Consider the following 57197-nt stretch of genomic DNA (forward strand, 5'->3'; position numbering starts at 1 on the left):
CATCATTACAGGTCGAGAGCCCCCCAACCACCAGGTTGCGGGGCTCTCCCACTTTAACCACCACACCACAAAACACCCCCGAACCCGCACCCCACCAAAGACACGGCACCCAACACACCCGCCACCGTCGGAAACCGCACCCCGGACACAGACCACAGCGGGAGCGTCCGCCGGAAACCCGCAGAAACTGCGAGAGCGTCAGCCTGGGACTGTGAACATTCCCACGACGGCGGTCTGGAGACGGATTCATGTCATCTGTTGGTGGTGTCTCGCCTAGAATTGACTGAGATGTACGGACTTCGAAGCGCTTGATTTCGGGTTGCGTAGGATAACGAAACACGGAACGAGCGGCTGCGATTGCGCCAGTGGTCGGCTCATAACAGGAGGAATCCCCATGGCTGAGCACAACGGCGGCAACCGCGGCGGCAACGACCGCGGTCCTTTCCGCGGCAACAACAATTCTGGCGGCGACCCGCGCGGATTCCGTTCCCGCGGAGACCGTAACCCGGAGGCTCCGAAGCGCGCGCCTGGTTCCGGCGAACGTAAGCCTTTTGGTGATCGTCCGCGTCGTGAAGGTGATGGCGAGCGTCGGACCTTCGGCGGTGGAGAGCGAAAGCCTTTCAGCGGCGGCGGGGACCGGAAACCGTTCACAGGCGGCGGCGGTGGAGAGCGGAAGCCTTACGGTGACCGTGACAACAAGCCTTTTGGTGACCGTCCGCGCCGTGAAGGTGACGGCGAGCGTCGGACCTTCGGCGGTGGAGAGCGAAAGCCTTTCAGCGGCGGCGGCGAACGCAAACCTTACGGTGACCGTGACAACAAGCCTTATGGTGACCGTCCGCGCCGCGAAGGTGACGGTGAGCGTCGTGGGTTCTCCGGCGGCGACAACCGCAAGCCGTTCGGTGACCGCCAGGACCGTGCCCCCCGCAGCTTCGACCGTGGTGATTCCGGCCCCCGCCAGTTCGGCAGGGACCGTGCGGAAGACCGCCCGGTCCGTGTACCCAACGCGCGTGATCTTCGCAGCGCCAACCGCCCGGACCGCGAACGTTCCCCGGAAATCGATGAGGATGTCACGGGCAAGGAGCTTGACCGCGCTACGCAGCACCAGATCAAGACACTGGAAGACAAGAGCGCCGAGTGGGTTGCCCGCCACCTGGTAATGGCCGGACGCCTGATCGACGAAGAGCCCGAGCTGGCTTTCCAGCATGCCCTCGCCGCGAGCCGGCGTGGTGGCCGGCTGGCTGCCGTCCGTGAAGCCGTCGGACTTACTGCTTATGCGGCGGGACACTACGGCGAAGCACTGCGCGAATTCCGGACCTACCGCCGCATCAGCGGTTCAAACGTCCACCTGCCCGTGATGGCGGACTGCGAACGCGGACTCGGCCGGCCTGACCGCGCCCTCGACGTTGTACGTTCCGAGGAAGCCAAAGACCTTGACGCCCCCGGCAAAGTCGAACTGGCCATCGTTGCGGCCGGTGCACGGGCTGACCTCGGACAGCTGGACGCTGCCGTAGCAGAACTGGAAATTGCCCAGCTGGATATTAACCGGGCGTTCTCCTACAGCCCGCGGCTGTTCCGGGCGTACGCAAACGCCCTGTCGGCCGTTGGCCGCGAAGATGAGGCGGCAAAATGGCAGAAGCAGGCAGTTGTGGCTGAAAATGCCCTGGGCCTCGGCGTCGATGAGGAACCCGACATCGTGGACCTCGGCTGGGACGAGGAAGAGGAAGCCCGGGAAGAAGCCCAGCGCCGGCGTCTGCTGGAGCGCGCTGCCGCAGGCCCCGAAGCTGCTGCCTCCACGCCTGCTGCCCGGACCGAAGCAGCCGCGGACAAGACTGCCGTTGAGGCCGCCGCCGTGGATGCAGACATCGACGACGTGGAATCGGATTTCTTCGAGTCCGATGACGCCGAGTCCGACGAGGATTCCCTCGAAGCAGATGAGCTGGAAGCCGGCGACGCCGAGCACAATGAAGCCGAGCACGGCGAAGAAGTGCGCGATGAAGAACAGCACAGCGAAGCAGACGGCAGCAGCAACGCCACTGATGGCCACTCTGACGGACGGGACAGCTAGCCCGCTATGACTGAAGTTCCACTGATTTCCCTGTTCGACGCCCTGTTGGCGGACCTGGACGGCGTGGTCTATGCCGGGCAGCACGCCATCCCAGGCGCCGTGGACTCGCTGCAGCAACTGGAGGGTTTGGGCATTGGCCTGGGGTATGTCACCAACAATGCCTCCCGCAGCCCGGCGCAGGTAGCGGCGCATCTCCGTGAATTGGGTGCACCGGCAGACGACGACCAGGTGGTCAGTTCCTCGCAGGCCGCGGCCGAACTCCTGGCGTCACTCGTCGCCCCCGGAACGCGGGTGCTGATCACCGGCAGCCCCGCTCTGGCGCAGGAAATCGAACTGGTGGGACTGACGCCTGTCTACAGCCAGGACGAGGATCCGGTGGCCGTGGTCCAGGGATTCAATCCCGGGATCGGCTGGAAAGATCTTGCAGAGGCGGCGTACGTCGTGTCGGCCGGAGCACTGTGGATCGCAACCAACACCGATATGTCCATTCCGCAGGCGCGCGGCATAGCCCCGGGCAACGGCACCCTGGTGGCAGCTGTGGCCGCCGCCACCGGACAGACGCCGCGGGTTGCCGGCAAGCCGGAGGCTCCGCTCTTCCATGCAGCCGCCAAACGGCTCGCCGCTGACCGCCCGCTGGTGGTGGGCGACCGTCTGGACACCGACATCCTCGGCGGCAACAACGCCGGGTTTGCCACTGTGGCAGTGCTGACCGGCGTCGACACCACAGCTACCATCCTGGCCGCACGCACGGCGGAACGCCCGGACTACATCATCAATTCCCTCAGCGACCTCCACCGCCCCTACCCGGCGCTGGACCACACTGACGGAACGCACCGCTGCGGGGCCTCCACTGCGCGGGTCAGCGGTGACACTATCCACGTCAGCGGCAGCGAGCGCGACCTGGATTCCTGGCGGGCCGCCTGCGCAGCCTGGTGGACTGCGGTCCCCGACGCCGCACTGCCCACGGAACCCAAACTCGAGTGGCGCAATCATTAGACTGGTCCAATGACTGAGCTGAACGAACCGCACTATCCGGAAGCAGCCCAGCCAACGCCGGAATGGCCGGACACAGCGGCGCCGGCAACCACCGATCCATCCATTGCGGCGATAACGGCCGCGCTGGACGGCGTCGAACGGTTGCCCGTGTCTGAGCATGAGGCTGTTTACAGCGACCTCCACGATGCCCTGCTGCACGCGTTGAACGAAGAGGCCCCAGACGGCGAAGGAGAAGCTTGAGCATGGCACGACTTGACCAGGCGCTCGTCGCCCGGGGCCTGGCCAGGTCCCGGACCCACGCTGCTTCGTTGATCGCCGAGGGCAAGGTGAGCTCGGCCGGGCAGGTCCTGTCCAAGGCGTCCCTCCAGGTCGACGACGGCAGGGACTTGTCGGTCGAGCACACGGAAGAGGACAGCTACGTCAGCCGGGCCGGGCACAAGCTGGCGGGCGCGCTGGACGTCTTCCCTGAGGTCACGGTTGCCGGCAAAAGGTGCCTGGACGCCGGCGCCTCCACCGGCGGCTTCACCGAGGTGCTCCTGCGGCGCGGTGCGGCACACGTGGTGGCGGTCGACGTCGGCCATGACCAGCTGGTCCCGCAGCTACGCGCCGATGACCGCGTAGCCGTGCATGAAGGCATGAACGTGCGGTACATGGCGCCGGAGGACATCGGCGGCCGGGCCGAACTCACGGTGGCCGACCTCTCCTTCATCTCGCTGACCCTGGTGGTCCTGCCCCTGGCGCTGTGCACGCAGCCGGGCGGCGACCTGGTGCTGATGGTGAAGCCCCAGTTCGAGATCGGCAAGGACCGGCTGGGCCGCACCGGCGTGGTCACCTCCGAGCGCGAACGCCGGATGGCAGTGGAAAAAGTTGCCAATGCAGCGCTCGACGCCGGACTGGACTTATGCGGCTTGGCGGCCAGTCCGCTGCCGGGCCAGGACGGAAACGTCGAATACTTCCTGTGGATAAAGCGCAGGATGACCCAAGACCTGCCTAAGATCGAAGAGCGCCTCGCAGCCATTGACGGATTGCTTGGCCGAATCTGGCCGAACCACTAGAAAGCGGAACCCGATGAGCAGGCGAGTACTTGTCCTTGCCCACACTGGCCGCGAGGAGTCACTGAAGGCCGCCTGGGAAGCCTGCGCCCAACTGCATGACTCCGGCATTGTTCCGGTCATGCAGGAGTCCGAACTGCGGGACATGGAAAGATTCTTCGGGCAGCTCACCCAGCCGGTGGAGATCCTGCACGACCACGTACAGCTGCCGGACGTCGAGCTGGTGATGGTCCTGGGCGGTGACGGCACCATCCTGCGCGCCGCGGAGCTGGTGCGGGAGGTGGACGTACCCTTGCTGGGCGTCAACCTTGGCCACGTCGGCTTCCTGGCGGAGAGCGAGCGGGCGGACCTGGCCCAGACGGTGGAATGGATTGCCCGCCGGGACTACACGGTTGAAGAGCGCATGACCATCGACGTCCAGGTCTGGGTCCGCGGCCAGAAGATCTGGCACACCTGGGCCCTGAACGAGGCCGCTATCGAAAAAGGCAACCGCGAACGCATGATCGAGGTGGTGACCGAAGTGGACGAGCGCCCGCTGACGTCCTTCGGCTGCGACGGTGTGGTGGTGGCCACCCCCACAGGCTCCACCGCGTACGCGTTTTCCGCCGGCGGGCCCGTCGTGTGGCCGGAGGTCGAGGCCCTGGTGATAGTTCCCATCAGCGCCCACGCGCTCTTTGCCAAACCGCTCGTGGTATCGCCCCGGTCCCGGCTGGCCGTGGAAGTCCTCACCCGAACCGGTGCCCAGGGGGTGCTCTGGTGCGATGGCCGGCGCTCCGTGGACCTGCCGCCCGGCGCCCGGGTTGAAGTGACCAAGTCGGCCACCCCGGTCCGGCTGGCCAGGACGCACCAGACGCCCTTTTCAGCGCGTCTGGTCCGCAAATTTGAACTTCCCATTCACGGCTGGCGCGGCCCCGTGCCGCAGTCGGAGACCATCCACACCGGACCCATCCCGATCGTCCGGACGCCGCGGCCCAGGCCGCCGCTCCAGCTTGCCTCCGGCGACCAGCCGGAGGACGATACCGATCCCGCGACCGCAAAGTGAACCATGCTTGAAGAACTGAGAATCCGCGATCTGGGCGTCATCACCGACGCCACGCTGCCGCTGGGCCCTGGGCTGAGCGTCGTTACCGGCGAAACCGGAGCCGGCAAAACGATGGTGGTCACCGCCGTCGGCCTCCTGCTGGGGGCGAGGTCCGACGCCGGTGCGGTCCGGAGCGGCGCGAAGAGCGCCACGGCGGAGGCCGTCCTCAAGCTCGACGCCGGGCATCCGGCGATTGCCCGGGCAGCTGAAGCAGGTGCCGACGTGGAGGAGTTCGACGGCGGCGCTGAGCTTATTCTTGCGCGTCGCCTCGGTGCGGACGGGCGCAGCCGGGCCTTCCTAGGCGGGCGGGCCGCCCCGGTGGGCGTTCTCGCGGAAATCGGTGAAACCCTCGTGGTGGTCCACGGCCAGTCGGACCAGATCAGGCTGAAGGGGGCGGCCGCCCAGCGCGGCGCCCTGGACAAATTTGCCGGCGATGCGCTGGCGGGCCCGTTGGCCTCCTACCAGGCGCTCTACAGCCATTGGAAGGCCAGCCAGGCGGAGCTGGAAACCCTGCGCAGCGCCGCCCGCGACAGGCTCCGCGAGGCAGAATCGCTGGAAGCCGCCCTGGCCGAAATCAGCACCGTGGATCCGCAGCCGGGGGAGGACGAATCCCTCAAGGCGGAGGCCGTGAAACTGGCCAACGTCGAAGAGCTCAGGATTGCAGCCAACACGGCGCACCAGGCGCTCATCGCGGAGGACTACGGCGACGCGGGCGACGCCACCACGCTCGTGGACGTCGCGAAAAGAACCCTGGAGCACGTGGCCGAACACGACGCCGAACTCGGCTCCGCCGCAGCACGCCTGGCCGAAGTGGGGTTCCTGCTCAACGACATCGCCACGGAACTGGCCAGCTACCAGGCCGGGCTGGACTCGGAGGGCCCCGAACGCCTCGCCGAGATCGAGGACCGGAGGGCCGCCCTGGCCACACTGGTCCGCAAGTACGCCCCCAGCATCGACGAGGTCCTGGTGTGGGCGGAAAACGCCCGGGTCCGCTTCGACGAGCTGCAGGACGACTCCACCAGGATCGAAGCCCTGGACGCGGACGTGGTCCGGACCGAAGCGGAACTGCAGACGCAGGCAGCCGCCGTCAGCAAGATCCGCGCCAAGGCTGCCAAGGACCTGTCCGGCCGCGTGAGCGCGGAGCTGAAGGCACTCGCCATGGCCGACGCCACGCTTGTCATCACCCGTGAGGCGGCCGCTCAGCTGACACCGCATGGAGCGGACGAGATCACATTCCTGCTCCAGCCGCACTCCGGAGCCCCGGCCCGTCCGCTGGGCAAGGGCGCCTCCGGCGGCGAACTCTCCCGCGTCATGCTGGCCATCGAGGTGGTGCTGGCCGCGGTGGATCCGGTGCCCACGTTTGTGTTCGATGAGGTGGACGCCGGGGTCGGCGGGCGGGCCGCCGTCGAAATTGGCCGCCGGCTGGCCATGCTGGCACAGCACGTGCAGGTCCTGGTGGTCACGCACCTGCCGCAGGTGGCAGCCTTCGCGGACCAGCACATCACCGTCACCAAGACATCCGTCAGAGGGGCCGACGGCGGCACCGCCAGCGGGTTCACGTCCAGTGATGTTCGCCTCCTCGACGGCCCGGAGCGTGTGCGGGAACTCGCCCGGATGCTGGCGGGCCAGGAGGATTCGGAATCGGCCCAGGCGCACGCCCAGGAGCTGCTGGACGACGCGAAACTGCTGCCGTTGCGGGCCTGACGGCGGATACCCCTTGATCGCAGGGCGCTTCGCCCTGCACACTGGATCATTTGGGGAGACAGTTCCTGATCGGGGAAAGGCTCAATTGATGATAGGCTCGAATTCCGTGGTGCAGCGATCAAATTCCCGTGTAAATTCCCGGTTCCCGGGCTCGTCCAAGACGACCAAACACATCTTCGTAACCGGTGGTGTGGCGTCCTCGCTCGGTAAGGGGCTGACGGCTTCGAGCCTCGGTCACCTCCTGCGGGCACGCGGCCTGTCTGTAACTATGCAGAAGCTCGACCCCTATCTGAACGTGGATCCGGGCACGATGAACCCCTTCCAGCACGGCGAGGTCTTCGTCACCGACGACGGCGCCGAGACGGACCTGGACATCGGACACTACGAGCGGTTCCTCGACGAAAACCTCGAGGGATCAGCCAACGTGACCACCGGCCAGGTCTACTCCACCGTGATCGCCAAGGAACGCCGCGGCGAATACCTCGGTGACACCGTCCAGGTCATTCCGCACATCACCGATGAGATCAAGCGGCGCATGCGGCTTCCGGCCGAAGGCAAAAACGCGCCGGACGTCATCATCACCGAAATCGGCGGCACCGTGGGCGACATCGAGTCGCAGCCCTTCCTCGAGTCCGCCCGCCAGGTCCGCCAGGACATCGGCCGCGGCAACGTCTTCTTCGTCCACGTCTCCCTGGTGCCCTACATCGGACCCTCGCAGGAGCTGAAGACCAAACCAACGCAGCACTCCGTGGCAGCCCTGCGCTCCATCGGCATCCAGCCCGAGGCAATCGTGGTCCGCTCGGACCGCGAAGTCCCCGAACCCATGCGCGCCAAGATCGGCCGCATGTGCGACGTCGATATCGAAGCCGTCATCGGATGCCCGGATGCCCCCAGCATCTACGACATCCCCAAGACCCTGCACACCCAGGGACTGGATTCCTACATCGTCCGCGCCCTGGACCTGCCGTTCAAGGACGTTGACTGGACGAGCTGGGACAAGCTGCTCGAAGCGGTCCACAACCCCAAGCACCACGTGGAAATCGCACTGGTGGGCAAGTACATCGACCTGCCTGACGCATACCTGTCCGTGACCGAGGCCCTGCGTGCCGGCGGCTTCGCCAACGACACCAAGGTCAAGATCCGCTGGGTACCGTCGGATGAGTGCGAAACGCATGAAGGTGCCGTGGCGTCCCTGGACGGAGTGGACGCCATCTGCGTTCCCGGCGGCTTCGGCATCCGCGGCCTCGAAGGTAAGCTGGGCGCCCTGAAGTACGCCCGCGAAACCAAGCTGCCGGTCCTGGGCCTGTGCCTGGGCCTGCAGTGCATGGTGATCGAATATGCGCGCAACGTGGTGGGCCTCGAAGGAGCTTCCTCGTCCGAGTTCGAACCGGACTCCAAATACCCGGTGATTGCCACCATGGAAGAGCAGTTGGACATCGTGGACGGCAAGGGTGACCTTGGCGGCACCATGCGCCTGGGCCTGTACGAGGCAAAGCTCGACGACGGCTCGGTCATTGCAGAGACCTATGGCAAGACCACTGTCAGCGAACGCCACCGGCACCGCTACGAGGTCAACAACAAGTACCGCGACCAGATCGCTGCCGAGGGCCTTGTGTTCTCCGGAACGTCACCGGACGGCAAGCTCGTGGAATTCGTTGAGCTGCCCCGCGAGGTCCACCCGTTCTACGTGGCAACCCAGGCGCACCCCGAACTGAGCTCACGGCCCACGCGGCCGCATCCGCTCTTCGCCGGGCTCATCAAGGCCGCCCTGGACCACCAGAACGCACAGAACGCGCCGGCAGCCAAGCCGTTGCGTACGGTTGCCGCAAAATAAAACCGAATAAGTAGAGGACGGCGCGATGCCCGGCACACCTGAAACCCCCCAAGCTGCACGGCAGGTTTCGGATGCACCGAGCCCGCGCCGTCTTCTGTCTACGGAGAAGGTCTATGAAGGCCGGATCTGGGATGTAGTCAGCGACAGCTTCCAGCTGAGCGAAACTGGGGAGTCCCTGACCCGGGACTACATCGACCACCCTGGCGCCGTGGCCGTCCTGCCCATGAACGATGCCGGCGAGGTTCTGCTGATCAGGCAGTACCGGCACCCCGTGGGCATGGACCTTTGGGAAATCCCGGCCGGCCTGCTGGATGTGGAAGGCGAGGATTTTGTGGCGGGTGCTGCCCGCGAACTCGCCGAGGAGGCGGACCTCGCGGCCGGCGAATGGAACGTCCTGGTGGACTTCTTCAACTCGCCGGGCTCCTCCAGCGAGGCCATCCGCATCTACCTCGCCCGGGACCTCACGGACGTGCCTCACCACGAACGCCATGAGCGGACCGATGAGGAGGCCGAGATTGAGTTCCACTGGATCGCTCTGGACGACGCCGTGGCCGCGGTCCTGGAAGGCAGGCTGCACAACCCGTCCGCCGTCGTCGGAATCCTGGCCGCCGCCGCGGCGAAAGCTGACGGCTTCGCCGGATTGCGTCCAGCGGATGCACCCTGGCCTGCGCACCCCAGCCAGCGTTGATGACGGCGAGTACTGAGGCAGAAGCCCCGACGCCCCCCGTCCGGCCACAGACCGCCATCGACCTCGCCATCACCGAGTATCTGCAGCATATGGGCGTGGAACGCGGCCTGGCAGCCAACACACTCTCCGCCTACCGCCGTGACCTGGCACGCTACTCCCGTTACGTGACGTCGGAGGGCTGCCAGGGCCCGGGCCAGATCACCCGCCACCACGTGACGGGGTTCCTGATGGCACTCAACGACGGATCCGACGGCGGCACGGCCCTGGGCGTCCGGTCTGCTGCCCGGACTGTGGTGGCCGTCCGGGGGCTCCACAAGTTCTGGGCGCTGGAGGGGATCACAACGACGGACCCCGCCAGCGACGTCCACCCGCCCATGCCGGGCAAACGGCTGCCCAAGGCCATCAGCGTGGACGAAGTCACCCGGATCCTTGAAGCCGCGGGCACGGACACTGCCACCGGGCTCAGGGACCGCGCCCTGCTCGAATTTCTCTATTCCACCGGGGCGAGGATCAGCGAGGCCGTGGGCCTGGACGTTGACGACATCGCCCTGCACGAGGCCGAAGCCGGGCCCGCCGTGGTCCGCCTGTTCGGCAAAGGATCCAGGGAACGGCTGGTGCCGCTGGGATCCTATGGGGCGCGGGCTGTGGACGCGTACCTGGTGCGCGGCCGTCCACTCCTGGCGGCGAAGGGCAAGGGAACACCCGCCCTGTTCCTGAACGCCCGCGGAGGCAGGATCAGCCGGCAAAGCGCCTGGACCATCCTGAAGGCGGCCGCGGACAAAGCCAACGTCACCAAGGATGTTTCCCCGCACACACTGCGGCACTCCTTCGCGACGCATCTGCTCGAAGGCGGCGCCGATGTCCGCGTGGTGCAGGAACTCCTGGGGCACGCCTCAGTCACCACAACGCAGGTCTACACCCTGGTTACGGCTGACACACTGAGGGAAATTTATGCAGCAGCCCACCCCCGGGCGCTGGGCTGACGCCGGCGGCCAGGCTATAGGGTTGGGGGCATGACGTTTACCCCTGTCACCCTGTGCTTTCTCATCCGTGAGTCCGCCGGTGTGCCGCAGGTCCTGCTTGGCCTGAAGAAGACCGGCTTCGGCCGCGGCAAGGTGGTGGGACTTGGCGGCCATGTTGAGCCGGGGGAGACGGATGCAGAGGCTGCCTGCCGCGAAGTCCACGAGGAAGCCGGGATTGTGGTCCGGCAGGAGGATCTGCGCGACGCCGGTGTGGTGACCTTCGATTTTCCTGCCCGCCCGGAGTGGAACATGAGTTCACGGCTCTTTGTCGCAGCGAACTGGACCGGTCAGCCGGCCGAAAGTGCCGAGATCCGGCCGGAATGGTTCGACGTCGGTGCCCTACCCGTGGAACGGATGTGGCAGGACGCAGAGCACTGGCTGCCGCTCGCGCTTGCCGGGTCCTTCTTGCGCCTGACAGTGGTCCTGAACGATGACAACGAGACCGTCCGCGAAGTGCTGGACTGATCACGGCCACCTCTGCGTTGGCGTAACGGCCGACGGCGGGCCGGCCACCTTCAAAGGTGACCGGCCCGCCGTCGTGCGTTCAGAGGTATTACGGAACGTGCCGTTCGTCCGGTCCGTTGTACTCGCTCAGCGGGCGGATCAGGGAGTTGCTGGCTGCCTGTTCCATGATGTGGGCGGTCCACCCGGTGATGCGGCTGGCCACGAACAGGGGAGTGAACGTGGCAGTGTCGAAGCCCATCAGGTGGTAGGTGGGGCCGGCCGGATAGTCGAGGTTCGGTTTGATGGCCTTGGCCTCGTCCATGGCCTGCTCGAGGCCGTTGTACAGCCCCAGCAGTTCAGGGCGGCCGTAGTGGGCGATCATCTTGTCCAGCGCGGCCTTCATGGTGGGGACGCGGGAGTCCCCGTGCTTGTAGACGCGGTGGCCGAATCCCATGACCTTTTTCTTGTGGGCCAGTGCATCCTCCATCCAGGCCTTTGCCCGGGCGGCCGCTTCGTCCAGTGATTCCTCGGGCCGGATGCCGATCTCGTCGAAGGTGTGCATCACGGCTTCGTTGGCGCCGCCATGCAGCGGGCCCTTGAGTGCGCCGATTGCGCCGGTTACTGCCGAGTGCAGGTCGGACAGGCTGGAGGTGATCACGCGGGCGGTGAAGGTGGAGGCGTTGAAGGAGTGCTCGGCGTACAGGATCATCGAGACGTTGAAGGCCTCCACGACCTCCGGGACCTGGTCTTCGCCGAACGCCATCCACAGGAAGTTTTCCGAGTAGCCCAGGTCATCCCGGGGCTCCACGACTTCCTGGCCGCGCCGGCGTCGCTGGTCGTAGGCGACCACCGCGGGCATGGCGGCGAAGAGGTCCACGGCCTTGGCCATGTTGGCCTCGGGCGAGGAGTCCTCGGCCAGGGGGTGGCGGGCGCCCATGACGGATGCTGCGGTCCGGCAGACATCCATCGGGTGGGCGGTAGTGGGAATTGTGTCGACGATCTTCTTCACCACAGGATCAAGGGCGCGGCCGGCGCGCTCGCGGGCAGAGAACGCGGACAGCTCTTCAGGGGTGGGCAGTTCGCCGTTCCACAAGAGGAAGGCCACTTCCTCGAAGCTGCATTTGGCGGCGAGCTCCTGGACGGGATAGCCGCGGTACAGCAGCGAATTGGTGTCCGGGTTGACCTTCGAAACCGCGGTGTAGTCCACCACGACGCCGGCCAGGCCCTTCTTGATATCAACAGCTTCCATGCTGTCCTCCTTCGTTCATTGGGCAAGCCCGGATGTGCCGGAATGCTTGCAGTCTCCTTGGTGGCTCTCGGGTCCTAGCGGACGCCGGGAATTTGGAAGTTGAAAACGCCGGTATCGAAGTGGTTGTAGGCCTCATAGTCCACAAGGTCATAAAGCCGCGCACGGGTGAGCATATTCTCCACCTGTGCTTCCTGCGACCCTGTTGCCTTGATCGATTCCAGAGTACGCTCTGCTGCGCCCATGGCAATGCGCAGCAGCGTGACCGGGTAAATGACCATGTTGACGCCCACACCCTGCAGCTGGTCCACGGTGAACAGATCGCTCTTGCCGAACTCGGTCATATTGGCAAGGATCGGCACGTCCACGGCGTCGCGGATGGCCTGGAACTCGGACAGGTCCTTCATTGCTTCCGGGAAGATGGCGTCCGCACCGGCTTCCACGAGGGCCCGTGCCCGGTCCTTGGCGGCTTGGATTCCCTCTACGGCGCGGATATCGGTCCGGGCCATGATGAGGAAGTTCGGATCGCGGCGGGCGTCGGCCGCGGCTCGGATGCGCTTGGTGGCCGTGTCCTGGTCCACCACGTTCTTGCCGTCCAGGTGCCCGCAGCGCTTGGGGTTGAACTGGTCTTCGATGTGGCAGCCGGCCAGGCCGGCGTTCTCCAGTTCCTGGATGCTGCGGGCCACGTTCATGGGCTCGCCGAAGCCGGTGTCCGCGTCCACCAGCGTGGGCAGGTCGGTCATGCGGGCGATCTGCCCGGCACGCGTGGCCACCTCGGTGAGGGTGGTCAGCCCGATGTCCGGCAGGCCAAGGTCATTGGCCAGCACGGCTCCGGAGACGTAAACACCGGCGAAGCCCTTTTCCTCGATCAGCCGCGCCGAGAGCGGGTTGAAGGCGCCCGGGAACTGTTGGATGGTGCCGGACGCGAGCATATCGCGCAGCGCGATCCGCTTCTGCTCCGGGGTTGTCTTGGAATACAGCATCTGGTTCTCCTGTGCGGGGTGGGTAAGCAGAGCTTAGAAGAGGCCGGCCGGTGCGTTGCTGAGGTCGATGACACCCGGAGCGGCGGTGATGTTCAGCTGGTCCAGTTCGCCCGGGCCCAGGTCCGGGAGGCTTTCGGCGGCCGCGAGGAAACGCTCGATTTCCGCCTCGGCGACCAGGCCGGCTGCCAGGCTGCGGAACTTGTTGATGTACTGCTGGCGGGCGAACGGCCGGGCGCCGAGCGGGTGGGCGTCGGCGACAGCGATCTGGTCGGTGATGACCGTGCCGTCCTTCAGGGTGATTTCCACGGAACCGCCGAAGGCCTTCTCGGCGATGTCCAGCGAGTGGTAGCGGCGGGTCCATTCGGCGTCTTCGACGGTGCTGACCTTGTTCCACAGCTCCACGGTGTCGGCGCGGCCGGCACGCTCAGGACTGTAGGAGTCAACGTGGTGCCAGGAGCCGTCCTGGAGTGCCACGGTGAAGATGTACGGGATGGAGTGGTCCAGGGTTTCCCGGCTGGCCGTGGGGCTGTATTTCTGCGGGTCGTTGGCGCCGGAACCGATCACGTAGTGCGTGTGGTGGCTGGTCTTGATCAGGACTGACGCCACGTTGGCCGGGTCCGTTGCCTCGGGGTGCTCGGTGTGGAGCTTGCGGGCAAGGTCGATCCAGGCCTGAGCCTGGTATTCCGCGGAGTGTTCCTTGGTGTAGGTGTCCATGATGGCGCGCTTGGCTTCGCCGGCCTCAGGGAGGGGGACCTCGTAGGAGGCGTCCGGGCCGTCCAGCATCCAGGCGATCACGCCGTCTTCGCCTTCGTAGATCGGCACGGGGGAGGTCTGGCCGCGCATGGAGCGGTCCACGGCTTCGACAGCCATCTTGCCTGCGAACGCCGGTGCGTGCGCCTTCCAGGTGGAGATCTCACCCTTACGGGACTGGCGGGTGGCGGTGGTGGTGTGAAGCGCCTGGCCGACGGACTGGAAGATCGTCTCGACGTCCAGGCCCAGGAGTGTGCCGATACCGGCAGCGGCGGACGGGCCGAGGTGGGCCACGTGGTCGATCTTGTGCTTGTGCAGGCAGATGGCCTTGACCAGGTTGACCTGGATCTCATAGCCGGTGGCAATGCCGCGGATCAGGTCCTTGCCGCTCGCGCCGACGTGCTGGCCAACGGCGAGAATCGGCGGGATGTTATCGCCCGGGTGGGAGTAGTCAGCCGCCAGGAACGTGTCATGGTAGTCGAGTTCGCGGACGGCCACGCCGTTCGCCCAGGCTGCCCACTCGGGGGAGACCCGGTCCGTGATGCCGAAGACGCCGGCGCCCTTGCCGTTGGTGGTCGGTGCGTGGGTCAACGCCTGGGCCCGGGCAGCCACGATCGGGCCACGGTTCAGCGAGGCGATGGCCACGGAAGCATTGTCGATGACACGGTTGATGACCATCTCGGTGACCTCGGGCGTGACCTCGACGGCGTCGGCGGCGACGACGGCGATCTTGTGCGCCAGCTGGTCTTCGCGGGGGAGGTTCTCTTCGCTCTTGTAGACGCGGACGTGGTTGAGCTTAACCATGGTGCTCCTTCTTAGTGCTGTGGGTGGGTAGCTTTGACGTGGGAAAGGCTGCGGTGCAGGTGCAGGGTGGTGGCTGCTTCGGCGAGCCTGGCGTTGCCTGCGGCGATGGCCTCGGCGATGGCCGCGTGCTCGACGGCGGCCGCGTACAGTCGCGGTGCGTCATCGGCCGCGAGGCGGCGGACCCGGACCAGGTGGACCCGCAGGCTGCGCATCGCCTGTGCGAGGTAGGAGTTTGAGATGGCGGCGTCGATCGCCTCATCCAGCCGGCCCACCAGGGCGTAGTACTCATGCCGGGCAGGATCGGTGTCGCTGATCAGCTCCTGCGCCCGCAGGAGATCGGTGTGGAGCTTCTCAAAGACAGCGCGCTCGCCGCGTTCGGCAGCCAGGGCTGCAGCCTTGCCCTCGAGGGTTTCGCGGAGCTCGAACATCTCATCGATGTCCTCCAGTGAGATGTCGGTGACGACGACGCCGCGGCCGCCTGCCGCCGTCGTCAGCCCTTCCGCGCTAAGCCGGCTCAGCGCCTCCCGGACCGGAGTGCGTGAGACGCCCAGGCGTTCCGACTGCTCCACTTCGGCAAGGACCGTGCCAGGTGCCAGGCGCCATTCGATAATGTCTTCGCGAAGCGTTGCGTAGGCTTTGTCGCTGGCCCGCATGGTCCCTCCCGTCAATCTGCTCATGGGCACCAGTGTATACACGAATTGCCGAAAGACCCAGCAAAAGCCAGCTAATCAGCGAAATAGCCGCAGGTATGTATACATGGGCCTTGTCTGGCGCGGGTTGCCCGCATAGCATGGTGGCAACACAGCGACGTGAACGGGAGCCCATGATGGTCAGCGGAAATTACCGGGAAACATATTCGCGCAGCATCGAAAAGAAGGACGCATTCTGGCTTGAGGCGGCAGGCGGCGTGACCTGGTCCAGGACGCCGGAAACCGCGCTTGATGGATCGGCCGCCCCGCTGTTCCAATGGTTTCCCGATGGCATGCTCAACACGAGCTACAACGCCCTGGACCGCCACGTTGAGGCCGGCCGCGGGGACCAGGATGCCCTCATCTACGACTCCGCGATGCTGGGGATCAAACGCACGTACAGCTACGCCGAACTGACGGACCTCGTGGCGCGGTTCGCGGGTGTGCTGCGCTCGCAGGGAGTCGGCAAAGGGGACAGGGTGGTCATCTACATGCCCATGATTCCCGAGGCCGCCATCGCGATGCTGGCGACCGCCCGGCTCGGGGCCGTGCATTCGGTGGTTTTCGGCGGGTTCGCGCCCAAGGAACTCGCCGCCCGCATCAAGGATGCCGGTCCGGCCGCGATTGTGACGGCATCCGGCGGGATTGAGCCCTCACGCCGGGTGGAGTATCTTCCGGCGGTTGCTGAAGCACTCGAACTTGCCGGTGCCGGGCAGACGCCCGTCATATTCAAGTGCCGGGAAGGCTTTGTGCACGCGGCCGCCGAGTATCCGGACTGGCTGGACTGGGACCGGTGCATTGAGGCTGCCGCCCCGGCGGCAGCAGTGGACGTCGCAGCAACCGACCCCCTCTACATCCTCTACACCTCGGGCACCACCGGCGCGCCCAAGGGTGTGCTGCGGGACAACGGCGGGCATGCCGTGGCGCTCAGCTGGACCATGGCAAACATCTACGACATCGGTCCCGGCGACGTGATGTGGACAGCGTCCGACGTCGGCTGGGTGGTGGGGCATTCCTACATTGTCTATGGCCCGCTGCTGGCCGGTGCCACCACGGTCCTCTACGAGGGCAAGCCCGTGGGGACACCTGATGCGGGAGCATTCTGGCGCGTCGTGCAGGACCACAAGGTCAACGTCCTGTTCACCGCGCCCACCGCCCTGCGCGCGATCCGCAAGGCCGACCCCCATGCTGCGGAACTGGCCAACTACGACACTTCCACGCTGCGCACGTTGTTTGCCGCCGGCGAGCGGCTGGACACGGACACCTACCGCTGGGCAGGTGAGGTCCTGGGTGTTCCGGTGGTGGACCATTGGTGGCAGACCGAAACCGGATGGGCCATCTGCGCCAACCCGCGCGGGCTGGAGGACCTTCCCTTCAAGCCCGGGTCACCAACCGTGCCCATGCCCGGCTTCGAACTGAAGATTGTGGACGGCTCCGGGGCGGCGGTGCAGCCGGGGGAGGAGGGCAATATTGTCCTGCAGCTTCCCTTGCCTCCCGGTACCCTGACCACCCTCTGGCAGAACGACGACCGTTATGTGTCCTCGTACCTTGCGGCCTTTGAAGGCAGCTACGCCACAGGCGACAGCGGCTACCGGGATGCCGACGGCTACGTCTTTGTGATGGGCCGGACGGACGACATCATCAACGTGGCCGGCCACCGGCTGTCCACCGGTGCGATTGAGCAGGTCATCGCCAGCCACCCGGCCGTGGCCGAATGTGCCGTGATCGGCGTGGCGGATCCCCTCAAGGGGCAGCGCGCCAGCGGCTACGTGGTGCTCAAGGCAGGCGTAACCGCCAACGAGAACGAGGTGGTCCGCGAGCTGATCGCCCTTGTCAGGAAGGACATCGGACCGGTGGCCGACTTCAAGCACGCAACAGTGGTCGAAGCACTCCCCAAGACCAGGTCAGGGAAGATCCTGCGCAAGACCATGCGCCAGATTGCCGACGGCGACGAGTACGTTGTGCCCTCAACGATTGAGGATCCCGAGGTGATCGGGCAGTTGCTGGGTGTGCTCCGGCCGGAAGGCGCCGTTTGATACCCCCGGACGCAAAGAAGCCTTGACTGTGACCTGACCCACCGTTACCGTGTCCGCGGCACCAGTTCCCGTCCACACCGCTCCGCACCCGCAACGCCTTCTCCGCCACACGGAGGTCTATATGTCCGACCACCACGGTCATGGTTCGCCCGACGATCACCGGCACCCGGATCTGACTGACCCTGAGCCGTGGGGCACCGGCGATCCCGCGGTCGAGGAGATTGTGAGGGGCAGGTCAGCCACGCCGGTCCAGGTGCCCGCGGGCGTGAGCCCCCGGCTCTACAACGAGGACCTGGCGCCCACCACGCGCAAGGGGCGCACCTGGCACGCCTACAGCATCTTCACGCTCTGGGCGAACGACGTGCACTCGCTGGGCAATTACGTGTTTGCCATCGGATTGTTCGCCCTGGGATTGGGCGCCTGGCAGATCATGCTCGCCTTCCTGCTCGGCGCCGTCCTGCTGTTCCTTCTCCTGAACCTTTCGGGGTTCATGGGCGAACGGACCGGCGTGCCGTTCCCGGTCATGAGCAGGATCGCGTTCGGCATCCGGGGCTCCAATATCCCCGCCATCATCCGCGGCGCCGTCGCCGTCGCCTGGTTCGGCATCCAAACCTATCTGGCGTCGGTGGTGCTCCGTGTGCTGATCCTGGCGCTCGCGCCGTCGCTGGCACCGCTCGATACAGACTCGTTCCTCGGGCTCTCGACCCTGGGCTGGATCTCGTTCGTTTCGCTGTGGGCGGTGCAGACGGTGATCGTGAGCTTCGGCATGGAGATGATCCGCAAGTACGAGGCGTTCGCTGGCCCCATCATCCTGGTCACCATGCTCACGCTGGCCGTCTGGATGTTGGTGGAAGCCGGTGGGACTATCGCCTGGTCAACCGCTGACTCGCTGACAGGCCCGGTGATGTGGGTGCGGATTCTCCAGTCCGCCGCGCTGTGGGTGGTCGTTTACGGGACGTTCGTATTGAACTTCTGCGACTTCACCCGGGGTGCACCGTCCAGGCGGTCGGTGGTGCGGGGCAACTTCTTCGGCATCCCCATCAACATGCTCTTCTTCGCCGCCATCGTCGTTGTCCTCGCCGGCGCCCAGTACAAGATTGACGGCACGGTCATCGAGTCGCCCACCGACGTCGTCAACGCCATCCCGAACACGCTCCTGCTGGTGCTGGCCTGCCTGGCCCTGATCATCCTGACGGTGGCCGTGAACCTCATGGCCAACTTCGTGGCACCCATATACACGCTGGCCCACCTTTTCCCGCGGACGCTGAACTTCCGGCGCGCAGCCGTGATCTCCGCGGTGATCGGCCTGGTGATCCTGCCCTGGAACCTGTACAACTCGCCCGTGGTCATCGTCTACTTCCTCGGCGGCCTGGGCGCCCTCCTGGGGCCACTGTTCGGCGTCATCATGGCCGACTACTGGCTGGTCCGTAAGGGCAGGGTCAACATTCCGGATTTGTACTCGGATTCCCCCCACGGGGCGTATGCCTACACCCGTGGCGTCAACCGGAAGGCCGTCATCGCGGGCACACCGGCTGCCATCGTCGCGCTGGTACTGGCCCTCGTCCCGGCGTTCACGTATATCTCCGGCTTCTCCTGGTTCGTCGGCGCGATCCTGGCCGCCGTCACCTACCTGCTGATCATGGACCGCCACACGCCGTTCGAGGCCGTCGACGGCGAGCACATCGCCGTCGCACCGAAGCACTGACCGGCCCCACAAGGGCAAGAGCCCCCAACGAAGGAGTTCCAATGCCACAGGTATTGACCTCGCGGTTCCTGTTCGGTCCGGGACCGTGCAACTGCTACCCGGAAGTGACCGCCGCATTGGCGTATCCGGTGATTGGGCACCTGGATCCGGTCTTCATCGAACGGCTCGACAACACGTGCGAAGGCCTCCGCACGGTCTGGGGGACTCAGAATGCCCGCACGCTGCCCTTGAGCGTCACCGGTTCCGGCGGCATGGAAGCGGCTTTTGTGAACACCGTGGACGACGGCGATGTGGCAGTGATCGCCGTCAACGGCCTCTTCGGTGAGCGCATGTGTGAGGTGGCACGCCGCTGCGGCGCCACCGTGGTTCGTGTAGACCACGAATGGGGCACGCCCATCGACGTCGAGCGCGTCCTGGCGGCCCACCCGCGGCCGAAGGTGATTGCGGCCGTCCACGCCGAAACGTCGACTGGGGTGCTGTCCGACGTCGCGTCGCTCGGGCAGAACAAGGGTGATGCGCTGTTAATTGTCGACGCCGTGACATCCATCGGCGGGCTGGAACTCCTGGCAGATGACTGGGGAATCGACGTCGGCTATGCCGGCACCCAGAAATGCCTCGGCGTGCCACCGGGGCTGTCGCCCTTCACCATGTCGGGTAGGGCCTTCGAGCGAAGGATCAAGAATCCCCGCTCCTGGTACCTGGACGTCGGACTGCTCGGCGGTTACGTCGGGGCCGCCAGTGGCAGCGGCAGAACTTACCACCACACGCCGCCGGTCACCATGATCGCCGGCCTCGAGGCGGGCTTGCAAAGAATCCTGGCCGAGGGACTGGACGCGGTCCAGGCGTGCCACCGTGCGGCAGGGGCCGCGTTGCAGGCGGGGCTCCAGGAGATGGGACTTGAGCTGTTCGCGGCCGAGGGCCACCGGCTGCCCAGCCTTACCACTGTCAAGGTCCCGGACGGCGTCGACTCCGCGGCCGTACGCCGCCATCTGCTGGAGCACTTCAGCATCGAGATTGGCTCAGGGGCGGGCAAGTACACTTCCAGCATCTGGCGGATCGGAATGATGGGCCCGAACGCAAACGCCGCATCAGTGACTCTGGCGCTGGGGGCCCTCAAGGAAGCCATCTCCGCTGCCTAGCCACACTCTGTAGGCTCAGGGCCGCTTCCAGCCGTATTCGTTCTCTGGCCTGCCGGGCGTGCCGTAGCGGGGCGCCCGCGATACGCGGCCGGCGTCGGCGAGGTATTCGAGGTAGCGTCTGGCGGTCACGCGGGACATGCCCAGGGCGGCCATGACTTCCGTTGCTGAAACAGATTCCGAATGCTGTTTCAGGTACGCCTGGACAGAGTCGAGAGTGGAGACTGAGAGGCCCTTGGGGAGGGGCAGTTCCGACGGCGCCCGGAGGCTTGCGAAGGCCTGGTCCACCTCGCTCTGGGAGGCGCCGGTCCTGCCGGCACCGGCCTCCGGGGAAGCCAGTTGCTGCCGGAACAGCCTGTAGCTGGAGAGTTTGTCTTCGAACGTGGCAAACGTGAACGGCTTGATCAGGTACTGGACCACGCCGATGGCGACGGCGCTGCGGACAATCGCCACTTCCCTGACCGCGGTGATGGCAATGATGTCCGCCAGGATTCCTGCCGCACGCATCCGGCGGGCGATGTCCAGGCCATGCAGGTCCGGTAGGTTCATGTCGAGGAGGACCAGTTCCACCGGCTGGCCGGCTGCCGCCAGATCCGTCAGGAGCCTGAGCGCGGACTGGCCGTCAGGGGCCGTCCCGGCAACAGTGAACCCTGCCATCCTCCCCACGTAGGCCGCGTGCGCGGCCGAGGCCACCGGTTCGTCCTCCACCACGAGGACGCGGATATCGGTCACTGGAACTGCTCCTCTTTGTCGGTCCCGGCGGCCATGGCCGGCAGGAAGACATGGAAGCGTGCGCCGTCCTTGCCTGTGATGGTCATGGTACCGTCCAGGCGCTGCACGGCCTGGCGGACGAGGGCCAGGCCAATGCCGCGTCCGAACGGACCGGAGGCCTTGGTGCTGAAGCCGTGCCGGAAAATGTCCTCCACGGCGGCGGGGTCCACGCCGGGGCCGGAATCCGCCACCGTGATGTCCAGGCCCTCGGCATCGGACTCCACGGTCAGCTCCACCGTCCTGGGAACCGCGCCATCCGCGGCGGCGTCGATCGCGTTGTCCAGGAGGTTTCCCAGGATGGTGACAAGGTCCTGGACAGCCAGGCCGGCAACGGACGCGGACCCCTCGGTGGAGAGCGTCAGCTTCACTCCGCGCTCATTCGCTTCGGCGGCCTTCCCCATGATCAGGGCGCTGAGAACCGGCTCGTCCACGGAACTCACCATCTCGTCGGTCAGCTGCTGGCTCAGTTCGAGATCCTTGGTGGCGAATTCCAAGGCCTCCCGGGTCCGGCCCAGCTCCAGCAGGGAAACCATGGTGTGCAGCCGGTTGGCGTGCTCGTGGGTCTGGGCGCGGAGGGCGTCGGACAGCGTCCGCATCGTTTCGAGTTCACTGCCCAGCGATTCGATCTCCGTCCGGTCGCGGATGGTGGCCACGGTGCCGAACACCGCGGGTCGGCGGAGGCCGGGGGAGTCGGGCCCGACGGCCGGGCCCTGGTTCACCACCACGATCCGCGGGCCAGTCAAGTGGATTTCGTCGTGGGCCGTGCGGCCGGATTCAAAGAGTTCCTTCAGGCTGGGGGCCAGCGGGAGGTCCGTCAGGGAGGGCGGCCGGGACGGATCGTCTTCCGAATCGCGCGGCTCCAGTCCCAGCAGCTCAGCGGCCTGGTCGTTGTACATCACCACCCGGCCCTTGGTGTCGATCAGGATCAGCCCCTCACGCACGGAATGCAGGACCGATTCGTAGTAGGCGAACAGCTGCGCCAGCTGCTCCGGCCCCCACCCCCTGGTCACGCGGCGCAGGTAGCGGCCCAACAGCCAGGACGCCAGGGATCCGCCCACGAGCAGGGCCAGGCCGAGGACCAGCAGTGCGGGCAGCCGGCCGGAAAGCGCCACGTCCACTGTCCGGACCGTGACGCCGGCGGCAACCAGCGCCTTGACGTTCCCCGCGGCATCCTTGACCGGAACAACAGTCCGCACCGACGGCCCCAGCGTTCCTGCTGTGACCTCTGTGAAAACTTCGCCACGCAGCGACGCCTCGATGGAGCCGATGTACGGCCTTCCCAGCTCCTCGTCCCGGGGGTGCGTCCACCGCGTTCTGTCCGGCGCCATGATGGTGAGGAAGTCCGCTCCGGACCCGGCCATGACGTCCAGGGCGTAGGGCTGGAGCAACGCCGACGGATCCTTTTGGTCCGCGGCCTGGAGGACCAGCGGATTAGCGGCGACGGCGGCAGCAACACCGGCCATTCGCCGCCCGGCTTCCTCATAGCTCCGGTCCCTGGCATCGACGAACGTTGCGGTGCCCGCCACCGCGATGAAGGCCAGCACAATCAGCAGATTCGCCACGAACAGCCTGCGGGCGATACTCCAGCGGTGAATCATCAAGCACCTCCCATGACCAATATGAACGCAACCGTGAGCTAAGTCACGGTGTGGCCAATGATGGATATCACACCGGACCGACGCGATGAGCCCAGAGAATGCGCCGCAGCGTCTACCAGATTATCCATAAGGAGACACATCATGGCTTCTCAACGAGGAGAGTCGCTCGGCACCGTGGAGACGCGGCGCAAGGGCCTGGACAAATCGCACTACCTTTACATTGCCGTTATTGCCGCCGTCATCCTGGGCGCCGTCGTCGGCCTGCTGTTCCCCGAGGTCGGCAAATCACTGAAGCCCCTCGGCGACGGCTTTATCAAGCTCATCAAAATGATGATTGCACCGATCATCTTCTGCACCATCGTCCTAGGCATCGGCTCCATCGCCAAAGCCGCAACGGTCGGCAAGGTCGGCGGCCTGGCCCTGGGCTACTTCGTCGCCATGTCCACCTTTGCCTTGGGTATCGGCCTTGTCGTCGGCAACCTCATCCACCCGGGTGAGGGTTTGAAGCTGGCGGCGTACGACCCCAACAAGAAGGCGGAAGTAGACAGCACCGTTGCCTTCCTCCTGGGCATCATTCCGGGCGACATTCCGGTTCTGCCCACACTCTTCGCCGCCATCCTCGTAGGCTTCGCCCTCCAGAAGATGGGCCCACAGGGCGCTCCTGTCCTCAAGGCCATCGGCCACGGCCAAGTGCTGGTATTCCGCATCCTCATCATGATCATGTGGCTTGCCCCCGTCGGAGCTTTCGGTGCCATCGCCGCCGTCGTCGGAGCCACCGGCTTCCAGGCGATCGTCAGCATGTTCACCCTGATGGCCGCTTTCTACATCACCTGCGCACTGTTCATCGTCATCATCCTGGGTGGCCTGCTCAAGGTGGTTACCGGCGTCAACATCTTCAAGCTCATGAAGTACTTGGGCCGCGAGTACCTCCTGATCTTCTCCACCTCCTCCTCCGAGGCAGCCCTTCCCCGCCTCATCGCCAAGCTGGAACACCTGGGGATCTCCAAGCCCGTCGTCGGCGTCACCGTCCCCACCGGCTACTCCTTCAACCTGGACGGCACGGCCATATACCTGACCATGGCGTCCCTGTTCGTGGCCAACGCCATGGGCACGCCGCTGGATCTCGGAGCGCAGATTTCCCTGCTGATCTTCATGATCATTGCCTCCAAGGGTGCCGCCGGCGTCACCGGTGCCGGCCTGGCCACTCTGGCTGCTGGTCTCCAGGCGCACGCGCCCCAGCTGCTGGGGGGCGTGGGCATGATTGTGGGCATCGACCGCTTCATGTCCGAGGCGCGGGCACTGACGAACTTCACCGGCAACGCCGTTGCCACCGTCCTGGTCGGCACCTGGGTCAAGGAAATCGACAACGAGCAGGTAAGCGAAGTTCTCTCGGGCCGGGCTCCCTTCGACGAGCAGACCATGATCGCAGGACATGCCGAGCCGACGACGGCTTCTCCCAAGGAGCCGGTGCTGGCCAACGCCTAACGCGGCGCTGAATCTGACCAAGCTGCGGACCGCCCGCACAGCCCCGGCTGTGCGGGCGGTTCCTGCGTGCGGCAGGCTAACCTTCGACCTCTACTAGAAGGTCAAGGCTCAGAATCCACGCAAAGTCAAGTTCCCTCGAATACCGTGTCGGGGCCTGTAGCCTAGGTGGAAAGCAGGATCGGCGCTGGAGTTCCAGCGGCAGGAAAATCACCGTCATCGAAAGTGTGGATAGATACGTGAGCAGCGAACAGGGTTCGGCAACTCTGGAAGGCACGGAACTCGATCTGGAAGACGCCGTGATGGGTCCCACCGGGCGCCCCCACCGCGAATTTCCGGAACCCGCCCCGCTGTCGTCCCACGGTCCCGCGCGCGTGATCGCCATGGTCAACCAAAAGGGCGGCGTTGGCAAAACCACATCCACCATCAACCTGGCAGCGGCCCTTGCTGAATACGGCCGCAGGGTGCTGCTGGTTGACTTCGACCCGCAGGGCGCGCTGTCTGCGGGCCTGGGCATCAACCCGCACGAACTGGACCTGACGGTCTACAACGTCCTCATGGACCGCAAGGTGGACATCCGCGACGCCATCCACCAGACCGGCGTCGAAAACGTGGACCTGCTGCCGGCCAACATCGACCTCTCCGCCGCAGAAGTGCAGCTGGTCAATGAAGTCGCCCGTGAACAGGTACTGGACAGGGCGCTGAAAAAAGTCGAAGACGATTACGACGTCGTCCTGATCGACTGCCAGCCCTCCCTGGGCCTGCTGACGGTCAACGCGCTGACCGCCGCCCACGGCGTGATCATCCCGCTGATCTGCGAGTTTTTCGCGCTCCGTGCCGTAGCCCTGCTGGTGGAAACCATCGACAAGGTCCAGGACAGGCTGAACCCCGGCCTGCAGGTTGATGGTGTCCTGGCCACCATGTACGACGCCCGCACGCTCCACAGCCGCGAAGTCATCACCCGCCTGGTGGAAGCCTTCGGCGACAAAGTCTTCGAGACCGTCATCAAACGCTCCATCAAGTTCGCGGACGCCACCGTCGCGGCCGAGCCGATCACCAGCTACGCCGGCAGCCACATCGGCGCCGATGCCTACCGCCGCCTGGCCAAAGAGCTGATTTCGCGCGGCGGCGCACCCTAATTACGCGTGGCCGAGTCCAAACCCGGCTTTGAGGTGCGGCTGGCCAACTTCACCGGCCCGTTCGACCTCCTGCTGGGCCTGATCGCCAAGCACCAGCTGGACATCACCGAGGTGGCCATTGCCACCGTCACTGATGAGTTCATCAAGTACATCAGGAAGCTCCAGAAGCTCGGCGAGGAATGGGCGCTGGATGAAGCCAGCGAATTCCTGGTCATCGCCGCCACCCTCCTGGATCTGAAGGCGGCAAGGCTGCTGCCCGCCGGTGAAGTCGAGGACGATGAGGACATCGCCCGGCTGGAAGCGCGTGACCTCCTTTTTGCGAGGCTTCTCCAATACAAGGCGTTCAAGCAGGTGGCAGCCTTGATGGCGGGAACCCTCGACCAGGAAGCCGGCCGGTTTCCGCGTCAGGTTGCCTTGGAAGAGCACTTCGCCGCCATGCTCCCGGAACTGGTGTGGAAGCACACACCGGACCAGTTCGCCCGCCTGGCCGAGTCCGCACTGAAGCCCAAGACGCCACGGCCCACCGAGGTGGGCCTTGCCCACCTGCATGGCAGTGCCGTCAGCGTGAAGGAACAGGCCGAGATCCTGGGGCTCCGGCTCCAGTTGGGGAAGCCCCTGTCGTTCCGAGCGTTGATCGCCGACGCCGATTCCACCCTCGTGGTGGTGGCCAGGTTCCTGGCATTGCTGGAGATGTTCCGGGACCGGGCAGTCTCCTTCGACCAGGTGTCGCCCCTGGGTGATCTCACCGTGCACTGGATGGTGGATGGCCGGGACTGGTCAACAGAAAACCTAAGCGAAGAATACGAGGAACTGTCGTGAGCCAAGAACTTCCGGAGCCCGGGGCGGAGCCGGTCCTGGACGTCCGGGATCTTCCCGGCGGTGCCAAGGCTGCACTCGAGGCGGTCCTGATGGTCCTGGACCAACCGGCCAGCGCTACTGAGCTGGCCGCCGGGCTTAACCTGACCGTCGCCGTCGTCGAGCAGTTACTGGCGGAACTGCAGCGGGAGTATAGCGGCTATACTGTTAAAGCCCCGGACATGGACCGTGCCAGCGATGCTGGCTTCAGCGCCAGCCCCCGGGGTTTCGAATTGCGGAACATCGCCGGTGGCTGGCGGATCTACTCCCGCGCAGACTTCGCCGAGATCGTCGGACGGTTTGTGCTTGAGGGTCAGACGGCCAGGCTCACGCAGGCAGCCTTGGAAACATTGGCTGTCATCGCATACCGCCAACCTGTCTCCAGGGCCAGGGTGTCTGCAATTCGAGGAGTCAATGTCGATTCTGTCGTACGGACATTGACCCAGCGCGGACTGATCGAAGATTCGGGACACGATCCTGAGTCGGGAGCCATCCTCTACCGGACCACGTCGTATTTCCTGGAACGGATGGGAATCAGCTCCGCAGCGGAACTGCCCCAGCTCTCACCCCATCTTCCGGGGCTCGAGGGCATTGCGGAGTTCTACGACGCCGACAGAATGTAGGCGGGAAATCCCGCATGCACACACGAATATTCATAAGGGCAGATAATTTCTGCATGGCTGGCTAGGGTTGTTCTTGGACAACCAGCCGGCCAAATAACGAAGGACGGGTCATGACACAGGCGGGACGCCAGGGTTCACCACGTAACAGTTCGGGACGCAACAGTTCAGAACGCAATGCCGGACAGGGCGGCGCCAGCCGCAATCCAGCGGCCAGCCGTAATCCGGCGCAGGGCGGCGCAAGCCGGAATCCTGCACAGGGCGGCAGCGGCCGCCCCAGCGCGGCGGGCGGCGGATTCCGCGCCGGCGCAGGCAAGCGTAACGCCGGATTCGGCGGCGGCGACCGGCCGTACAAGGCCCCGAGGCCCCGCGAGGAGCCATTTGTGGATCCCGGCGACGCCCCGGCGTCGCCACCGGCCGGCCGCGGTGCCTCCGACTGGAAGCCGGCAGGCAGCACATCGGCGCGCAAGCCTGCTGCCCGCAAACCGGGCGCCAACAAGGCTCCCGGCACCCCCGGCGCGCTCAAGCCCAAGCCGCGCACCGGAAGGCCCGGGGCGGCGGCGTCACGCGCCTTCGGCAGCGAACGGTTTGGCCAGAACCTTGGCCCCGTCCGGAAGCCTGCCCGCAAGCGCGGAGCCCGCGGTGACGTCCCGCAGTCGGAAATGCACGACGCCGACGGCACCCGCCTGCAGAAGGTCATGGCCCAGGCCGGCGTGGCTTCGCGCCGCGTCTGCGAAGAGATGATCGCCGAAGGTCGTGTTGAGGTCGACGGCCAGGTTGTCACTGAGCTTGGTGTCCGCGTGGACCCCAAGACGGCAGTCATCCACGTTGATGGCCTGCGCATCCAGCTGGATGAAAACCTCGTATACATGGTCTTCAACAAGCCCAAGGGCGTGGTGTCCACCATGGAAGACCCCGATGGCCGTCCCTGCATCAGCGATTTTGTGCGGAAGACCCACCTGGGCGAACGCCTGTTCCACGTGGGCCGGCTGGACGTCGCCACCGAAGGGCTGCTGCTGCTGACCAACGACGGCGAACTGGCCAACCGGCTGACGCACCCGTCCTACGAGGTCCCGAAGACCTATCTGGTCCAGGTCCGCGGCCCGTTCCCGCAGGGAGTCGGCGCCCAGCTCCGCGAAGGCGTGGAACTCGAGGATGGCTTTGCCTCCGTTGACTCCTTCAAGCTGGTGGACTCCACTCCGGGCCATGTGCTGATCGAAGTGGTTCTGCACTCAGGCAAGAACCGGATTGTCCGTCGCCTGTTCGACGCCGTCGGGTTCCCGGTCCTGCGCCTGGTGCGCGTCAAGGTGGGTCCCATTGGCCTGGGCGACCAGCGCCAGGGCAGCATCCGCAACCTTGGCAAGCAGGAAGTCGGCCACCTGCTGGCATCCGTAGGACTCTGAGGCATGTCCGCATTTCGCTCCCACGGGCGGGGGCACCTCAACGGGCCGGTCGTGGTGATTGGCACCGGCCTGCTCGGTGCCAGCATCGGGCTGGGCCTGCGTGGGCGCGGCGTGCCCGTGTTCCTGTCTGACCCGTCGCCGACCAACCAGGCGGTGGCAGTCGACATCGGCGCCGGCCAGCCCCTGGACCAGCTGGGGGACGAGGCGCCGGAGCTTGTGGTGGTGGCAGCACCGCCGGACGTGACAGCCGACGTCGTGGCCCGTGCGCTTGCCGACTACCCGGATTCCGTGGTGGTTGACATCGCCAGCGTCAAGGCCGCCATCCTGGCGGAGTTGGGCGGCCGCGGCGCGGACCTCGCCCGCTATGTGGGGACGCATCCGATGGCCGGGCGCGAAAAGTCCGGGCCGGTTGCGGCCCGCGGCGAGCTCTTCACGTCCATGCCGTGGGTGGTTTGTCCGGGCCCGGAGTCATCCGCGGCTGCCGTGCAGACTGCGCGTTCCCTGGCCACGGACCTGGGAGCCGTGGTTTCCCAGTTCACTGCCGACGAACACGACGAAGCCGTGGCCTTGGTATCGCACCTGCCCCAGATCATGTCCTCCCTGCTGGCCAGCCGGCTGCAGGGGACGCCGCTTCACGCGCTGTCCCTCGCCGGCAACGGGCTGCGGGACGTCACGCGGATCGCCGCCAGCGATCCCACGCTGTGGGTCCAGATCCTGGGCGGCAACGCGGGAAAGGTCGTGGAGATCCTATACGGGGTCCGCGAGGACCTGAACCGGCTCATCGGGACGCTGGAGGAACCGCTTGCGCCCGGCGCCAGGCTGGACCTGGCCCAGCTCATCAGCGAAGGCAATGCCGGGCAGGCCCGTATTCCGGGTAAGCACGGTGGCCCGCCGCAGGCATACTCCTGGCTGACGGTCCTCGTGGATGACCGGCCGGGACAGATCGCGCAGCTCCTCACCGAAATCGGTGAGATCGGCGTGAACGTGGAGGACCTTCGGCTGGACCACTCCTCGGGCCAGAACGTGGGCATGGTGGAACTGTCCGTGCTGCCGAACAAGCATGACCATCTGATCGAAGCACTCAACGACCGCGGATGGCGGGTATTGCAGTAATGACACAAGAACTTCTTGACACCCTTCCGGCCTTGCGCGTCGGCAGGCCTTTGGTGGTCGCCATCGACGGGCCGTCAGGCTCCGGCAAGTCCAGCGTGAGCAAGGAAGTGGCCCGCCGGCTGCACCTTGCCTACCTGGACACCGGCGCCATGTACCGTGCCCTGACCTGGTTCTGCGTCACCAGCGGAATTGACCTCAGCGACGCCGCCGCCGTGGAGCAGGCCTCCCGTGACCTGGTCCTGGAACTGAGCACCACACCGCGGGAGGAATACGTCCGCGTGGGCGGCGCCGACGTCACGGACGCCATCCGTGAACCGGCAATTTCGTCGGCGGTCAGTGCGGTGGCCACCACCCTGGGTGCGCGGACCGAACTGATCCGCCGGCAGCGTGAGGTCATTGAAAAGCACCACCGCCGCATCGTGGTGGAGGGCCGGGACATCACGACCGTCGTGGCCCCGGGCGCGGAAGTCCGCATGCTGCTGACCGCCAGTGAGGAGGCCCGGCTTCGCCGCCGCGGCATCCAACTGGGCGGCACGCAGGATGCGGAGCAGCTCGCCGCCCAGGTCACCCACCGTGACGCCAAGGATTCCACAGTGGTGAACTTCACCCAGGCTGCCGACGGTGTTGTCACCCTGGATTCTTCCGATCTGGACTTCGCCGAGACCGTGGACGCGGCGCTCGTGATCGTCACGAAGGTGCTTAACCGTGACTGACCGCGGCGTGCGGCTTCCCTCCGGCCTGACCATGACATGGAGCCGGCCCGTCGGCTGGCTCCTGGACCACGTGGTGTACCGCACGTCCGTCACAGGCCGGGACAACGTGCCTACGGGCGGGCCGGTGATTTTTGCCGGCAACCACATCAGTTTCCTGGACGGGCCGGTGATGTTCGGCGCGTCGCCGCGTCCCATGCACATCCTGGTCAAGAAGGAGATGTTCAAGGGCTTGCTGGGTCGGGTCCTTCGGGCCTCCGGCCAGCTGCCGGTTGACCGCTCCGGGGACCGGGCTGCGCTGCTGCTGGGCAAGAACATGCTCGACGCCGGCCGCTGCATCGGGATTCTTCCGGAAGGATCTCGGGGGAGCGGCCAGGCAACAGACATCAACAACGGGGTGGCCTGGCTGGCGCTGAACTCGGGCGCCCCCGTGGTTCCCGTGGCGATCCTCGGCACCCGGACGGGCAACGAACACCTCGACACAGTACCCAGGCCAGGGCGGCGGTTCCACGTCAGCTTCGGCAACGCACTGACCCTCAGCCGCAACCCCGGCGAAACGGGCCGTGCTTCAATGGACAGGGCGGGAATGGAAATCCGCGCTGCGCTTGCGGGGCACGTCCAGGAGACCATCCAACACAGTGGGCAGCCTTTGCCCCACGCGGATTTCCGCACGAACTTCACAGCAGTAGCCGGGACGCCGGCAGATGACCACTAAGGAAAGTGCAATGAGCGATACGACTCAAACCTCCAGCCACTCCGGCGCCGGCGAAGATGAATACACGCCCACCGGCACGGACCAGGTGGCCGAGCGGCTGGCCGCGATCGACGACGACGAAGCGGAGATGCGTGCCGCGTCGCTCCGCGCCGGCTTGGACGACTACGAGCTCGACGAGGAAGACGCCGCCCTGCTGAGCGGGAACTACGACGACGAGGACTTCGACGGTCCGGTCAAGCTCGATCCCGTGCTTGCCATCATCGGCCGTCCCAACGTGGGCAAATCCACTCTGGTGAACCGCATCCTGGGCCGCCGCGAAGCCGTGGTCGAGGATACTCCCGGCGTGACGCGGGACCGCGTGATGTACTCGGCACACTGGAACGGGCGCAACTTCACTTTGGTGGACACCGGCGGCTGGGAGCACGATGCCCGCGGCATCCACGCACGGGTGGCCGAACAGGCGGAAATGGCTGTGGAAATGGCCGACGCCGTGCTCTTCGTCGTCGACTCCGCGGTGGGCGCCACCGCAACGGACGAGGGCGTTATGAAGATGCTCCGCCGCAGCAAGAAGCCGGTCATCATGGTGGCCAACAAGGTGGACGACTTCGCCCAGGAAGCGGACTCTGCCACCCTGTGGGGCCTCGGCTTCGGCGAGCCATACCCCGTCTCGGCCCTGCACGGACGCGGCGTGGCCGACCTCCTGGACCACGTGATGGACACCCTGCCGGAGTTCTCCACCATTGAGGGCCTGGAACGCTCGGGCGGACCCCGCCGCATCGCACTGATCGGCCGCCCGAACGTGGGCAAGTCATCACTGCTGAACAAGCTGGCAGGGTCCGAACGTGTCGTCGTGGACAACACCGCCGGCACCACGCGTGATCCGGTGGATGAGTTCATTGAACTCGGTGACCGCACGTGGCGTTTTGTGGACACGGCAGGCATCCGCCGCCGCCAGCACATGGCGCAGGGCGCCGACTACTACGCCTCCCTCCGGACGCAGGCCGCGCTCGAAAAGGCGGAGGTCGCCGTCGTTCTTCTCGCGGTGGATGAGGTCCTCAGCGAGCAGGACGTCCGCATCCTGCAGCTGGCCATCGAGTCGGGCCGCGCCCTTGTGCTGGCTTTCAACAAGTGGGACCTGCTCGACGACGAACGCCGCACCTACCTGGAGCGCGAAATCGAGCAGGACCTGGCCCACGTGGCCTGGGCGCCCCGGGTCAACATCTCCGCGCTGACGGGCTGGCACAAGGACCGCCTGGTTCCCGCCCTGGACCTGGCCCTGGAGAACTGGGACAGGCGCATCCCCACCGGTAAGCTCAATGCCTTCCTTGGCGAGCTTGTGGCGGCGCACCCGCACCCGGTCCGCGGCGGCAAGCAACCGCGCATCCTGTACGGCACGCAGGCGTCCAGCCGGCCGCCGAAGTTTGTGCTGTTCACCACCGGATTCCTGGACCCGGGCTACCGCCGCTTCATCACCCGCAGGCTCCGCGAAACGTTCGGTTTCGAGGGCACGCCCATCGAGGTCAACATGCGCGTCCGCGAAAAGCGCGGCAAGAAGCGTTAATTAGGACACACCGGGGGCGTGCAGGCGGCAAAGTGTCACTTGCACCCTCCGGAATCGTGTAAGCTTTTCAAGGTGGTTCGGCCGGACTGCTGAGTTGAAATCCTGGCTAACATCGGGAGTAAACGCAGCGGAGAACGGCGGAACTAACGGGCTGTAGCGCAGCTTGGTAGCGCACTTGACTGGGGGTCAAGGGGTCGCAGGTTCAAATCCTGTCAGCCCGACCAAAACAGAAGCGTCCCGGAGAAAATTCTCCGGGACGCTTTTGTTTTGTGCCGTCCTTTTCGGATGTTTCGCGGCCTGGCTTATTTCAGGAACTTCGACGTCCTGCGGTCCGCCAGGATCTTTCCCTTGGTCTGGCACGTGGGGCAGTACTGCAGGGAAGTATCCGCGAAAGACACCTCCCGGACTGTGTCACCGCACACCGGGCAAGCTTCGCCGGTGCGGGCATGGACCCGCATGTGGCTGCGTTTGACGTCCTTGAGCTCGCTGGGCGGCTTGCCCTCGGCTTCGGCCAGGGCTGTTCCGAGCACGCTGTGGATGGCGTCATAAAGCACCTGCACCGTGCCGCGGTCCAAGGACTTGGCGGTGGCAAAGGGGGAGATCCTCGCAGCATGCAGGATCTCGTCGCTGTAGGCGTTCCCGATCCCCGCAATCACACTCTGGCTCCGCAGGACGCCCTTGATCTGCTGGGAAGTGGAGCCGAGAATTTCCGCCAGCATGTCGGCGTCGAACGCTGCGCTGAACGGGTCCGGCCCCAGCGCCGCGACGCCCGGCACATCCTGGGGGTCGCGCACCACGTAAACGGCAAGGCTCTTTTTGGTCCCCGCCTCGGTGAGATCCATGCCATGGGCACCGTCCGGCCCGGTGAACGCCAGCCGCATGGCGATGTGGCCCTTTCCCATCCGGAGCTGGGTGTCTGTGGGCGAGTCCGTGAAGCGGACCCAGCCCGCCCGGGCGAGGTGGAAGACAAAGGACGGCCCGTCGGTGTCAATGCTGACAAACTTTCCAAACCGCCGCACGCCGGCGACCGTGCAGTTCTCCAGCGCTGTGAACGGCGGATCCGCTGTCTTCAGCACGGCAAAGGAAACGATCTGGACCTTCCGCACCACCGCTCCGCGCAGGTGCTCGTCCAGGAAACCGGCCAGGCCTGCAACCTCGGGAAGCTCCGGCATGGCTTTACCTGTCGTCAGCCTGGCTGTCGGGTGCGGCCGGAGCCTCAGGAACAGCTGACGCCTCGGGAGCAGGTGAGCTGGCCGCGGAGTCATTGGCCGCCTTCGCAGCCAGGGAACGCTCGGCACCTGCCTTCTTGAGCACCTTCATCTTTTTGCCGCGCTGCCGCCAGACCCTCCACAGGATCAGGCCAACCACAAAGACCACGACGGCGGCGATGGCTGAGATCTGTGTCCACAGCGGGAACCAGGTTGCCTCCGTGCCAAGGATCCGCTGTCCGTTATGGGCGGCCTGCGAGCTGCCGAACATGATCCCGGCGGTCAGCAGATTCGGGGAGGCGAGAGCCACAGCGGCGACGAGGATGGTCAGCTTCCAGGGCCAGCTTACGGATTTGCGTGTGGCCTGCCAGGCCACCAGGAGGGGAACGAACGTGAAAACGAACCCGTAAAACATCCCCACCAGGATGCCCGCCCCAAGATTGCCCTGGACCTGGTTGCGGATAACATTCGCCCACCAGACCGGGAGGATGGCCGCTAAGGCAAAGTAAGCGATAGTGAGGACCACTAACGCCACCGCAACGAGGATGATCCGTGCAGCCCAGTTCGCCTTTTTCGCGGGCGATTCCTGTGCATGTGATCTCATGAGTCTCATCATGTCAGAATCCTCCTCGAACGCCCGTGGAGTTGTGCCTATACTTTCAGCGGCGGCTTGTTTTCCAGGCCCCGTTGACATTGGTGATTGACCCGATGAAAGGCCCCTGATGAGCAACATTCCCGAAGACCTGTCCTACACCGCCGAGCACGAGTGGGTATCCGCACCGAGCGCCGACGGCGTGGTCCGGGTGGGCATCACCGACTTCGCGCAGGACGCACTCGGAGATGTTGTCTATGCCCAGATGCCGGAAGCCGGCACCAAAGTCACCGCAAACGAAGTCGTGGGCGAGGTCGAATCCACCAAGAGCGTCAGTGACATCTATGCTCCGGTCAGCGGCGAGGTCGTGGCACGCAACGAATCCCTCGATACCGATTCGGCGTTGATCAACTCCGATCCGTACGGCGACGGCTGGCTGATCGAGATCCGGCTGGCAGAAGCGGACGCTGTGGAATCCTTGCTCAGTGCATCCGAGTACGAACAGCAGGTAGGCTGAAGCTAACGGGTTCATCCGGTCCGGCCAACGGGCGTCTTCGCACGTCAGTGGCCGGATCGGGGCCCGGCATCGGATCCGCGAGGCGGATCCGTCAGGGCAAAAGTTGATTGCAGGCGTGAGAGCTGCAGCGAAAGAGGAGGAATCCATGGTTGGCCACGAACAGGACCCTGCCGAAGGCGAGCACGGCACAGGTGCGGCCAGGGCTTCGGAGACCACCTCGATCCATCTCACCCCCGTCTCCGACGAACCCACCATCGCCCCCAAGCTGTCCACGGACGAGCGTTCATCCGTGGAGGCGCTGCCGGCCGGTTCCGCGCTCCTGGTGGCCCACAGCGGCCCGAACGCGGGTGCCCGCTTCCTGCTTGACACGGACACCACCACGGCCGGCCGTCATCCTGATGCCGACATCTTCCTGGATGACGTCACCGTCTCGCGGCGCCACGTCGAGTTCCGCCGCACTGCGCGGAGCTTTGAAGTGGTGGATACCGGCAGCCTCAACGGCACGTACGTCAACCACGACCGCGTGGACAGTGTTGAGCTAAAGTCCGGGAACGAAGTCCAGATCGGCAAGTTCCGACTCACCTTCTACCTGAGCCCTGCCCGCGCAGCAGGCCGCGCCTGATCCCGGGACACTTGCCTGTGGCAATGGCACAACCGGAACGCCGGGGGCCCCAAGTTTTGAACATCGGGGAAGTCCTCGCGCAACTCAGCGGCGACTTTCCGGGTATGACCGCGTCGAAAATCAGGTTCCTCGAGGAAAAGGGACTGATTAATCCGCGCCGCACTCCGGCCGGATACCGGCAGTACTCGGACAGTGACGTCGAACGTCTCCGTTTTGTGCTGGCGCTGCAGCGGGACCAGTACCTTCCACTGAAAGTCATCAAGGACTACCTTGATGCGATCGACAGGGGAGAGCGGCCCGAGAACCTGCCGCCCGGCGTCGTGGTTTCGCCGCGGATCGTTTCGGATGAATTGGCCGTGGAGCTTCAGAACCGCGGCCGGAAATTCAGCGAGGAACAGCTGCGGACCGAGTCCGGCGCCAGCATTCCGTTGCTCCAATCGCTGCTGAGCTTCGGGCTGATCAGCCACAGCAACGGCAAGTTCGACGAGCACGCCCTCCAAGTGGCCCGTGCCTGCGTGCAGCTGGAGAGCCACGGCCTTGAGCCGCGCCACCTGCGGCCGTTCCAGGCCGCCGCGGAACGTGAATTCGGACTCGTGGAGCGCGCAGTTGCGCCGCTCGCGTCCCGGCGCGATTCCGCGTCACAGGCGCGGGCTGCCGAAGCGGCCCGCGAAATCAGCGACCTCTGCCTGGTCCTGCACCGGGCACTGGTCCAGGACCGTATCTCACGTATGGACATCTGATGATCGAAGTGGAGATCGTAGGCGTTCGTATCGAACTGCCGTCCAACCAGCCGCTCGTCCTGCTGCGCGAGATCCACGGCGAGCGGCACGTGCCCATCTGGATCGGGACTCCAGAGGCAAGTGCCATCGCCCTGGCCCAGCAAGGGGTAGTGCCTCCGCGCCCGATGACCCACGACCTCCTGGTGGACGTGGTGGAGTCCCTGGGCCATTCGGTCGTCAGCGTCAACATTGTGGCCGTTGAGGACAACATCTTTTATGGCCAGCTCCAGTTCGAGAACGGCACCACCGTTAGCTCGCGGGCATCGGACGCACTCGCGATCGCGTTGCGGGCCAAGTGCCGCATCTGGTGTGCCGACTCGGTAATGGATGAAGCCGGAGTCCGTATTACCGAGCATGACGAGGGGGAGGATACTGACCCGGGCCCCACCGTGGACGAGGAGCGCGAACTGCGGCGCTTCCGTGAGTTCCTGGACGATGTGGAGCCCGAAGACTTCGACGGCTGAGGTCACGTTAAGGTTAAAGTTGAGCCTGAAAGTTCCGACACGCCTGCGCCAAGCGGCCTAGATCTTTGACCTTGGGGCGCAGCGGGCCTAACGTCGAAGGTATCAAGCTCCCATTGCTTACAGCAGCCGCGCAAGTCACACTGTAAAAGTACGACCCCCGCGAAATTACATGCATGAACTTCATGTGTGAACCGGCTGATGCAGTGGTCCCCGGGAGCTTATGACAAGGAGGATCCAGGTGAGTCCCAAAGGCGAAGCAGGCGGGCTGAAGCAGCCCACAACGGCTGGTGTGGCTGTGCCCGCGAGCGGTGCCCAGGGCCTCCTGTTTACCGAAGACCTTCCCGTCCTTGACGAGGACGCCGGCTACCGCGGCCCCACGGCCTGCAAGGCGGCCGGCATCACGTACCGCCAGCTGGACTACTGGGCACGCACCGGGCTGGTTGAGCCCGCAGTCCGCGGCGCCGCAGGCTCCGGCTCGCAGCGACTCTACGGCTTCCGGGACATTCTCGTCCTCAAGGTAGTCAAGCGGCTTCTGGACACCGGTGTTTCCCTTCAGCAGATCCGCACGGCAGTGGAACATCTGCGCGAACGCGGCGTGGAGGATCTGGCACAGATCACGCTCATGAGCGACGGCGCGAGCGTCTACGAATGCACCTCCGCAGACGAGGTCATCGATCTTGTACAGGGTGGACAAGGCGTTTTCGGCATCGCCGTGGGCCGGGTCTGGCGCGAAGTCGAGGGCAGCCTGGCTTCCCTGCCGAGCGAACACGCCGCCGAACAGTCCTTTCCCGACGACGAGCTGAGCAAGCGGCGCGCTGCCCGCAAGATCGGCTGACAACAGGCTGGCACAACACCAACAAGAAGAGGCCACCCCCTGCGGGGATGGCCTCTTGTCGTTGTCTGCGGAACCTTTGGCTGCAGCCAAAGGGTTAACGCTGGGTTCGGTTTCGCAGCCCGCTTCGGGTCGCCAGGAGGTTGACGAGGAGGGCGTCGAACAACGCAGCGGATGTCTTCGCGGATTCGCCGGGCCAGTGGTGCACCGGGTGGGCCGCGCCCTGGATCTGCTGCCAGTTCGCCTGTTCGGGGATGCGTGGGCTCAGCAGCAGGTCACCGAACATCGATTCCATTTCCGCGAGCCGGTACGTGTGTTCGGAGGAACCGGTGCGAACGCGGTTGGCCACGATGCCTGCGGGGGATAGGTTCGGCGCGAATTCCTGCTTGAACAGCTGGATGGCGCGCATGGTCCGTTCCGTCCCAGCCACCGAGAAGAGTCCCGGCTCGGCCACGAGCGCCACTTTGTCACTTGCTGACCAGGCCATCCGGGTCAGCCCGTTCAGCGACGGCGGGCAGTCAATGAGGACCAGCTCGTAGCGGTCGGCGCCAGCCAGGACCGCGGAAAGCCTGCGAAGGTCCCTGCGGCCAAGGTCGGGGCGGTCGTAGATGCCGGTGTACGCCGAACCCACGGCGACGTCCAGGACGGCCGGTCCGGATCCGTTGGTATGCGCCCGTGCCGTCCAGGAGCTGCCCGCGACATTGTCCGCGAGCTTGGCCCGGCGGGGGCTCTTGAGCATCCTGCCGATGTCCAGCTGGTCGCCGGCCTGGACGCCCAGGGCAGTGGTCGCGTCCGCGTGGGGATCGAGGTCCACCACCAGTGTGGGGATGCCCGCGGCAAGCGCCGCAGACGCCAATCCTGTGGTGACGGACGTCTTGCCGACTCCGCCCTTGAGGCTGCTGATGCTGACTACTTGCACTTGTGAGACCAAAACCTAACGCCGGCTGCCGTGTTGGGGGTAATGTTTGCTCCGGCACTGCCGAAGCAGGCGGCTCGAGCCGCCTTACTCATCATATGTGGCTGCGCCGGTGAATCCCGTCTTATGGGGACGCGGCATGGCACGGCGATGGCATGGGTGCCGGTTCTGCCAGCCTCCGTCGATGCACGCGGGACATGACGGAAGTTTCTGTGACTGTGGCCACAAGGATTTGTATTTCTAAGCGCGGGTCTTAGACACTGTGACCACTTACCGATACACCCGCAATGATGCAGGAGAATTATGTTTTCCAAGATTCTGGTGGCCAACCGCGGCGAAATCGCGATCAGGGCCTTCCGCGCCAGCTACGAGCTGGGCGCCAAGACCGTTGCTGTTTTCCCCAATGAGGACCGAAATTCGATCCACCGCCAGAAGGCCGATGAGGCATATCTGATTGGCGAAGTGGGGCATCCCGTCCGGGCCTACCTGGATGTTGCCGAGGTGGTCCGTGTCGCCAAGGAATCCGGCGCCGACGCCATCTACCCCGGCTACGGCTTTCTTTCGGAAAACCCCGATCTGGCCCGCGCCGCCCAGGAAGCGGGCATCACCTTCGTTGGCCCGCCGGCGGAGGTGCTTGAGCTGGCCGGCAACAAGGTGGCAGCACTGAAGGCTGCCCGTGAGGCCGGTGTTCCGGTCCTGAAATCGAGTGAACCCTCGAAGGACATGGATGAGCTGATCGCGGCAGCCGACGAGATCGGTTTCCCCATCTTCGCCAAGGCCGTCGCCGGCGGCGGCGGACGTGGCATGCGACGCGTCGACACGAGGGAAGCCCTTCCCGAGGCCCTGCAGGCCGCCATGCGTGAAGCCGATGCGGCATTCGGTGACCCCACCATGTTCCTGGAGCAGGCCGTGCTCCGCCCGCGCCACATCGAGGTGCAGATCCTGGCCGACGCCGAGGGCAACGTCATCCACCTCTTCGAACGTGACTGCTCCATCCAGCGCCGTCACCAGAAGGTCATCGAGATCGCCCCCGCGCCCAACCTGGACGAAGGCATCCGCCAGGCCCTTTACCGTGACGCGGTGAAGTTCGCCAAGGCCCTGAACTACGTCAACGCCGGAACCGTTGAGTTCCTGGTGGACACTGTCGGCGAACGCGCCGGACAGCACGTCTTCATCGAAATGAACCCCCGCATCCAGGTCGAACACACCGTCACTGAGGAAGTGACGGACGTTGACCTGGTGCAGGCACAGCTTCGGATCGCTTCCGGCGAGACCCTCGCGGACCTTGGCCTCTCCCAGGAGACTGTCCAGCTTAAAGGCGCAGCGCTGCAGTGCCGCATCACCACCGAGGACCCGGCCAACGGGTTCCGGCCCGACGTCGGGAAGATCACCGGCTACCGCTCCGCCGGCGGCGCCGGTGTAAGGCTCGACGGCGGCACCGTGTACTCGGGTGCCGAAATCAGTCCTCACTTCGACTCCATGCTCGTAAAGCTGAGCTGCCGCGGCCGCGACTACCCGGCCGCCGTGGCCCGCGCACGCCGGGCACTCGCGGAGTTCCGCATCCGGGGTGTGTCCACCAACATTTCCTTCCTCCAGGCCGTGCTGGACGATGCTGACTTCATTGCCGGCAACGTCGCCACCAACTTCATCGACGAGCGTCCCCAGCTGCTGAAGGCCCGGGTCTCCGCCGACCGCGGCACCAAGCTCCTGACCTGGCTGGCCGAAGTCACGGTCAACAAGCCCAACGGCGAGCTGACCGTGCACTCGGATCCGGCCGCCAAACTCCCGGCCGTTGGGGACCGGCAGGCAGCGCCGGGATCGCGCCAGCGCCTCCTGGAGCTTGGACCCGAAGGCTTCGCCAGGGCCCTGCGTGCGCAGAACGCGGTGGCCGTCACCGACACCACCTTCCGCGATGCCCACCAGTCCCTGCTGGCCACCCGCGTGCGTACCCGCGACCTCGTGGCCGCCGGTCCCGCAGTCACAGCCCTCCTGCCGGAACTCCTGTCCGTTGAGGCCTGGGGCGGCGCCACCTACGATGTGGCCCTGCGCTTCCTCGGCGAGGACCCCTGGGACCGCCTGGCCGCCCTGCGGAAGGCGCTGCCCAACGTCTGCCTGCAGATGCTGCTGCGTGGCCGGAACACGGTGGGCTATACGCCGTACCCGGAAGAAGTGACCGTGGCTTTCGTCAACGAGGCCGCTGCCACCGGTATCGACATTTTCCGCATCTTCGATGCCCTGAACGACGTGAACCAGATGGCCCCCGCCATCCGCGCCGTCCGGGCCACCGGTACCGCGGTAGCCGAAGTAGCCCTGTGCTACACCGGCGACATGCTGAACCCGGACGAGAAGCTCTACACGCTGGACTACTACCTGGAACTGGCCCAGCGGATTGTGGACGCCGGTGCGCACATCCTGGCCATCAAGGACATGGCCGGGTTGCTCCGCCCGGCAGCCGCCGCCAAACTGGTGGCCGCACTGCGCGAACGCTTCGACCTCCCGGTCCACCTCCACACGCATGACACGGCCGGCGGCCAGCTGGCCACCCTGCTGGCGGCAGTTGACGCCGGCGTGGACGCTGTTGACGTTGCCTCCGCTTCGCTGGCCGGGACCACCAGCCAGCCGTCCGCCTCCGCCCTGGTGGCGGCGCTGGCGCACACCCCGCGTGACACCGGCCTGAGCCTGGACGCAGTCAGCTCCCTTGAGCCGTACTGGGAAGCCGTGCGCCGCGTCTACGCGCCGTTCGAGTCAGGCCTGCCAGGCCCTACCGGCCGTGTCTACCAGCACGAAATCCCGGGCGGCCAGCTGTCAAACCTGCGCCAGCAGGCCATGGCGCTGGGTCTGGGGGAGCGCTTCGAGGCGATCGAGGACATGTACACCGCGGCTGACCGGATCCTGGGCCGCCTGGTGAAGGTCACGCCGTCGTCCAAGGTGGTGGGCGACCTCGCCCTGCACCTCGTAGGTCTCAACGCAGATCCTGCGGACTTCAACGAAAACCCGCAGAACTACGACATCCCCGACTCCGTCATCGGCTTCCTTTCCGGCGAACTCGGCGACCCGCCCGGAGGATGGCCGGAACCGTTCCGCACCAAGGCGCTCCAGGGCCGCAGCATCAAGGTCCGCGACGTTGACCTCAGCCCCGAGGACAGCGCCGCGCTCAAGGGTGATTCCAAGACCCGCCAGAGCACGCTGAACCGCCTGCTCTTCGAAGGCCCCACCAAGGACTACCTCAAGAGCGTGGAAACGTACGGCAACATTTCCGTCCTCGACACCCGCGACTACCTTTACGGCCTGCAGCGCGGCGCCGAGCACGAGATCCAGCTGGAGAAGGGTGTCCGGCTGATCGCCTCGCTGGAAGCTGTTTCCGAGCCCGACGAAAAGGGTATGCGGACGGTCATGTGCACCCTGAACGGCCAGTCCCGCCCCGTTGTGGTCCGTGACCGCTCCGTGGTGAGCAACGTCAAGGCTGCCGAGAAGGCAGACCCGGCCCAGCCGGGCCACGTCGCCGCGCCGTTCGCCGGCGCCGTCACCGTGACCGTCAAGGCCGGCGACACGGTCAACGCCGGTGACACGGTGGCCACCATCGAAGCGATGAAGATGGAAGCCTCCATCACGACGCCGACGGCAGGCAAAGTCTCGCGGCTCGCCATTTCAGCGGTGGAGCAGGTGCAGGGCGGGGACCTCCTCCTGGTCGTCGAGTAGGGCTAAGCAGTCCAGGCATAAAAGGAAGGGCCCTCCCCGGCTTGGAAGTTTACTTCCGCCGGGAGGGCCCTTCGTTTTGCGTTGCCGCTTAGCCGCGCGGCGCGCCGTACATTTCCTCGATGACTGTCTCGAAGTCCTTCATCACCTGGGCCCGCTTCACCTTCATGGACGGCGTCAGGTGGCCGGAGGCTTCCGTGAAGTCCGAAGCGACGATCCGGAATGACTTGATGGCTTCCGCCTGCGACACCGAGGCGTTGGCCTGCGTGATGAGGTCCTGCACGGCGGCCTTGACCACCGGGTTCTCGACCGCTTCGTCGAGCGTAGTGGTGGCCGGCAGTCCGTGGCGCTGGAGCCAGCCCGGCAGAGCCTCCTGGTCCAGGGTCACCAGTGCGCCGATGAACGGCCGGTTGTCGCCCACCACCAGGACCTGGGAGACCAGCGCATCCGCCCGGATCTGGTCTTCCAGGAGGGCGGGGATCACGTTCTTGCCGCCGGCCGTGACAATGATTTCCTTCTTGCGGCCGGTGATCCACAGGAAGCCGTCGTCATCGAGCCGTCCAATGTCGCCGGTGCGGAACCAGTCATCGGCAAACGTATCCGCCATCAGGTCATCGCGCTGGTAGTAGCCACGCATGACGCAGACGCCCTTGGCCAGGATTTCGCCGTCGTCGGCAATCTTCACCGAATTGCCAGGCAAGGGCTTCCCCACGGAGCCGATCTTGATCAGCGAGGGCGTGTTTACGGAGATTGGGGCGGTAGTCTCGGTCAGGCCGTAGCCCTCGAGCACTTGCAGGCCGATGCCCTGGAAGAAGTGGCCCAGTCGCTCTCCCAGTGGCCCGCCGCCGGACACGGCGTGGGCAACATGCCCGCCCATGGCGGCACGTAGCTTGCCATAGACCAGCTTGTCGAACAGTGCATGGCGGAGCTTCAGGCCGAGGCCAACGTGCCCTGCCTGCCTGGCCTTGGAGAAGGCGATAGCGGTATCCGCGGCCCGGTGGAAGATGGGGCCCTTGCCGCCGTCCTCGGCCTTTGTCAGCGCCGAGTTGTAGACCTTCTCGAAGACCCGCGGAACAGCCAGGATAAACGTGGGCTCGTAGCTCTGCAGGTCGGCAAGCAGGTTCTTGATGTCCGGGGTATGCGCCACGGTGGTTCCGGCGGCCATGGCCAGGACGGAGATGAAGCGCGCGAACACATGCGCCAGCGGCAGGAACATGATGGTCTTGGCGTTCTCGTGCACAATCTCGCCGATGATGGCCAGGGCGTTGTCGGAGAGCTCAACGAAGTTCCCGTGGGTGAGTTCGCAGCCCTTCGGCCGGCCCGTGGTTCCTGACGTGTAGATGATGGTGGCGATGTCGTCCAGGTTGGCGGCACTGCGGCGGGCCTCAAGGTCGGCGTCGCTGACGTCCCGTCCGGCCTCACGGACGGCGTCCAGTCCGCCGCCTTCGAGCTGCCAGACGTTCTGGAGGGCGGTGAGGCCTTCCGAGGTGGCAGCCTGCCGGATGATGTCCTCGTGGTGGGCGGCCTCGCCGAAGGCGGCCACAGCCCCTGAATCGCCGAGGTTCCAGGCAACCTGCGACGGCGAGGAGGTCTCGTAGATGGGCACCGAGACGGCGCCGGCGAACCAGATGGCGAAGTCGATGAGGGCCCACTCGTAGCGTGTGCGGGACATGATGCCCACCCGGTCGCCGGCTCCCACGCCGCTGGCCATCAGGCCCTTCGCAAGGGCCTGGACGTCCGCCAGGAAGTCTGTGGCGGAGACGTCCCGCCAGGCGCCTGCGGAGTCCAGCCGCGAGAAGAGCGCCGGGTTGCTGGGCTTGGCTGCCTGCCGCAGCACAAGATCGGTGATGTTGGTTTCCGGTGGGACAACAACCAGGGGCGGAACACTGAATTCGCGCACTATAGCTCCTTTGATATCCATAGACCCGCACAGGGTATGCCTAAAGACTAATACGCCTGCAACTTGGCCGTGCAGAAACAAACCTACTGGCCAGTAACATATGAGTCAAAGAGGAGTGGGGTGGCCATGGGCCCGGCCTCCGGCGTTGCCCGCCCGGCGCGCCCTAGAATGAAGCACTATGTACGTAACGCCCCCTGGCGAGCCAGCCGCTCCGCTCCGACGTCCGGCCCCCTGGCGGCGGCGGCCGCTGGCCTCAAGGGCCCGGCCCAGACGAACGGAAACGTTCCGCGAGCACCTGCGGCTCGGGCGCAAGGGGCTGGCAATCGGCATTGATATCGGCGGCACCAAGGTCGCCGCCGGCGTGGTGGACGCCGACGGAAGGATCCTGAGCGAGGCCCGGCGGTCCACCCCCGGCAGCGACCCGCGCGCGGTGGAGCAGGTCATCGTGGAACTCGTGGACGAACTCGGGGCCGGCCACAGGGTGTGGTCAGTAGGTATCGGTGCGGCCGGTTGGATGGACCTGGACGGCGGAACCGTGCTTTTCAGTCCGCACCTCGCCTGGCGCAACGAGCCGTTGCGGGCAAACCTGCAGCGCCTGCTGCGCCGGCCTGTGCTGCTGACGAACGACGCCGACGCCGCGGCCTGGGCGGAATGGCGCTTTGGTGCGGGGCAGGGCGAGGACCGGCTGGTGTGCATCACCCTCGGTACCGGCATCGGCGGTGCCATGGTGATGGACGGGCGGGTGGAGCGCGGCCGGTTTGGTGTAGCCGGCGAATTCGGCCACCAGATCATCATGCCCGGCGGGCAGCGTTGCGAGTGCGGCAACCGGGGCTGCTGGGAGCAGTACGCCTCTGGCAACGCCCTGGGCCGGGAAGCGAGGATTCTGGCGCGCGCCAATTCGCCGGTTGCCCAGGAACTGCTGGCCTCCGTCGGCGGCGACGCCGAGCAGATCACCGGGGCCATTGTCACTGATCTGGCACTCGCCGGTGACGCGGCCTGCCGCGAACTCCTGGATGAAGTGGGCGAGTGGCTGGGCCTGGGATTGGCGAACCTGGCGGCAGCATTGGATCCGGGGCTGTTTGTGATCGGCGGGGGACTCTGCTCGGCAGGGGACCTGCTGGTGGAGCCCGCGCGCAAGGCGTTCGCCCGGAACCTAACGGGCCGTGGCTTCCGTCCGGCGGCCGGCATTGAACTGGCAGCGCTCGGACCAAACGCGGGGCTCATCGGGGCGGCCGATCTGTCCCGCGTCAGCAGCCGCATGCGGTGAGGGACGGACCTTAGACGCGGGCGCCGTCGTCGTTCTCGTCTTTTTCCTGGGGCAGCTTCATGATGAGGTAAACCACGGCAAGGATGAACACCGCCACCATGCCCACAATCGCCAGCAGCGGCGCGGACCGCCAGAACATCACGGCCAGGAGCAAGGCAATGGGTGCACCAATTGCCCCGAGCCAGGCAAGCATGGTCAGGGGATCCGTCCCGACAAGGCTTGGCGGTTCCTCGGGAACGAAGTCCCCGGCGTCGTCCTCCGCAGCGTAGTCACGCGGGCCGAAGGCGGCAGGGCCGCCCTGGCTGTCAGCGCCGGTCCGCTCGCCGGCGTCGGCCTGCCCGCCGTCACCGGCGCCCGGCGTCGCCGCCTGCCGTTCGGCTGCGGACAGTTCGGTGGGGGCTGTTCCCGCCAGACCCAGCGGATCAAAGTCGCGGAACGTCGCGGACCTGCCGGACCCGGCCACGGCCTCCGGGCCGGCCGGACCAGGAGTTTCAGGGTCATTGCCCATGGCGTCAGGGCCCGGGGAGGCGTCCGCTGCGCCGGTAGGGGTGGCAGGTTTCTCTTCGAGCCGGGCCACCAGGTCCAGCCACACAGCATCGTCCTGGTTTGCGCCCTGGTCCGGCGAGCCGGAGTCGGGCCTATTCATGGGCGGTGCCCTCTTGGACCTGGGCTGCTGCCGTGCCGGCAACCACCGCGCGGATGAAGTCGGCGGAGTCCTGGAAGATCTCCTCGGCGTCGTTATCCAGTGTTGCCACGTGGTAGCTGTTCTCCAGGGTGGTCAGTGTCAGCGGAGCGTTGGTCAGGCCACGGCGCAGGGCTGCCACACTCGTGTCAGAGACCACGTGGTCCACGGTGGACCGGAAGACCCGTACGGGTGCGGTGATGCGGGGGAGCAGCCGGATGGTGTCCTTGAACATCTTGTTCAGCTCGTGGGCCGCGGCTACGGGGGTCCGCGGGTAGGCGCCCTCGTCCATCCCGGGCTTGAGGATGTCGTTGGCAATGGCCGGGGTGCTCTTCAGGACCAGTTTCAGGATGCCGGCCAGTGGAGCGCGGGGATCATCAATCACCAGTCCGGGGTTCACCACGATCACCCCGGCGACGGGCCGGGTGGCGGCAATTCTCAGGGCCAGGGCACCGCCCATACTCAGCCCGGCGACGAAGACGTGGTCGCAGTGGGAGTCCAGCTCCAGGTAGGCGTCGTCCAGGGCGCCGTGCCACTGCGGCCAGCGCGTGCGCGCAAGGTCCTGCCAACGGGTGCCGTGCCCGGGCAGCAGCGGCATGCGTACCGCGAAGCCGGCGTCGGCGAGCGACTGGGCCCACGCGCGCAGCCCGTGCGGACTGCCCGTGAATCCGTGTGAGAGGACCACCCCGATCCGGGCTCCGCCGCCGTTGACTGTGCTGCTGAAAGGGCTGTGGTCCGGTACGCCGGTCATGAAGTCTCCGAGGTGGTGTGAGGTGTGGCCGCGGTTCGGGCTGACGGTGCAGTGCTGTGTGCATGGGCAAGGAAGAAGGCGCTGGAACGGGCAAAAATCTCGGGCGCATCAACATCCAGGGTGGCCACGTGACCGCTGTTATGGAGGTCCACTACCTCAACCAGCCGTGGACCCAAACGCTGCCGCAACATCAGGAGTGAGGTGGCCGGCACCACGACGTCCGACTGGGACTTGAATACCTGCACCGGGGCGGTGACCTGGTGCAGCCCGCGGGTGGCTGTGCCGAAAAGCTTCTTGAGCTCGTGCACGGCTGCCAACGGAGTCCGTGAGTAGTCGCCGTCATTGGTGACGTCCGCCGTCGGCTGTTCCTCCTGAATGGGCTGCGTGGTGCGCTGGAAGTACTTGAGAACTCCGATGACCCGCACGCGGCGGTCGTAGAAGCTGAGGCCGGGATTCACCAAGGAGACGCCAGCCACGGGATGCCTGGCGGCAGTCAGGAGCGCAATGGCGCCGCCCATCGAGAGGCCGGCCACAAAACACTTCTCTGTCCGGGCGCTCAGCTGCAGGTACGCCGATTCGAAAGTCCCGTACCAGTCACGCCAGTTCGAGCGGGCGAGCTGCCGCCAATCCGTACCATGGCCGGGCAGGAGCGGCACCGACACGGCGAATCCTTGGGCGGCGAGGTTCTCTGCCCAGGGCAGGACGCTGAGCGGGCTGCCTGTGAAGCCATGGCAGATGGCAATCCCGGTAGTGGCATTGGGTCCGTGGCCGGGGTAGCTGAAAGCGGCAGGCCGGGGCGCGATGCTGCTTTCTGTCATAACACCATCGTGTCATTGTTCTCGACAAATCTCACTAGAGTAGGGTTGCACTGGAGTGCCCGCCCGGCCCGACGAAGGGCTGGCCGGCCGGCTTCCGGAGAGGTTCGTCACGTGTTCTATTGGGTCATGAAGAGGATCTTCCTGGGGCCGGTGCTGCGGCTTCTTTTCCGCCCCTGGGTCAAGGGCCTGGACAATGTTCCGGCGCAGGGCGCGGCAATTATCGCCTCAAACCATCTGTCATTCTCCGACTCCATCTTTATGCCGCTGATGGTCCGCAGGCCGGTTGTTTTCCTGGCCAAGTCCGAGTACTTCACCGGCACCGGCATCAAAGGCAGGCTGACGGCCATGTTCTTCAGGCTCACCAACCAGCTGCCCATGGACAGGTCCGGGGGCGCGGCATCGGCTGTTTCGCTCAACGCCGGCATGGATGTCCTGACAAGCGGAGGACTGCTGGGCATCTACCCTGAAGGGACCCGCAGCCCCGACGCTCGCCTCTACCGGGGCAAAGTGGGCGTCGCCAGGCTGGCCCTGCAGGCTGGTGTGCCCGTGATTCCCGTGGCCATGATCGGCACGGACAAGGTTCAGCCCATCGGCAAGCGGATGCCGAACATCCGGCGCATCGGCATGATTTTCGGTGCGCCCTTGGATTTCAGCCAGTACGCAGACCAGGCGGAGGACCGGCTGGTCCAGCGCAAGGTCACCGACGAAATCATGTTCGAGCTGATGCGGCTCTCCGGCCAGGAGTACGTGGACGAGTACGCTGCCGTGGTGAAGCTCCGCCTTACGGGCGCAGCAGCCACAGAGGCTGGGGGCGCCACCGCGAAACGCGCCGATCCTGACGGCGGTGCTGAGGGCAGTGATGCCGATGGTAAGGACCCGGCAGCGGGCTGACTGTGACGCCGCTCTCGGTACGCGTGACGGTCAGGTGTCCTGAAGCCAGCCGCGCACATTAGTCTTAGATAGTGACTGAGCTATCTGCAAAACCTGCCTTTTCGCTGTCCAGCACCGCCCAGAGCGGAGCAGCCAATTATCCTGGCCTCGATGATTGGCGTGACCTTCCCGTATCCCAGCAGCCCAGCTGGCAGGACAAGGACGTTTTCGACGCGTCTGTCGGGGAGCTTTCCGTTCTCCCGCCGCTGGTTTTCGCCGGCGAAGTGGACGTTCTCCGGGAACGGCTGGCGGCTGCAGCAGAGGGCAAAGCCTTCCTGCTGCAAGGTGGCGACTGTGCTGAGACCTTCGAAGCCGCAACGGCGGATAAGATCAGCGCCCGGGTCAAGACCATTCTCCAGATGGCAGTGGTGCTCACCTATGGCGCAGCGATGCCGGTCATCAAGATGGGCCGGATGGCCGGCCAGTTCGCCAAGCCCCGCTCTTCCAACGACGAGACCCGCGACGGCGTGACCCTCCCGGCGTACCGCGGCGACATTGTCAACGGCTACGAGTTCACTCCCGAGTCCCGTGGCCATGACGCCGCCCGGATGCTCAAGGCCTACCACACGTCCGCCTCCACCCTGAACCTCATCAGGGCCTTCACGCAGGGCGGCTTCGCGGACCTGCGCTCCGTGCACCAGTGGAACAAGGGCTTCACTGAAAACCCGGCGCACGCCCGCTACGAATCCCTGGCCCGTGACATCGACCGCGCCATCAAGTTCATGGCGTCCTGCGGCGCTGATTTCGAAGCACTCAAGCGGGTGGAATTCTTCGCCAGCCACGAGGCCCTGCTGCTGGACTACGAGCGCGCACTGACCCGCATCGATTCGCGGACCGGTTTCCCGTATGACACGTCGGCGCATTTCCTGTGGATCGGGGAGCGTACGCGCGAGCTTGACCACGCGCACGTGGACTTCCTCTCACGCGTCCGGAACCCCATCGGTGTGAAGCTGGGCCCGTCGACAACCGGCGACGACGCCCTCCGCCTCATCGACAAGCTGGATCCCGAGCGGGAGCCGGGCAGGCTGACGTTCATCACGCGTATGGGCGCGGGCAATATCCGCGAGAAGCTTCCCGCCATTGTGGAGAAGGTGACCGCCTCCGGCGCCAAGGTTCTCTGGGTCACCGATCCGATGCACGGCAACACCGTTACCTCGCCCAACGGCTACAAGACCCGGAACTTCGACGACGTCATTGACGAAGTACGCGGGTTCTTCGAAGTCCACCATGCTTTGGGCACGGTTCCCGGTGGCCTCCACGTCGAGATGACCGGCGACGACGTCGCCGAATGTCTGGGCGGTGCCGATCCGGTGGACCAGGAAGCGTTCCTCGACAAGTACGAGTCGGTCTGCGATCCGCGCCTGAACCACATGCAGTCCCTGGAAATGGCGTTCCTGGTGGCCGGAGCACTGGCCAAGCACTGACCGCTCGACGCGGAGTCGGACTTCCGCGGGGTGTGGCCGGCCAGTCCGCCGGCTACACCACCGTGAGGGTAACGACGGAGCCTTCAGGCACCTTCTTCTTCACCGGGTCCTGATCCCGTACCGTGCCGAAGAAGCCGCCGAGGATATTGTTCACGCGTACCTCGAAGCCCAGGGCGCGCAGCGCTTCTTCGGCTTCCTTGGCTTGTTTCCCGATGAAACTGGGGACTTCAACGAGCTTGGGTCCGTCTGAAATGGTCAGCGTCACCGTGCCGCCCTTGGTCAGAGTGCCGGTCGCAGGCGACTGCACGGCAACCGACCCCTTGGGCACGTGCCTGTCGTTGACTTTGTCCTTCGCGACATCGGCCTTGAGCCCGGCCGACTCGATGGTTTTGACGGCGGCGTCCTCCGCCAGCCCGACGACTGACGGAACGGGGATCGGCTGCGGGCCCTTGGAGACGGACAGGGCTACCGGAGTGCCATGGCGAGCTGGGGTTCCTGCGGCGGGATCCTGGGCCAATACAACGCCGGCTGCAACGGCGTCATCAAATTGTTCAGTGACGATACCTAGCGCCATTTCGGCCTGGTTCAGTGCATTTTTCGCATCGTCAAGTGTTCCGCCGGTCAGTTTCGGGAGTTCGAACAGTTGCGGCCCCTTGGAAACAAATAGGGACACGAGCTGGAACTTCCTGGTCTCTGTGCCGGCAGTCGGGTCGGAGCCCACAACGAGGCCGGACGGAACGTCGTCGTCAAAGACATCGCTGGTACGCGACTGGAACCCCGCCTCGCTCAGCAGTTGCTGGGCCTGGGCCACCGACTTGTTGGCGACCGCCGGAATGGTGCCCGGCGACCCGGGGCCCATGCCGAAGAACCAGCCGGCTCCTGTGGCAAGCAACGCGATGATGACCAGGACCACCACCCAGAGGGCGCCGCGGCGCCGCGGGTTCCCCTCCCGCAGACTCCGGACCGGGGTCGCCGCAGCCCTGGACCTTGCCTTCTCGTCCGCCCTGTCGAGCTTGCGGCGGGCGCGTTTGCTGAGGGGGATCGCTGCCGGGACGGCGTCTTGAGCATCTGGCCTGTAGTGCGCTTCCGGCCGGAACTGTTCGCCTGGCCGGTAGTCGGCGTCGGGCGGATACAGGGCATGCGGAGGGTGCTGTGGCTGCGGCCGGGAGAAGGACGACATCACGGCGGTGGGGTTGTTGGTGCGGGCGATGATCTCGGTCTGGTTCTGCTGGCCTTCCTGGGTCGCGGCAGGCAGCCTGAGGTCCAGTTCGGCATCCGTGAGGTTGGTCCGGATGTGGCGGAGTTCCTGCAGCAGGGCGTTGCCGTCCACCGGGCGGTTCTCGGGATCGTTTGCGGTGCACCACTGGACGAGTTCATCCACCTCGGCGGCGAGGCCTGGCACCAAGGCCGACGGCGGTCCGACCGTTTCATTCACGTGCTTGTACGCAACCTGGATGGGGACCTCGCCGTCGTACGGCTGCTGGCCGGTCAGCATCTCATAGAGCATGATGCCCACCGAATAGATATCACTCCGGGTGTCAGCCTGCTTTCCCAGCACAAGCTCGGGGGAGAGGTAACCCACCGTACCGATCAGCGTCCCGGTACTCGTTGACGTCGTCACTGCCCGGGCCAGTCCAAAGTCGCCGATCTTGATCCGGCCGTCGTCGGCAATCAGGACGTTCTCCGGTTTCACATCCCGGTGGATCAGCCCCGCGGCATGGGCCGCGCCGAGGCCCTGCACTACCGGATCAATCAGGGCAAGGGCCAGGCGGGGAGGCAGCGCACCTTTGGATCTGATGACGTCCCGGAGGGTGTGACCCTTGATGTGTTCCATGACCAGATAAGCCGTCTGGCCGTCGTTACCCTGGTCCAGGACCCCCACCACATGGGCGTGGGACAGCTTCGCGGCGGCTTTCGCCTCGCGGCCCAGCCGGTCCAGGAACGTCTCGTCGGTGGCGAGGTGGGGATGGAGGACCTTCAGGGCAACATCGCGTTCCAGCCGAAGGTCCGTTGCCAGGTATACGGTGGACATGCCGCCGCGCGCGAGTTTGGAGCGGACGGCGTAGCGGTTGTCCACCAGCGTTCCAACGAGACGGTCTGACACTTGTTCCTGCACCCTACGATCCTAATCCCGCATGGAAAAGGGTCCGAACCGACGTGCGGTCCGGACCCTTATCGTTACCCCGTTGGGCCGGCTTCAGCAAGCCCGGGGAATCATGGCGCGGCGGCTTAGCCGAAGTTCTTCTGGTGCGCCTTGATGGCAGCTACGTAGGTCTTGGTGTCGTCGTACATGCCGTATTTGCTGACAGAGTACTGGCCCTGGTAGTACCCCGCAATTGCTGTGTCGAGGTCCTTGCTGGTGGCGATAAGCCGCTTGATGATCGCCACGCCGGCCGTCGCGTTGTCGTAGGGGTCCAGCAGGTTGAGCTTCCGCCCTACGAGGTCTGAGGCCCACTGCCCGGAGGACGGGATGACCTGCATGGTGCCGATCGCGTTGGCAGGTGAAACCGCACGCTGGTTAAAGCCGGACTCCTGGTGCGCGAAGGCCAGGGCCAGGGTGGGGTCCACTCCCATCTGGCGTGCCGTGTCGGCCACAATTGCGCGCATCTCGGCCCGGGACGGTACGGGAGAGGCGTTCAGCAAGGCCTTGTTCTCGTTGGCAGAGCTCACAACGGCGGCGGGGTAGGTGAAACCCAGGAAGGTGCTCGGCACCAGCGGGGCGGCGGGGGCCGCCGGGGCGGCCGGGGTGGAGGAAGCGGGCTGAAGGGAGGCGCCGGGAATGACCAGCTTGTTGCCGGGGTAGATGACAGTGGTCATGCTCAGCTGGTTGGCCGCCAGAATGTCCGAGAGCTTGACGCCGTGCCGGGAGGCGATCGCTGACAGGGTGTCGCCGGCCTTGATCGTGTATGAACCGCCGGGAGCTGGCGCAGCAGGAGCAGGCGCAGGAGCAGGCGCCGGAGCGGGCGCTGCGGGAGCGGAAGTAGGCTGCACGGCCGAAGCCGGCGCAGCCGGGGCCGCGGGAGCACCTGCGCCGACTTTGATCTTCTGGCCGGGGTAGATGATGGAGCGCATGTTCAGGCCGTTCCAGCTGAAAACGTCCGACAGGCTGACACTGTGCCGGGCCGCGATGGCGCCGAGCGTATCGCCGGACTTTACGGTGTAGCTGCCTCCGGCATTGGCCGGAGCGGCCGCGGCAGGGGCCGCAGGAGCCGGGGCGGGGGCGGGGGTGGAACCCGTGCCCGACAGCTTGATCTTCTGGCCGGGGTAGATGATGGTGTTCGGCTGGAGGTTGTTGAGCTTAAGGACCTCGTACGTGTCCAGACCGAATTTGCCGGCGATTCCGCTGATGGTGTCGCCCCGGGCAATGGTGTATTCCGCGGGAGCCGCCGGCTGCATGGGCTGGAAGGCGGCCGGAATAGTAGTGGAAACCGAGGCCGCCGGGATCAGGGCAGCCTTAGGTTCGGCTGCCTGGGCCTTCATCGCAGCGGCAAGGGTTGCCGGAATAGCGCGGGCAGGGGCCTCTGCGGCAGCAGGCTGGGCGAGGGCCAACGACGACAGGACAACCGCAGGAAGCGCTGCTGTGGTGACAGCAATCATGGGCAGGCTCTGCCTGGAGGGCTGCTTTGGCGAGCGGGACGTCGTCATGGAAAGAATCCTCTTCTTCAACTGCCGGGGGCCGAAAATGCGATGTGACTATTGATACTAGTGTTACTTAAGTTATTGATGTTTCAAATGTGATCTATGTGAATCTCTCACGAAAGTTCGCATAGCACAAGAATTCGGCCCCACGCAGAATAAAGAGTTTTATGGAGTGTCGCGTGATTCGCGGCAATGGCGGCCAATCCCGACTAGGCGGCAGGGCTCCGGCCGTGGCAACCTTGATCCGTGAGTAACGTAGAAAGCCTTGTGGGCGAGTGGCTGCCCCTGCCGGATGTCGCGCAGTTGTTGGACGTTTCGATTACGAGAGTCCATGGCCTTATTGATGAACGCGCTTTGGCGGCCCTGCGGGTCGGGGAGCGCCGGATACGCTCAGTTCCGGCCGCGTTTATCCTGGACGGCCAGGTTGTCGACAGCCTCAAAGGGACCATTGTGGTCCTGGCGGACGCCGGCTATTCCGACGAAGATCTCATCGTCTGGCTGTTTACCCCCGACGAGTCCCTCCGCGGTCGGCCGATTGATGCATTGCGGGAAGGCCGCAAGACGGAAATCAGGCGCCGGGCCCAGACCCTGGCCTGGTAAGCAGCACCAAGGGCCCGGACGACGCCGGGCCCGCGGACGTGGCCAAGACTGGCGCCAACGTCAGGATGCGCGGCTGACCGTCGCTTCCGCCAGCTTCCGCAGGGCAGTCTTGGGCAGTTCTTCCAGCGGCAGCTGTTCCAGTGCGTCGTACGCCGCGGCGCCAAATTCGTTGATGAGCACTTCAGTGGCCTGAAGCGCCCCCGAATCTTCGATGATCCGGCGGATCTCGGCCACATCGGCGTCCCCCAGGTCAGGGCTGCCCAGCTTCGCATCGATAAACGCCGATTCTGCCGTTGATGCCTGGCCCAGCGCGAGGGCAATGAGTACGGTCCGCTTGCCTTCGCGGAGATCGTCACCTGCAGGCTTGCCCGTGGTGACAGGGTCCCCAAAGACGCCCAGGACGTCGTCGCGCAGTTGGAACGCCTCGCCCAGCGGCAACGCGAAGGCCGAGTAGCCCCGGAGCAACTCGTCCGGAGCGTCCGCCAAGGCGCCGCCAAGCGCCAGCGGGTGCTCAGTGGAATATTTGGCGGACTTGAACCTGATGATGGACTGTGCCCGTGTCACTGCTCCGGCCCGGTCCCGGACAGGACCGGCCACTTCCTCCAGGATGTCAAGATACTGCCCCGCCATCACCTCGGCACGCATGAGGTTGAAGATCAGCCGTGCCCGACTGCCTGCAGCCGCCTGTGCGCCGATGTCCGTGAAGGCCTCCTCGCTGAACGAGAGGCATAGATCCCCGGTGAGGATCGCGGCTGCCTGCCCAAACCGCTCGCTGTCCAGAGCCCAGCCCTGTGCGTGGTGCAGCTGGCTGAAGCGGCGATGCACGCTGGGGCCGCCCCGCCGCGTGTCCGAGCGGTCAATGATGTCGTCATGGATCAGGGCAGCTGCCTGGAAAAGCTCCAGGGCCGATCCCGCCGTCACGATTTCCTGGGCCGCCGGCTCACCGCCCGCGCCGCGCCATCCCCAGTAGCACATCAGTGCACGGAGCCTTTTGCCGCCGGTCACCAGGTTGGAAATGGAACCCACAATGGGATCGATATCGGGTGATATGGCGGCCATCAGGGATTGCCGCGTAGTGAGGAAGTCTGTCAGCTCACCGGCAACGGCGGCGACGAATGCAGTCTGCTCAATCCTTAGCTGCTCCGAAACGCTCACTTGGCTGACTCAGCAGCCACGTTGGCGCCGATGGTGAACGTGGAGACGCCGGCCGCTTCGACGGCGGCGATGTTGACCGTCTCGGAGTCGTTCCGGACGAAGTCCTTGGAAGCAACGGCGCCCACTGCGTCGCCGGGGACGGCTTTGAATCCCTGCGCCGCCAGGTGCTTTGTGTAGAAATCCACGACGGCGGCAGTCGGGGCATTGATGCTTGCCACGAGTGCCGCGGTGGCGGGCGTTGAGGTCTTGTCAAAGCTGCTCGAAATCACAGTGGCGCCGGGCATCAGGGGAAGCAGCGTTTCCGGGAACCCTGCGACGATTGTCCCAACAGTGGCGGAAGTTCCCGGCGACGCCGTCGGACTGGCGGACGCGGTGATGCTGGCGCCGTCCGACGCCGGTGGGGAGGTAACTGGGGAGGATGATGTCACTCCGGGCTCCGCGGGGCTGCAGGCAGCGAGGGCCAGTATTGCGCCCGCGGCCAGTGCCGCTAATCCTGTTGGCTTAAGACTTCTCATGACGGTCACAGGGACTGTCCTCCTGGTGTTGATGCCGGATTCAGCCTCCAGTTTAGTCAGTACCAACCGATACAATTGCCGGTGTGGGGCCTGAGCGGAACATCCAGTACACCGAAGCGGGTCTTCGTGAGCTCCGGCGTAACTGCATCATGCACGTGGACATGGACGCCTTCTTCGTCTCCGTGGAGCTTCGCACGCGGCCGGAACTTCGCGGCAAACCGGTGATCGTTGGATTTCCCGCGGACCGCTCAGTGGTCCTCTCGGCGTCGTATGAAGCACGCGCGTTCGGCGTGAAGTCCGCCATGCCCATGGTGGTCGCCGCCAGGATGTGCCCCCAAGCGGTCATCATTGAACCGCGCCACAAGCTGTACTACGAGGTTTCCGCTCAGCTGATGGAAATCTTCGAGTCCATCACCGATCTTGTGGAACCGCTGAGTGTGGACGAAGCCTTCCTGGACGTCGGCGGCGCCATCCGCCGGTTGGGACCCCCGCGCGTCATCGGTGAATTGATCCGGCGCCGGGTGGCTGCCGAACTGGGCATTACGGCCTCCGTGGGCATTGCAGCCAGCAAGTTCGTCGCCAAGATTGCTTCCACGCGTTGCAAGCCGGACGGGCTGTTGCTGATTGGACCCGACGAGACAGTGCCCTACCTCCACAGCCTGCCTGTCGGGGCCTTGTGGGGAATCGGCGCGAAGACTACGGACGTCCTTGCCCGGATGGGCATCCGGACGGTGGCGGACGTGGCGGCCACGCCGGTGTCCTCCCTTAAGAAAATGCTGGGTGCCACCGGTGAGCACGTATACCGGTTGTCGTGGGGGATCGATCCGCGGCCCGTGACACCCGTGAGGCTCGAGAAGAGCATCGGGGCTGAGGAGACGTTCGCCGTGGACACGGGCGATGACGCGCTGATCGCCCGGGAATTGCTGCGGCTTTCCCACCGGACGGCAGGACGGCTGCGGAGTTCGGGGATGGTGGCACGGACGGTGGCGTTGAAACTCCGCTACGCCGACTTTTCCACCATCACCAGGAGCCGCACTGTGCACACACCGGTCGACAGCGCCCAGCTGATTTATGCCGTGGCCGTCCAGCTCCTGGAATCATTGGGGAGCCGTCCCATGACTGTGCGGCTGGTTGGCATCCGGGCCGAGCAGCTCGAAGACGCCGCCAATACGTCCCTCCAGCTGAGCCTTGACCGTCGGGATGACAACTGGCGGGCAGCAGAACAGGCCCTGGACGAGGTCAGCCGGAAGTTCGGAAACAAATCCGTCCTCCCGGCGAGTCTGCTGGATTCCGGAAACGGGTCCTAGCAGGGCGCCGGCACATTGCCTGCGGGTTTCAGGGAGGTGATGGCCGTCTTTCAGAACGGCCCCCGACAAACTATCCTTATATGTACATAGTTCTCAGTTATTGCCGGACTTCTTGGACATGCTGCAGTTCCAATGGCCCGCATGCCGGTGTTCGCGTTCCGCCATCGTCGGCGGGGCGGGAACCTCCCGGGCATGTCGGTCGTTATCGGAGCAGTAGTACGGGATGGGACCAGCCCGGACGTTGGCCTACTTAAGGAGGTCGTGATGCCGCTCTCGGAGCACGAACAGAAGCTGCTGGAGCAGCTGGAGAAGCAGCTGCACGAAGACGATCCGAAGTTCGCGAATTCCATGGGTTCGGACCCTGGACGAACGTGGTCCACC

50 protein-coding genes, 1 tRNA gene and 1 pseudogene (1 of these 52 running past the window's edge) are annotated in these 57197 nt (G+C 65.5%); 35 read left to right on the forward strand and 17 right to left on the reverse strand.

Features of this window, described 5'->3' with window-relative positions; genetic code table 11:
• The first annotated feature begins 394 nt into the window (after window positions 1-394).
• The 10 genes from V6M49_RS19045 (at window position 395) to V6M49_RS19090 (ending at window position 10907) form a co-directional block, all read left to right on the forward strand.
• Window positions 395-2065, forward strand: coding sequence for a hypothetical protein (locus tag V6M49_RS19045; RefSeq protein ID WP_332762722.1), 1671 nt, complete (start codon window positions 395-397; stop codon window positions 2063-2065).
• A 6-nt stretch (window positions 2066-2071) separates the two neighbouring features.
• Window positions 2072-3061, forward strand: a complete 990-nt coding sequence (locus tag V6M49_RS19050) for an HAD-IIA family hydrolase (RefSeq protein ID WP_332762723.1) — start codon at window positions 2072-2074, stop codon at window positions 3059-3061.
• Window positions 3062-3070: 9 nt separating this feature from the next.
• Window positions 3071-3301: a hypothetical protein gene (locus tag V6M49_RS19055; RefSeq protein WP_332762725.1), complete on the forward strand. Its 231-nt coding sequence runs from the start codon at window positions 3071-3073 to the stop codon at window positions 3299-3301.
• Between the two features lie 2 nt (window positions 3302-3303).
• Complete coding sequence (locus tag V6M49_RS19060; protein WP_141140066.1) at window positions 3304-4116, forward strand: TlyA family RNA methyltransferase; 813 nt, start codon at window positions 3304-3306, stop codon at window positions 4114-4116.
• A gap of 13 nt (window positions 4117-4129) precedes the next feature.
• A complete protein-coding gene (locus V6M49_RS19065; RefSeq protein WP_252569416.1) occupies window positions 4130-5155 on the forward strand; it encodes an NAD kinase in 1026 nt (341 codons plus the stop codon).
• A 3-nt stretch (window positions 5156-5158) separates the two neighbouring features.
• Entirely contained in the window at window positions 5159-6898 is a 1740-nt protein-coding gene (gene recN / locus V6M49_RS19070; RefSeq protein WP_332762729.1) for a DNA repair protein RecN, read from the forward strand.
• A gap of 88 nt (window positions 6899-6986) precedes the next feature.
• Window positions 6987-8732 (forward strand): CTP synthase, encoded by a 1746-nt coding sequence (locus tag V6M49_RS19075; RefSeq protein ID WP_332762731.1) that lies wholly within the window; start codon window positions 6987-6989, stop codon window positions 8730-8732.
• A gap of 25 nt (window positions 8733-8757) precedes the next feature.
• Window positions 8758-9420 (forward strand): NUDIX domain-containing protein, encoded by a 663-nt coding sequence (locus tag V6M49_RS19080; RefSeq protein ID WP_056342385.1) that lies wholly within the window; start codon window positions 8758-8760, stop codon window positions 9418-9420.
• On the forward strand, window positions 9420-10403 hold the full coding sequence (xerD, locus tag V6M49_RS19085) for a site-specific tyrosine recombinase XerD (RefSeq protein ID WP_210412422.1): 984 nt from the start codon (window positions 9420-9422) through the stop codon (window positions 10401-10403). The genes V6M49_RS19080 and xerD overlap by 1 nt, the downstream gene beginning before the upstream one ends.
• A gap of 30 nt (window positions 10404-10433) precedes the next feature.
• Window positions 10434-10907, forward strand: a complete 474-nt coding sequence (locus tag V6M49_RS19090; protein ID WP_141140070.1) for an 8-oxo-dGTP diphosphatase — start codon at window positions 10434-10436, stop codon at window positions 10905-10907.
• A gap of 88 nt (window positions 10908-10995) precedes the next feature.
• On the opposite strand, the gene V6M49_RS19095 is transcribed toward V6M49_RS19090, so the two are convergent.
• The 4 genes and pseudogenes from V6M49_RS19095 to V6M49_RS19110 all read right to left on the reverse strand — a co-directional run bounded on the left by V6M49_RS19095 (window position 10996) and on the right by V6M49_RS19110 (window position 15322).
• On the reverse strand, window positions 10996-12135 hold the full coding sequence (locus V6M49_RS19095; protein ID WP_141140071.1) for a bifunctional 2-methylcitrate synthase/citrate synthase: 1140 nt from the start codon (window positions 12133-12135) through the stop codon (window positions 10996-10998).
• A 74-nt stretch (window positions 12136-12209) separates the two neighbouring features.
• A complete protein-coding gene (gene prpB / locus V6M49_RS19100) occupies window positions 12210-13115 on the reverse strand; it encodes a methylisocitrate lyase (RefSeq protein WP_332762736.1) in 906 nt (301 codons plus the stop codon).
• Between the two features lie 33 nt (window positions 13116-13148).
• Window positions 13149-14669 (reverse strand): MmgE/PrpD family protein, encoded by a 1521-nt coding sequence (locus tag V6M49_RS19105; RefSeq protein WP_104063704.1) that lies wholly within the window; start codon window positions 14667-14669, stop codon window positions 13149-13151.
• Window positions 14662-15322, reverse strand: a pseudogene (locus V6M49_RS19110) (GntR family transcriptional regulator). The gene V6M49_RS19105 and the pseudogene V6M49_RS19110 overlap by 8 nt, the downstream one beginning before the upstream one ends.
• Window positions 15323-15495: 173 nt before the next feature.
• On the opposite strand from V6M49_RS19110, the gene V6M49_RS19115 reads away from it, so the two are divergent.
• From V6M49_RS19115 to V6M49_RS19125, 3 genes are all read left to right on the forward strand, one after another.
• Window positions 15496-17394 carry an AMP-binding protein gene (locus V6M49_RS19115; RefSeq protein WP_141142023.1) on the forward strand — a complete coding sequence of 633 codons (1899 nt, stop codon included), beginning with the start codon at window positions 15496-15498 and terminating at the stop codon, window positions 17392-17394.
• A 121-nt stretch (window positions 17395-17515) separates the two neighbouring features.
• The gene (locus tag V6M49_RS19120; protein WP_332762739.1) at window positions 17516-19099 is read left to right on the forward strand and encodes an NCS1 family nucleobase:cation symporter-1; all 1584 of its coding nucleotides are present in this window, start codon (window positions 17516-17518) and stop codon (window positions 19097-19099) included.
• Window positions 19100-19140: 41 nt separating this feature from the next.
• Window positions 19141-20238, forward strand: coding sequence for a pyridoxal-phosphate-dependent aminotransferase family protein (locus V6M49_RS19125; RefSeq protein ID WP_332762741.1), 1098 nt, complete (start codon window positions 19141-19143; stop codon window positions 20236-20238).
• A gap of 15 nt (window positions 20239-20253) precedes the next feature.
• On the opposite strand, the gene V6M49_RS19130 is transcribed toward V6M49_RS19125, so the two are convergent.
• Both V6M49_RS19130 and V6M49_RS19135 read right to left on the reverse strand, forming a co-directional pair.
• Window positions 20254-20967, reverse strand: a complete 714-nt coding sequence (locus V6M49_RS19130; RefSeq protein WP_056342355.1) for a response regulator — start codon at window positions 20965-20967, stop codon at window positions 20254-20256.
• Entirely contained in the window at window positions 20964-22604 is a 1641-nt protein-coding gene (locus tag V6M49_RS19135; protein ID WP_332762743.1) for a sensor histidine kinase, read from the reverse strand. Before V6M49_RS19135 ends, V6M49_RS19130 begins: the two co-directional genes overlap by 4 nt.
• A 141-nt stretch (window positions 22605-22745) precedes the next feature.
• On the opposite strand from V6M49_RS19135, the gene V6M49_RS19140 reads away from it, so the two are divergent.
• The 10 genes from V6M49_RS19140 (at window position 22746) to V6M49_RS19185 (ending at window position 32426) form a co-directional block, all read left to right on the forward strand.
• On the forward strand, window positions 22746-24089 hold the full coding sequence (locus tag V6M49_RS19140) for a cation:dicarboxylate symporter family transporter (protein WP_141140075.1): 1344 nt from the start codon (window positions 22746-22748) through the stop codon (window positions 24087-24089).
• Window positions 24090-24325: 236 nt separating this feature from the next.
• A complete protein-coding gene (locus V6M49_RS19145; protein ID WP_056342349.1) occupies window positions 24326-25225 on the forward strand; it encodes a ParA family protein in 900 nt (299 codons plus the stop codon).
• Window positions 25226-25231: 6 nt separating this feature from the next.
• Window positions 25232-26044 (forward strand): segregation and condensation protein A, encoded by an 813-nt coding sequence (locus V6M49_RS19150; RefSeq protein ID WP_141140076.1) that lies wholly within the window; start codon window positions 25232-25234, stop codon window positions 26042-26044.
• Between the two features lie 89 nt (window positions 26045-26133).
• On the forward strand, window positions 26134-26703 hold the full coding sequence (gene scpB / locus V6M49_RS19155) for an SMC-Scp complex subunit ScpB (RefSeq protein ID WP_442959770.1): 570 nt from the start codon (window positions 26134-26136) through the stop codon (window positions 26701-26703).
• A 110-nt stretch (window positions 26704-26813) separates the two neighbouring features.
• Entirely contained in the window at window positions 26814-28103 is a 1290-nt protein-coding gene (locus V6M49_RS19160; RefSeq protein WP_104063695.1) for a pseudouridine synthase, read from the forward strand.
• 3 nt (window positions 28104-28106) lie between these two features.
• A complete protein-coding gene (locus tag V6M49_RS19165; protein ID WP_058929409.1) occupies window positions 28107-29216 on the forward strand; it encodes a prephenate dehydrogenase in 1110 nt (369 codons plus the stop codon).
• Entirely contained in the window at window positions 29216-29929 is a 714-nt protein-coding gene (cmk, locus tag V6M49_RS19170; RefSeq protein ID WP_141140078.1) for a (d)CMP kinase, read from the forward strand. Before V6M49_RS19165 ends, cmk begins: the two co-directional genes overlap by 1 nt.
• Before the next feature lie 31 nt (window positions 29930-29960).
• The gene (locus tag V6M49_RS19175) at window positions 29961-30641 is read left to right on the forward strand and encodes a lysophospholipid acyltransferase family protein (RefSeq protein WP_141142024.1); all 681 of its coding nucleotides are present in this window, start codon (window positions 29961-29963) and stop codon (window positions 30639-30641) included.
• A gap of 10 nt (window positions 30642-30651) precedes the next feature.
• Window positions 30652-32202: a ribosome biogenesis GTPase Der gene (gene der / locus V6M49_RS19180; protein ID WP_141140079.1), complete on the forward strand. Its 1551-nt coding sequence runs from the start codon at window positions 30652-30654 to the stop codon at window positions 32200-32202.
• Between the two features lie 147 nt (window positions 32203-32349).
• Window positions 32350-32426 (forward strand) — tRNA-Pro (locus tag V6M49_RS19185).
• A gap of 78 nt (window positions 32427-32504) precedes the next feature.
• Here the strand turns inward: V6M49_RS19185 and V6M49_RS19190 are convergent.
• Both V6M49_RS19190 and V6M49_RS19195 read right to left on the reverse strand, forming a co-directional pair.
• Window positions 32505-33374, reverse strand: a complete 870-nt coding sequence (locus V6M49_RS19190; RefSeq protein WP_056342328.1) for an Fpg/Nei family DNA glycosylase — start codon at window positions 33372-33374, stop codon at window positions 32505-32507.
• Window positions 33375-33378: 4 nt separating this feature from the next.
• Complete coding sequence (locus V6M49_RS19195; protein ID WP_332762748.1) at window positions 33379-34014, reverse strand: hypothetical protein; 636 nt, start codon at window positions 34012-34014, stop codon at window positions 33379-33381.
• A gap of 118 nt (window positions 34015-34132) precedes the next feature.
• Between V6M49_RS19195 and gcvH the strand changes: the two genes are divergently transcribed.
• The 5 genes from gcvH (at window position 34133) to V6M49_RS19220 (ending at window position 37219) form a co-directional block, all read left to right on the forward strand.
• Entirely contained in the window at window positions 34133-34519 is a 387-nt protein-coding gene (gene gcvH, locus V6M49_RS19200) for a glycine cleavage system protein GcvH (protein WP_056342321.1), read from the forward strand.
• A gap of 145 nt (window positions 34520-34664) precedes the next feature.
• The gene (locus tag V6M49_RS19205; RefSeq protein WP_141140080.1) at window positions 34665-35141 is read left to right on the forward strand and encodes an FHA domain-containing protein; all 477 of its coding nucleotides are present in this window, start codon (window positions 34665-34667) and stop codon (window positions 35139-35141) included.
• A 23-nt stretch (window positions 35142-35164) separates the two neighbouring features.
• Window positions 35165-35881, forward strand: coding sequence for a transcriptional regulator FtsR (ftsR, locus tag V6M49_RS19210; protein ID WP_056342316.1), 717 nt, complete (start codon window positions 35165-35167; stop codon window positions 35879-35881).
• Window positions 35881-36384, forward strand: coding sequence for a bifunctional nuclease family protein (locus V6M49_RS19215; protein WP_056342311.1), 504 nt, complete (start codon window positions 35881-35883; stop codon window positions 36382-36384). The genes ftsR and V6M49_RS19215 overlap by 1 nt, the downstream gene beginning before the upstream one ends.
• Before the next feature lie 238 nt (window positions 36385-36622).
• Window positions 36623-37219 carry a MerR family transcriptional regulator gene (locus V6M49_RS19220; RefSeq protein WP_111906896.1) on the forward strand — a complete coding sequence of 199 codons (597 nt, stop codon included), beginning with the start codon at window positions 36623-36625 and terminating at the stop codon, window positions 37217-37219.
• Window positions 37220-37313: 94 nt separating this feature from the next.
• On the opposite strand, the gene V6M49_RS19225 is transcribed toward V6M49_RS19220, so the two are convergent.
• Complete coding sequence (locus V6M49_RS19225) at window positions 37314-38135, reverse strand: ParA family protein (protein ID WP_141140081.1); 822 nt, start codon at window positions 38133-38135, stop codon at window positions 37314-37316.
• A 300-nt stretch (window positions 38136-38435) separates the two neighbouring features.
• Between V6M49_RS19225 and V6M49_RS19230 the strand changes: the two genes are divergently transcribed.
• Entirely contained in the window at window positions 38436-41831 is a 3396-nt protein-coding gene (locus V6M49_RS19230) for a pyruvate carboxylase (RefSeq protein WP_332762754.1), read from the forward strand.
• 88 nt (window positions 41832-41919) lie between these two features.
• Here V6M49_RS19230 and V6M49_RS19235 read toward each other — a convergent pair whose 3' ends face one another.
• The gene (locus V6M49_RS19235) at window positions 41920-43728 is read right to left on the reverse strand and encodes an AMP-dependent synthetase/ligase (protein ID WP_332762756.1); all 1809 of its coding nucleotides are present in this window, start codon (window positions 43726-43728) and stop codon (window positions 41920-41922) included.
• 178 nt (window positions 43729-43906) lie between these two features.
• Here V6M49_RS19235 and V6M49_RS19240 point away from each other — a divergent pair, with 178 nt between their 5' ends.
• A complete protein-coding gene (locus V6M49_RS19240) occupies window positions 43907-44995 on the forward strand; it encodes an ROK family glucokinase (RefSeq protein ID WP_058929399.1) in 1089 nt (362 codons plus the stop codon).
• Between the two features lie 10 nt (window positions 44996-45005).
• Here V6M49_RS19240 and V6M49_RS19245 read toward each other — a convergent pair whose 3' ends face one another.
• From V6M49_RS19245 to V6M49_RS19255, 3 genes are read right to left on the reverse strand one after another with little or no spacing between them, the layout of a single operon-like run.
• Window positions 45006-45641 (reverse strand): hypothetical protein, encoded by a 636-nt coding sequence (locus tag V6M49_RS19245; RefSeq protein ID WP_332762757.1) that lies wholly within the window; start codon window positions 45639-45641, stop codon window positions 45006-45008.
• Complete coding sequence (locus V6M49_RS19250) at window positions 45634-46428, reverse strand: alpha/beta hydrolase (RefSeq protein WP_332762758.1); 795 nt, start codon at window positions 46426-46428, stop codon at window positions 45634-45636. The genes V6M49_RS19245 and V6M49_RS19250 overlap by 8 nt, the downstream gene beginning before the upstream one ends.
• Window positions 46425-47246, reverse strand: coding sequence for an alpha/beta hydrolase (locus tag V6M49_RS19255; protein WP_332762760.1), 822 nt, complete (start codon window positions 47244-47246; stop codon window positions 46425-46427). Before V6M49_RS19255 ends, V6M49_RS19250 begins: the two co-directional genes overlap by 4 nt.
• Before the next feature lie 111 nt (window positions 47247-47357).
• Here V6M49_RS19255 and V6M49_RS19260 point away from each other — a divergent pair, with 111 nt between their 5' ends.
• Complete coding sequence (locus V6M49_RS19260) at window positions 47358-48137, forward strand: lysophospholipid acyltransferase family protein (protein WP_332762761.1); 780 nt, start codon at window positions 47358-47360, stop codon at window positions 48135-48137.
• 71 nt (window positions 48138-48208) lie between these two features.
• Window positions 48209-49600, forward strand: coding sequence for a class II 3-deoxy-7-phosphoheptulonate synthase (locus tag V6M49_RS19265; RefSeq protein ID WP_181037301.1), 1392 nt, complete (start codon window positions 48209-48211; stop codon window positions 49598-49600).
• Between the two features lie 52 nt (window positions 49601-49652).
• Here the strand turns inward: V6M49_RS19265 and pknB are convergent, their stop codons facing one another.
• On the reverse strand, window positions 49653-51716 hold the full coding sequence (pknB, locus tag V6M49_RS19270; RefSeq protein ID WP_442959768.1) for a Stk1 family PASTA domain-containing Ser/Thr kinase: 2064 nt from the start codon (window positions 51714-51716) through the stop codon (window positions 49653-49655).
• A 113-nt stretch (window positions 51717-51829) separates the two neighbouring features.
• Complete coding sequence (locus tag V6M49_RS19275; protein WP_332762763.1) at window positions 51830-53245, reverse strand: LysM peptidoglycan-binding domain-containing protein; 1416 nt, start codon at window positions 53243-53245, stop codon at window positions 51830-51832.
• A 240-nt stretch (window positions 53246-53485) separates the two neighbouring features.
• On the opposite strand from V6M49_RS19275, the gene V6M49_RS19280 reads away from it, so the two are divergent.
• Entirely contained in the window at window positions 53486-53839 is a 354-nt protein-coding gene (locus V6M49_RS19280; protein WP_058929391.1) for an Rv2175c family DNA-binding protein, read from the forward strand.
• 60 nt (window positions 53840-53899) lie between these two features.
• Here V6M49_RS19280 and V6M49_RS19285 read toward each other — a convergent pair whose 3' ends face one another.
• Window positions 53900-54994 carry a polyprenyl synthetase family protein gene (locus V6M49_RS19285; protein ID WP_332762764.1) on the reverse strand — a complete coding sequence of 365 codons (1095 nt, stop codon included), beginning with the start codon at window positions 54992-54994 and terminating at the stop codon, window positions 53900-53902.
• Entirely contained in the window at window positions 54991-55518 is a 528-nt protein-coding gene (locus V6M49_RS19290; RefSeq protein WP_141140090.1) for a hypothetical protein, read from the reverse strand. The genes V6M49_RS19285 and V6M49_RS19290 overlap by 4 nt, the downstream gene beginning before the upstream one ends.
• 140 nt (window positions 55519-55658) lie before the next feature.
• On the opposite strand from V6M49_RS19290, the gene dinB reads away from it, so the two are divergent.
• Together dinB and V6M49_RS19300 are read left to right on the forward strand one after the other, a co-directional pair.
• The gene (gene dinB, locus V6M49_RS19295; RefSeq protein ID WP_442959771.1) at window positions 55659-56816 is read left to right on the forward strand and encodes a DNA polymerase IV; all 1158 of its coding nucleotides are present in this window, start codon (window positions 55659-55661) and stop codon (window positions 56814-56816) included.
• Window positions 56817-57080: 264 nt separating this feature from the next.
• Window positions 57081-57197 carry the start of a DUF3040 domain-containing protein gene (locus V6M49_RS19300; protein ID WP_332762769.1) on the forward strand. 258 nt of this gene lie beyond the right edge of the window, so the window shows 117 of its 375 coding nt (coding positions 1-117); it begins with the start codon at window positions 57081-57083; its stop codon lies off the right edge, out of view.

It is taken from the genome of Pseudarthrobacter sp., assembly GCF_036675385.1.
Lineage (GTDB): Bacteria > Actinomycetota > Actinomycetes > Actinomycetales > Micrococcaceae > Arthrobacter.

What these genes read in the sequence shown, in the direction of transcription:
- V6M49_RS19045 (WP_332762722.1), top strand. Translation starts at nt 395, where the DNA reads ATGGCTGAGCACAACGGCGGCAACCGCGGCGGCAACGACCGCGGTCCT.
- V6M49_RS19060 (WP_141140066.1), top strand. Translation starts at nt 3,304, where the DNA reads ATGGCACGACTTGACCAGGCGCTCGTCGCCCGGGGCCTGGCCAGGTCC.
- V6M49_RS19190 (WP_056342328.1), bottom strand. Translation starts at nt 33,374, where the DNA reads ATGCCGGAGCTTCCCGAGGTTGCAGGCCTGGCCGGTTTCCTGGACGAG.
- cmk (WP_141140078.1), top strand. Translation starts at nt 29,216, where the DNA reads ATGACACAAGAACTTCTTGACACCCTTCCGGCCTTGCGCGTCGGCAGG.
- V6M49_RS19195 (WP_332762748.1), bottom strand. Translation starts at nt 34,014, where the DNA reads ATGAGATCACATGCACAGGAATCGCCCGCGAAAAAGGCGAACTGGGCT.
- dinB (WP_442959771.1), top strand. Translation starts at nt 55,659, where the DNA reads ATGCACGTGGACATGGACGCCTTCTTCGTCTCCGTGGAGCTTCGCACG.
- V6M49_RS19240 (WP_058929399.1), top strand. Translation starts at nt 43,907, where the DNA reads ATGTACGTAACGCCCCCTGGCGAGCCAGCCGCTCCGCTCCGACGTCCG.
- V6M49_RS19095 (WP_141140071.1), bottom strand. Translation starts at nt 12,135, where the DNA reads ATGGAAGCTGTTGATATCAAGAAGGGCCTGGCCGGCGTCGTGGTGGAC.
- ftsR (WP_056342316.1), top strand. Translation starts at nt 35,165, where the DNA reads ATGGCACAACCGGAACGCCGGGGGCCCCAAGTTTTGAACATCGGGGAA.
- V6M49_RS19105 (WP_104063704.1), bottom strand. Translation starts at nt 14,669, where the DNA reads ATGGTTAAGCTCAACCACGTCCGCGTCTACAAGAGCGAAGAGAACCTC.
- scpB (WP_442959770.1), top strand. Translation starts at nt 26,134, where the DNA reads ATGGTCCTGGACCAACCGGCCAGCGCTACTGAGCTGGCCGCCGGGCTT.
- V6M49_RS19125 (WP_332762741.1), top strand. Translation starts at nt 19,141, where the DNA reads ATGCCACAGGTATTGACCTCGCGGTTCCTGTTCGGTCCGGGACCGTGC.
- V6M49_RS19230 (WP_332762754.1), top strand. Translation starts at nt 38,436, where the DNA reads ATGTTTTCCAAGATTCTGGTGGCCAACCGCGGCGAAATCGCGATCAGG.
- V6M49_RS19120 (WP_332762739.1), top strand. Translation starts at nt 17,516, where the DNA reads ATGTCCGACCACCACGGTCATGGTTCGCCCGACGATCACCGGCACCCG.
- gcvH (WP_056342321.1), top strand. Translation starts at nt 34,133, where the DNA reads ATGAGCAACATTCCCGAAGACCTGTCCTACACCGCCGAGCACGAGTGG.
- V6M49_RS19165 (WP_058929409.1), top strand. Translation starts at nt 28,107, where the DNA reads ATGTCCGCATTTCGCTCCCACGGGCGGGGGCACCTCAACGGGCCGGTC.
- der (WP_141140079.1), top strand. Translation starts at nt 30,652, where the DNA reads ATGAGCGATACGACTCAAACCTCCAGCCACTCCGGCGCCGGCGAAGAT.
- V6M49_RS19090 (WP_141140070.1), top strand. Translation starts at nt 10,434, where the DNA reads ATGACGTTTACCCCTGTCACCCTGTGCTTTCTCATCCGTGAGTCCGCC.
- V6M49_RS19245 (WP_332762757.1), bottom strand. Translation starts at nt 45,641, where the DNA reads ATGAATAGGCCCGACTCCGGCTCGCCGGACCAGGGCGCAAACCAGGAC.
- V6M49_RS19140 (WP_141140075.1), top strand. Translation starts at nt 22,746, where the DNA reads ATGGCTTCTCAACGAGGAGAGTCGCTCGGCACCGTGGAGACGCGGCGC.
- V6M49_RS19215 (WP_056342311.1), top strand. Translation starts at nt 35,881, where the DNA reads ATGATCGAAGTGGAGATCGTAGGCGTTCGTATCGAACTGCCGTCCAAC.
- prpB (WP_332762736.1), bottom strand. Translation starts at nt 13,115, where the DNA reads ATGCTGTATTCCAAGACAACCCCGGAGCAGAAGCGGATCGCGCTGCGC.
- V6M49_RS19275 (WP_332762763.1), bottom strand. Translation starts at nt 53,245, where the DNA reads ATGACGACGTCCCGCTCGCCAAAGCAGCCCTCCAGGCAGAGCCTGCCC.
- V6M49_RS19250 (WP_332762758.1), bottom strand. Translation starts at nt 46,428, where the DNA reads ATGACCGGCGTACCGGACCACAGCCCTTTCAGCAGCACAGTCAACGGC.
- V6M49_RS19160 (WP_104063695.1), top strand. Translation starts at nt 26,814, where the DNA reads ATGACACAGGCGGGACGCCAGGGTTCACCACGTAACAGTTCGGGACGC.
- V6M49_RS19065 (WP_252569416.1), top strand. Translation starts at nt 4,130, where the DNA reads ATGAGCAGGCGAGTACTTGTCCTTGCCCACACTGGCCGCGAGGAGTCA.
- V6M49_RS19115 (WP_141142023.1), top strand. Translation starts at nt 15,496, where the DNA reads ATGGTCAGCGGAAATTACCGGGAAACATATTCGCGCAGCATCGAAAAG.
- V6M49_RS19205 (WP_141140080.1), top strand. Translation starts at nt 34,665, where the DNA reads ATGGTTGGCCACGAACAGGACCCTGCCGAAGGCGAGCACGGCACAGGT.
- V6M49_RS19050 (WP_332762723.1), top strand. Translation starts at nt 2,072, where the DNA reads ATGACTGAAGTTCCACTGATTTCCCTGTTCGACGCCCTGTTGGCGGAC.
- xerD (WP_210412422.1), top strand. Translation starts at nt 9,420, where the DNA reads ATGACGGCGAGTACTGAGGCAGAAGCCCCGACGCCCCCCGTCCGGCCA.
- V6M49_RS19080 (WP_056342385.1), top strand. Translation starts at nt 8,758, where the DNA reads ATGCCCGGCACACCTGAAACCCCCCAAGCTGCACGGCAGGTTTCGGAT.
- recN (WP_332762729.1), top strand. Translation starts at nt 5,159, where the DNA reads ATGCTTGAAGAACTGAGAATCCGCGATCTGGGCGTCATCACCGACGCC.
- V6M49_RS19055 (WP_332762725.1), top strand. Translation starts at nt 3,071, where the DNA reads ATGACTGAGCTGAACGAACCGCACTATCCGGAAGCAGCCCAGCCAACG.
- V6M49_RS19135 (WP_332762743.1), bottom strand. Translation starts at nt 22,604, where the DNA reads ATGATTCACCGCTGGAGTATCGCCCGCAGGCTGTTCGTGGCGAATCTG.
- V6M49_RS19075 (WP_332762731.1), top strand. Translation starts at nt 6,987, where the DNA reads ATGATAGGCTCGAATTCCGTGGTGCAGCGATCAAATTCCCGTGTAAAT.
- V6M49_RS19255 (WP_332762760.1), bottom strand. Translation starts at nt 47,246, where the DNA reads ATGACAGAAAGCAGCATCGCGCCCCGGCCTGCCGCTTTCAGCTACCCC.
- V6M49_RS19175 (WP_141142024.1), top strand. Translation starts at nt 29,961, where the DNA reads ATGACATGGAGCCGGCCCGTCGGCTGGCTCCTGGACCACGTGGTGTAC.